Annotated in this window: 62 protein-coding genes and 1 tRNA gene (2 of these 63 only partly in view); 29 read left to right on the plus strand and 34 right to left on the minus strand. The window is 54.7% G+C overall.

Features of this window, described 5'->3' with window-relative positions; genetic code table 11:
- The 3 genes in view from MCP_RS08215 to MCP_RS08225 are tightly spaced (at most 47 nt apart) and all read left to right on the plus strand, a layout consistent with a single transcriptional unit that may run on beyond the window.
- On the plus strand, positions 1-344 hold the 3' end of the coding sequence (locus MCP_RS08215; RefSeq protein WP_012900377.1) for a DNA-methyltransferase. 538 nt of this gene lie to the left of the window's left edge; the window shows 344 of its 882 coding nt (coding positions 539-882); its start codon lies off the left edge, out of view; its stop codon occupies positions 342-344.
- A gap of 25 nt (positions 345-369) precedes the next feature.
- Positions 370-1,017, plus strand: coding sequence for a hypothetical protein (locus MCP_RS08220; protein ID WP_012900378.1), 648 nt, complete (start codon positions 370-372; stop codon positions 1,015-1,017).
- Positions 1,018-1,064: 47 nt separating this feature from the next.
- Positions 1,065-2,111: a sodium:calcium antiporter gene (locus MCP_RS08225; protein WP_012900379.1), complete on the plus strand. Its 1,047-nt coding sequence runs from the start codon at positions 1,065-1,067 to the stop codon at positions 2,109-2,111.
- Between the two features lie 390 nt (positions 2,112-2,501).
- On the opposite strand, the gene MCP_RS08230 is transcribed toward MCP_RS08225, so the two are convergent.
- Together MCP_RS08230 and MCP_RS08235 are read right to left on the minus strand one after the other, a co-directional pair.
- Positions 2,502-4,214: a glutamate--tRNA ligase gene (locus tag MCP_RS08230; RefSeq protein WP_012900380.1), complete on the minus strand. Its 1,713-nt coding sequence runs from the start codon at positions 4,212-4,214 to the stop codon at positions 2,502-2,504.
- A 66-nt stretch (positions 4,215-4,280) separates the two neighbouring features.
- Positions 4,281-4,916 carry a TetR/AcrR family transcriptional regulator gene (locus MCP_RS08235; protein ID WP_012900381.1) on the minus strand — a complete coding sequence of 212 codons (636 nt, stop codon included), beginning with the start codon at positions 4,914-4,916 and terminating at the stop codon, positions 4,281-4,283.
- A gap of 103 nt (positions 4,917-5,019) precedes the next feature.
- On the opposite strand from MCP_RS08235, the gene MCP_RS08240 reads away from it, so the two are divergent.
- From MCP_RS08240 to MCP_RS08260, 5 genes are all read left to right on the plus strand, one after another.
- Positions 5,020-5,922, plus strand: a complete 903-nt coding sequence (locus MCP_RS08240; protein ID WP_012900382.1) for an ABC transporter ATP-binding protein — start codon at positions 5,020-5,022, stop codon at positions 5,920-5,922.
- On the plus strand, positions 5,919-7,514 hold the full coding sequence (locus MCP_RS08245; RefSeq protein ID WP_012900383.1) for an ABC transporter permease: 1,596 nt from the start codon (positions 5,919-5,921) through the stop codon (positions 7,512-7,514). Before MCP_RS08240 ends, MCP_RS08245 begins: the two co-directional genes overlap by 4 nt.
- A gap of 112 nt (positions 7,515-7,626) precedes the next feature.
- Positions 7,627-8,481, plus strand: coding sequence for an ABC transporter ATP-binding protein (locus MCP_RS08250; RefSeq protein WP_012900384.1), 855 nt, complete (start codon positions 7,627-7,629; stop codon positions 8,479-8,481).
- Entirely contained in the window at positions 8,478-9,185 is a 708-nt protein-coding gene (locus tag MCP_RS08255) for a hypothetical protein (protein WP_012900385.1), read from the plus strand. The genes MCP_RS08250 and MCP_RS08255 overlap by 4 nt, the downstream gene beginning before the upstream one ends.
- The gene (locus MCP_RS08260) at positions 9,186-9,917 is read left to right on the plus strand and encodes an ABC transporter permease (RefSeq protein WP_012900386.1); all 732 of its coding nucleotides are present in this window, start codon (positions 9,186-9,188) and stop codon (positions 9,915-9,917) included.
- Positions 9,918-10,511: 594 nt separating this feature from the next.
- Here the strand turns inward: MCP_RS08260 and MCP_RS08265 are convergent.
- From MCP_RS08265 to MCP_RS08335, 15 genes are all read right to left on the minus strand, one after another.
- On the minus strand, positions 10,512-11,849 hold the full coding sequence (locus MCP_RS08265; RefSeq protein ID WP_012900387.1) for an RNase J family beta-CASP ribonuclease: 1,338 nt from the start codon (positions 11,847-11,849) through the stop codon (positions 10,512-10,514).
- 27 nt (positions 11,850-11,876) lie between these two features.
- Positions 11,877-12,950 (minus strand): type 2 isopentenyl-diphosphate Delta-isomerase, encoded by a 1,074-nt coding sequence (gene fni / locus MCP_RS08270; RefSeq protein WP_012900388.1) that lies wholly within the window; start codon positions 12,948-12,950, stop codon positions 11,877-11,879.
- Positions 12,951-12,953: 3 nt separating this feature from the next.
- Entirely contained in the window at positions 12,954-13,721 is a 768-nt protein-coding gene (locus MCP_RS08275; RefSeq protein ID WP_012900389.1) for an isopentenyl phosphate kinase, read from the minus strand.
- The gene (locus MCP_RS08280; protein WP_012900390.1) at positions 13,718-14,617 is read right to left on the minus strand and encodes a mevalonate kinase; all 900 of its coding nucleotides are present in this window, start codon (positions 14,615-14,617) and stop codon (positions 13,718-13,720) included. Before MCP_RS08280 ends, MCP_RS08275 begins: the two co-directional genes overlap by 4 nt.
- 4 nt (positions 14,618-14,621) lie before the next feature.
- Positions 14,622-15,413 (minus strand): MEMO1 family protein, encoded by a 792-nt coding sequence (locus MCP_RS08285; protein WP_012900391.1) that lies wholly within the window; start codon positions 15,411-15,413, stop codon positions 14,622-14,624.
- Positions 15,414-15,440: 27 nt separating this feature from the next.
- Complete coding sequence (rpsB, locus tag MCP_RS08290; RefSeq protein ID WP_012900392.1) at positions 15,441-16,076, minus strand: 30S ribosomal protein S2; 636 nt, start codon at positions 16,074-16,076, stop codon at positions 15,441-15,443.
- Between the two features lie 55 nt (positions 16,077-16,131).
- A complete protein-coding gene (gene eno / locus MCP_RS08295; protein WP_012900393.1) occupies positions 16,132-17,388 on the minus strand; it encodes a phosphopyruvate hydratase in 1,257 nt (418 codons plus the stop codon).
- 44 nt (positions 17,389-17,432) lie between these two features.
- Positions 17,433-17,675 carry a DNA-directed RNA polymerase subunit K gene (locus tag MCP_RS08300; RefSeq protein ID WP_128859998.1) on the minus strand — a complete coding sequence of 81 codons (243 nt, stop codon included), beginning with the start codon at positions 17,673-17,675 and terminating at the stop codon, positions 17,433-17,435.
- Between the two features lie 126 nt (positions 17,676-17,801).
- Positions 17,802-17,879: transfer RNA gene (locus MCP_RS08305), tRNA-Pro, on the minus strand.
- Between the two features lie 11 nt (positions 17,880-17,890).
- Positions 17,891-18,106 carry a DNA-directed RNA polymerase subunit N gene (locus tag MCP_RS08310; RefSeq protein WP_012900395.1) on the minus strand — a complete coding sequence of 72 codons (216 nt, stop codon included), beginning with the start codon at positions 18,104-18,106 and terminating at the stop codon, positions 17,891-17,893.
- A 71-nt stretch (positions 18,107-18,177) separates the two neighbouring features.
- Positions 18,178-18,582, minus strand: a complete 405-nt coding sequence (locus MCP_RS08315; RefSeq protein WP_012900396.1) for a 30S ribosomal protein S9 — start codon at positions 18,580-18,582, stop codon at positions 18,178-18,180.
- A 9-nt stretch (positions 18,583-18,591) separates the two neighbouring features.
- Complete coding sequence (locus tag MCP_RS08320; RefSeq protein ID WP_012900397.1) at positions 18,592-19,011, minus strand: 50S ribosomal protein L13; 420 nt, start codon at positions 19,009-19,011, stop codon at positions 18,592-18,594.
- A gap of 12 nt (positions 19,012-19,023) precedes the next feature.
- On the minus strand, positions 19,024-19,386 hold the full coding sequence (locus tag MCP_RS08325; protein WP_012900398.1) for a 50S ribosomal protein L18e: 363 nt from the start codon (positions 19,384-19,386) through the stop codon (positions 19,024-19,026).
- Positions 19,387-20,346: 960 nt separating this feature from the next.
- Entirely contained in the window at positions 20,347-20,790 is a 444-nt protein-coding gene (locus tag MCP_RS08330; protein ID WP_012900399.1) for a UPF0179 family protein, read from the minus strand.
- Between the two features lie 77 nt (positions 20,791-20,867).
- Complete coding sequence (locus MCP_RS08335; protein ID WP_012900400.1) at positions 20,868-22,241, minus strand: AIR synthase-related protein; 1,374 nt, start codon at positions 22,239-22,241, stop codon at positions 20,868-20,870.
- Between the two features lie 170 nt (positions 22,242-22,411).
- Here MCP_RS08335 and MCP_RS08340 point away from each other — a divergent pair, with 170 nt between their 5' ends.
- Positions 22,412-22,768 carry a response regulator gene (locus tag MCP_RS08340; RefSeq protein WP_012900401.1) on the plus strand — a complete coding sequence of 119 codons (357 nt, stop codon included), beginning with the start codon at positions 22,412-22,414 and terminating at the stop codon, positions 22,766-22,768.
- 4 nt (positions 22,769-22,772) lie between these two features.
- On the opposite strand, the gene MCP_RS08345 is transcribed toward MCP_RS08340, so the two are convergent.
- On the minus strand, positions 22,773-23,456 hold the full coding sequence (locus MCP_RS08345; RefSeq protein ID WP_012900402.1) for a RibD family protein: 684 nt from the start codon (positions 23,454-23,456) through the stop codon (positions 22,773-22,775).
- Positions 23,457-23,622: 166 nt separating this feature from the next.
- Here MCP_RS08345 and MCP_RS08350 point away from each other — a divergent pair, with 166 nt between their 5' ends.
- Positions 23,623-24,603, plus strand: a complete 981-nt coding sequence (locus tag MCP_RS08350) for a PGF-CTERM sorting domain-containing protein (RefSeq protein ID WP_012900403.1) — start codon at positions 23,623-23,625, stop codon at positions 24,601-24,603.
- 36 nt (positions 24,604-24,639) lie between these two features.
- Here the strand turns inward: MCP_RS08350 and MCP_RS08355 are convergent, their stop codons facing one another.
- From MCP_RS08355 to MCP_RS08375, 5 genes are all read right to left on the minus strand, one after another.
- Positions 24,640-24,966, minus strand: coding sequence for a winged helix-turn-helix domain-containing protein (locus MCP_RS08355; protein ID WP_012900404.1), 327 nt, complete (start codon positions 24,964-24,966; stop codon positions 24,640-24,642).
- Positions 24,967-25,135: 169 nt separating this feature from the next.
- Complete coding sequence (locus MCP_RS08360; protein WP_012900405.1) at positions 25,136-25,783, minus strand: alanyl-tRNA editing protein; 648 nt, start codon at positions 25,781-25,783, stop codon at positions 25,136-25,138.
- Entirely contained in the window at positions 25,783-26,739 is a 957-nt protein-coding gene (locus MCP_RS08365; protein ID WP_012900406.1) for an aminopeptidase, read from the minus strand. Before MCP_RS08365 ends, MCP_RS08360 begins: the two co-directional genes overlap by 1 nt.
- Positions 26,740-26,807: 68 nt before the next feature.
- Positions 26,808-27,497, minus strand: a complete 690-nt coding sequence (locus MCP_RS08370) for a competence/damage-inducible protein A (protein ID WP_012900407.1) — start codon at positions 27,495-27,497, stop codon at positions 26,808-26,810.
- A gap of 1 nt (position 27,498) precedes the next feature.
- Positions 27,499-28,137 (minus strand): hypothetical protein, encoded by a 639-nt coding sequence (locus MCP_RS08375; protein WP_231845038.1) that lies wholly within the window; start codon positions 28,135-28,137, stop codon positions 27,499-27,501.
- A gap of 827 nt (positions 28,138-28,964) precedes the next feature.
- Here MCP_RS08375 and MCP_RS08380 point away from each other — a divergent pair.
- Complete coding sequence (locus MCP_RS08380; RefSeq protein WP_012900409.1) at positions 28,965-29,228, plus strand: hypothetical protein; 264 nt, start codon at positions 28,965-28,967, stop codon at positions 29,226-29,228.
- Between the two features lie 214 nt (positions 29,229-29,442).
- Positions 29,443-31,116 carry a sulfate adenylyltransferase gene (locus MCP_RS08385; RefSeq protein WP_012900410.1) on the plus strand — a complete coding sequence of 558 codons (1,674 nt, stop codon included), beginning with the start codon at positions 29,443-29,445 and terminating at the stop codon, positions 31,114-31,116.
- Between the two features lie 34 nt (positions 31,117-31,150).
- Here the strand turns inward: MCP_RS08385 and MCP_RS08390 are convergent, their stop codons facing one another.
- Complete coding sequence (locus MCP_RS08390; RefSeq protein WP_231845039.1) at positions 31,151-32,083, minus strand: S1C family serine protease; 933 nt, start codon at positions 32,081-32,083, stop codon at positions 31,151-31,153.
- A 121-nt stretch (positions 32,084-32,204) separates the two neighbouring features.
- On the opposite strand from MCP_RS08390, the gene MCP_RS08395 reads away from it, so the two are divergent.
- Positions 32,205-32,774 (plus strand): YkgJ family cysteine cluster protein, encoded by a 570-nt coding sequence (locus MCP_RS08395; protein WP_012900412.1) that lies wholly within the window; start codon positions 32,205-32,207, stop codon positions 32,772-32,774.
- On the opposite strand, the gene MCP_RS08400 is transcribed toward MCP_RS08395, so the two are convergent.
- Entirely contained in the window at positions 32,762-33,610 is an 849-nt protein-coding gene (locus MCP_RS08400) for a metallophosphoesterase (RefSeq protein WP_012900413.1), read from the minus strand. The genes MCP_RS08395 and MCP_RS08400 overlap by 13 nt on opposite strands.
- Positions 33,611-33,716: 106 nt before the next feature.
- On the opposite strand from MCP_RS08400, the gene MCP_RS08405 reads away from it, so the two are divergent.
- The gene (locus MCP_RS08405) at positions 33,717-34,670 is read left to right on the plus strand and encodes a methanogenesis marker 12 protein (RefSeq protein WP_012900414.1); all 954 of its coding nucleotides are present in this window, start codon (positions 33,717-33,719) and stop codon (positions 34,668-34,670) included.
- 539 nt (positions 34,671-35,209) lie between these two features.
- Here MCP_RS08405 and pdxT read toward each other — a convergent pair.
- Positions 35,210-35,806: a pyridoxal 5'-phosphate synthase glutaminase subunit PdxT gene (gene pdxT / locus MCP_RS08410; protein WP_012900415.1), complete on the minus strand. Its 597-nt coding sequence runs from the start codon at positions 35,804-35,806 to the stop codon at positions 35,210-35,212.
- 115 nt (positions 35,807-35,921) lie between these two features.
- Here pdxT and MCP_RS08415 point away from each other — a divergent pair, with 115 nt between their 5' ends.
- Positions 35,922-37,091 (plus strand): PAS domain-containing sensor histidine kinase, encoded by a 1,170-nt coding sequence (locus tag MCP_RS08415; RefSeq protein ID WP_012900416.1) that lies wholly within the window; start codon positions 35,922-35,924, stop codon positions 37,089-37,091.
- 535 nt (positions 37,092-37,626) lie between these two features.
- On the opposite strand, the gene MCP_RS08420 is transcribed toward MCP_RS08415, so the two are convergent.
- From MCP_RS08420 to MCP_RS08435, 4 genes are all read right to left on the minus strand, one after another.
- Positions 37,627-38,415, minus strand: a complete 789-nt coding sequence (locus tag MCP_RS08420) for a prenyltransferase/squalene oxidase repeat-containing protein (RefSeq protein WP_012900417.1) — start codon at positions 38,413-38,415, stop codon at positions 37,627-37,629.
- Between the two features lie 2 nt (positions 38,416-38,417).
- Positions 38,418-39,260 carry an alpha/beta hydrolase gene (locus MCP_RS08425; protein ID WP_231845040.1) on the minus strand — a complete coding sequence of 281 codons (843 nt, stop codon included), beginning with the start codon at positions 39,258-39,260 and terminating at the stop codon, positions 38,418-38,420.
- A 162-nt stretch (positions 39,261-39,422) separates the two neighbouring features.
- Complete coding sequence (locus MCP_RS08430; RefSeq protein WP_012900419.1) at positions 39,423-40,544, minus strand: 3-dehydroquinate synthase II; 1,122 nt, start codon at positions 40,542-40,544, stop codon at positions 39,423-39,425.
- Positions 40,541-41,338 carry a 2-amino-3,7-dideoxy-D-threo-hept-6-ulosonate synthase gene (locus MCP_RS08435; protein WP_128860000.1) on the minus strand — a complete coding sequence of 266 codons (798 nt, stop codon included), beginning with the start codon at positions 41,336-41,338 and terminating at the stop codon, positions 40,541-40,543. The genes MCP_RS08430 and MCP_RS08435 overlap by 4 nt, the downstream gene beginning before the upstream one ends.
- Before the next feature lie 188 nt (positions 41,339-41,526).
- Here MCP_RS08435 and MCP_RS08440 point away from each other — a divergent pair, with 188 nt between their 5' ends.
- The 7 genes from MCP_RS08440 (at position 41,527) to MCP_RS08470 (ending at position 46,962) form a co-directional block, all read left to right on the plus strand.
- Entirely contained in the window at positions 41,527-42,243 is a 717-nt protein-coding gene (locus MCP_RS08440; protein WP_012900421.1) for a hypothetical protein, read from the plus strand.
- Between the two features lie 115 nt (positions 42,244-42,358).
- Positions 42,359-42,877, plus strand: a complete 519-nt coding sequence (locus MCP_RS08445) for a PadR family transcriptional regulator (RefSeq protein WP_012900422.1) — start codon at positions 42,359-42,361, stop codon at positions 42,875-42,877.
- Between the two features lie 46 nt (positions 42,878-42,923).
- Positions 42,924-43,847 carry a UbiA family prenyltransferase gene (locus tag MCP_RS08450; protein WP_012900423.1) on the plus strand — a complete coding sequence of 308 codons (924 nt, stop codon included), beginning with the start codon at positions 42,924-42,926 and terminating at the stop codon, positions 43,845-43,847.
- 101 nt (positions 43,848-43,948) lie between these two features.
- Positions 43,949-44,476, plus strand: coding sequence for a PadR family transcriptional regulator (locus MCP_RS08455; RefSeq protein ID WP_012900424.1), 528 nt, complete (start codon positions 43,949-43,951; stop codon positions 44,474-44,476).
- Between the two features lie 49 nt (positions 44,477-44,525).
- Positions 44,526-45,338: a prephenate dehydratase gene (pheA, locus tag MCP_RS08460; protein ID WP_012900425.1), complete on the plus strand. Its 813-nt coding sequence runs from the start codon at positions 44,526-44,528 to the stop codon at positions 45,336-45,338.
- A complete protein-coding gene (locus MCP_RS08465; RefSeq protein ID WP_012900426.1) occupies positions 45,335-46,621 on the plus strand; it encodes an SLC13 family permease in 1,287 nt (428 codons plus the stop codon). The genes pheA and MCP_RS08465 overlap by 4 nt, the downstream gene beginning before the upstream one ends.
- Positions 46,622-46,671: 50 nt before the next feature.
- Complete coding sequence (locus tag MCP_RS08470; RefSeq protein WP_012900427.1) at positions 46,672-46,962, plus strand: SemiSWEET family sugar transporter; 291 nt, start codon at positions 46,672-46,674, stop codon at positions 46,960-46,962.
- A gap of 22 nt (positions 46,963-46,984) precedes the next feature.
- On the opposite strand, the gene MCP_RS08475 is transcribed toward MCP_RS08470, so the two are convergent.
- Both MCP_RS08475 and MCP_RS08480 read right to left on the minus strand, forming a co-directional pair.
- Positions 46,985-48,586: a PAS domain-containing protein gene (locus MCP_RS08475; RefSeq protein WP_158301474.1), complete on the minus strand. Its 1,602-nt coding sequence runs from the start codon at positions 48,584-48,586 to the stop codon at positions 46,985-46,987.
- Positions 48,587-48,766: 180 nt separating this feature from the next.
- A complete protein-coding gene (locus MCP_RS08480) occupies positions 48,767-50,434 on the minus strand; it encodes a glutamate synthase-related protein (RefSeq protein ID WP_012900429.1) in 1,668 nt (555 codons plus the stop codon).
- A gap of 187 nt (positions 50,435-50,621) precedes the next feature.
- Between MCP_RS08480 and MCP_RS08485 the strand changes: the two genes are divergently transcribed.
- Positions 50,622-50,960 (plus strand): hypothetical protein, encoded by a 339-nt coding sequence (locus tag MCP_RS08485; RefSeq protein ID WP_012900430.1) that lies wholly within the window; start codon positions 50,622-50,624, stop codon positions 50,958-50,960.
- A gap of 9 nt (positions 50,961-50,969) precedes the next feature.
- On the opposite strand, the gene MCP_RS08490 is transcribed toward MCP_RS08485, so the two are convergent.
- A complete protein-coding gene (locus tag MCP_RS08490) occupies positions 50,970-51,503 on the minus strand; it encodes a hypothetical protein (RefSeq protein WP_128860001.1) in 534 nt (177 codons plus the stop codon).
- A gap of 279 nt (positions 51,504-51,782) precedes the next feature.
- On the opposite strand from MCP_RS08490, the gene MCP_RS08495 reads away from it, so the two are divergent.
- Complete coding sequence (locus MCP_RS08495; protein WP_012900432.1) at positions 51,783-52,166, plus strand: HEAT repeat domain-containing protein; 384 nt, start codon at positions 51,783-51,785, stop codon at positions 52,164-52,166.
- Positions 52,167-52,456: 290 nt separating this feature from the next.
- A complete protein-coding gene (locus MCP_RS08500) occupies positions 52,457-52,897 on the plus strand; it encodes a 30S ribosomal protein S6e (RefSeq protein ID WP_012900433.1) in 441 nt (146 codons plus the stop codon).
- A gap of 7 nt (positions 52,898-52,904) precedes the next feature.
- On the opposite strand, the gene MCP_RS08505 is transcribed toward MCP_RS08500, so the two are convergent.
- Complete coding sequence (locus MCP_RS08505) at positions 52,905-53,213, minus strand: hypothetical protein (RefSeq protein ID WP_012900434.1); 309 nt, start codon at positions 53,211-53,213, stop codon at positions 52,905-52,907.
- Positions 53,214-53,421: 208 nt separating this feature from the next.
- Here MCP_RS08505 and MCP_RS08510 point away from each other — a divergent pair, with 208 nt between their 5' ends.
- The 4 genes from MCP_RS08510 to MCP_RS08525 form a co-directional block, all read left to right on the plus strand.
- Positions 53,422-53,736 (plus strand): hypothetical protein, encoded by a 315-nt coding sequence (locus MCP_RS08510; RefSeq protein ID WP_128860002.1) that lies wholly within the window; start codon positions 53,422-53,424, stop codon positions 53,734-53,736.
- Between the two features lie 166 nt (positions 53,737-53,902).
- Positions 53,903-54,343 (plus strand): hypothetical protein, encoded by a 441-nt coding sequence (locus tag MCP_RS08515; protein WP_012900436.1) that lies wholly within the window; start codon positions 53,903-53,905, stop codon positions 54,341-54,343.
- A 207-nt stretch (positions 54,344-54,550) separates the two neighbouring features.
- Positions 54,551-54,991: a hypothetical protein gene (locus tag MCP_RS08520; RefSeq protein ID WP_012900437.1), complete on the plus strand. Its 441-nt coding sequence runs from the start codon at positions 54,551-54,553 to the stop codon at positions 54,989-54,991.
- A 225-nt stretch (positions 54,992-55,216) separates the two neighbouring features.
- A protein-coding gene (locus tag MCP_RS08525) for a hypothetical protein (RefSeq protein WP_012900438.1) crosses the window boundary here: on the plus strand, positions 55,217-55,655 show its 5' portion. Its footprint extends 5 nt past the window's final position; only the first 439 of its 444 coding nucleotides appear in the window; its start codon is at positions 55,217-55,219; its stop codon lies off the right edge, out of view.

Below are 55,655 nucleotides of genomic sequence, written 5' to 3' on the forward strand. Positions count from 1 at the left end.
ACGAGTACATACTCGTATTCTCCAAACAGTCATACTCGCGAACACCGGGTGATAAAAGATCGACAATAACGAAGGAAGAATTCCTCGAGTACACGAAAAGTGTCTGGTCATTCGGCTCCGAGTCGGCAAAAAAGATAGGCCACCCGGCGCCGTACCCGGTCGAGCTACCCTCCCGCTGTATCAAGCTCTACACCTTCGAGGGCGACGTCGTCCTTGACCCGTTCATCGGCAGCGGCACGACCGCCGTCGCCGCAAAAATGCTCGATCGCCACTACGTCGGCTACGAGGTCGACGAAGAATACGTGGAGCTGGCCAGGCGCCGGCTTAAAAACCACTTTCTATAAATACCAACCCCTCATATTAAGAACGATGCTCGGCACCCTCGTTCAATGGGTAAAGGAATACAGGCTGATGTTTCTATTATTCATCCTCGTTCCCGTGACGCTGGGATCTTCCATATCCCTCATGTATGACGGAGGGGGCATCAGTCAGTTCTACTATGTCATATCGATCATCGCTATCCTGCTCTTGCAGGGCGGCACCCTGGCCATGGGCCGTTTTTTCGACATCTTCTTCAACGGCGGCATATTAAAAAATATAAGAGAGATCCTGCTCGACATTAAAGGCCACATGGGCGAGCTGGCGAAGCCTTCGTTTTACCTGATATCGGGCGGCATCAGCCTCGGCTTATGCGTTTTTATAGGCCTGTTCATCGCTATAACGAGAAGTCTGCTATTATTGCCGATAGGCATGATCGGCGTAGGCATGGGCATGTTCTACACCATACCTCCGCTCAAGCAGCGATTCCACATCATAGGCCAGCTTGCCTGGTTCCTTACCGTGCCCCTTTGCGCCGTAGGCGCATTTCTGGTGCAGGTGCCCATCCCGTCGCTCGAGACGCTGGCACAGCATTCCGGCACGTTCTGGCTCATCATCGGGGCATGCCTGCCGCTGGCTCTCATAGGCACCTGCGGGAACTACCTCATTGAAAAATACCAGCCCATTGAAAAGGCGTAACATCCGCAGAATTTATGGGCAATAAATGAAACCTAACTTGGAACGCTATGGACGTCATAATATTCCTATTAAGCTTCATTATCATCCTCATCGGCTGTGAGCTTTTCACGAACGGCGTCGAATGGGCCGGCAAAAAGCTCAAGCTCACGAAAAGCGCCGTCGGCAGCATCCTCGCTGCCATCGGCACGGCGCTTCCCGAGACCATCCTGCCCCTCATTGCCATCCTGCTCCTCGCCGGCGACGCCGGCACGGACATCGGCACCGGCTCCATACTTGGCTCTCCCTTCACCCTGTCCACGATAGCGCTCTTCCTTTGCGGGCTGACCGCCCTTCTGTTGGCGAAGGATAAAGCTACCGGCGTCGTCCACGTTAACGGCAAAATGGTCCGCAACAACCTGAGGTTCTTCATCCTGGCATATGGCATTGCTGCCATCGCGGCCTTTATCCCCGAAGAGTATCGGACGGTAAAGCTCATTATCGCTATCGGGCTGCTTCTGATCTATATCGCCTATATGGTGCGCACGCTTAAGGCCGATGGTGAAACGTCCGAAGAGGACGAGACCAAGTGCCTCTACTTTGATTCGTACGTCGGAAAGCTCACGGGAAATAAGGTCGATGCAAGCGCCGAGCCCTCATTGATCACCATCGTGGCGCAGGTCTTCATATCGCTGGCGATCATCGTGCTGGGAGCCAACATTTTCGTCAACCAGGTCAACGAGGCGGCCACCCTTCTCGGCATCAGCCCGCTCATCCTCTCGCTGCTCATCAGCCCTCTGGCGACTGAATTGCCTGAGATGTTCAACAGCATCCTCTGGGTCAGGGAAGGTAAGGACATCTTCGCGGTGGGTAACATCCTGGGCGCCATGGTCTACCAGAGCTGTATTCTGGCTTTCATCGGTATCGTGCTTACTCCGTGGCACTTCAGCCCCGGGGACCCGACCCAGCTTTTGCAGATCATCAGCATCGCTATCGCACTGTTCTCTGCAGCCGTTTTGTACTTTAATTCGAGTAAGGATACGCTGAAGATCTGGACCCTGCTGCTTTGCGGCGTGTTTTATATTGTGCTCATAACGCTGGTACTGCTTCGGATATAATTCCTAAAAATTTTCATCGAGGCACTAAGCGTACAGAGGCACAGTTTTCACCACAATGGCACGGAGTTCACGAAGGCCCACTAAGATTTCTTTTAAATGTGAGGGACAGAGGCCACAAAGCCCGGTTCATTAACGATAGGGCACAAAGGATATAATGGCACAACGGAATGAACAAGAGCACTTTTTGCCATCGTGCCATTGTCCCCTTCGTGCCTTATAACCCAAAAAGCCTGCTCTGTGGCCTTTGTGACTCACATTTAAAAAAGTCTTTGTGAAACTCAGTGCGCTCCGTGCCATTGTGGTGAAAATAGTGCCTCTGTACGCTTAGTGACTTAAAAAGGATTGTATAAAATTGCAGTAATCATGAGAAGAACAAAAAATTAAAAAAGGTTAGGGGTGCGTGTAATAGGCCACGATAACCCCATTAATAGAGTCAATACGGCAGAAGGCGAAACGCTCGAACTGCACGACATTGTTCAGCTCGTTATGGATACCCTGCTCCGCCACACCATGGAACTCGCCCTCGGGGCCCAGGACACGGACAGTAAAGCCATCCGTCGGCGCCCAGTGAATAATCTTAGCACCTTGCTTAAGCACAGCCAGATCGTTACCGATATACTCGGCCTCGAACGGCTCTAGCGACATGACACGGACATTGAATAGGTCTTTCAGCCGCAGAATATCGCCGACCTTCGTCTGTCCCTTATCCTCCAGCGTAACGAGGATGGTGGGATCATCGCATACGCATATCTCCCGGAAGCCGCGCTCGTGGTGCAGCGGGTGCAGCGGAGCTTTCGCCGTCGTCTGCGGAGCGCCATTGACCTTCAGAGGCACCGGGTCCTTCACGAAGAAGTAGCGGTTCGCCCGCGGGTCCACGATCTTGCGGTTCTCGGCGTACAGCGTGTCCATGCTGAACTCGATATCCGTCTCGGTCACGCCCATGTTCACCATTACGTTCTTAATGGCCTCGGGCTCTATGCCCCGGCGCTTGAGCGCAGCCACGGTCGGCAGGTGCGGGTCGTCCCAGCCGGTGTATTCCCCGGCCTCGATGCCCTTCTTCATAACGCTCGTGGAGAACTTGCCGAAACCCAGCAATCGCACTCTGCCCCAGTGGTTGACGTGCGGGTACTCCCAGCCTAAATATTCGTAAACGTAGCGCTGCTTATCCGCCGTCTTCATGAGGTCCTTACCGCGGATGATGTGCGTAACACCCTGGAAGTGGTCCTCCATGGCCGACTCGAAGTCCAGCATGGGCCAGACGAGGTACTTGTCGTCCGTCCTCGGGTGGGGCTCACGAACGATACGGAAAGCGACCCAGTCCCTCATAGCAGGGTCTTTGTGCCTTATATCCGTCTTGATGCGGAGCACGACCTTCTCCTCGAAGTCGCCGTTCAGCATTGCCTTCCAGTTCTTCATGTTCTCTTCGGGCGACGCGTTACGGTGAGGACAGGGCTCTCCCTTATCCTTCAGCGCCTTGAACGAGTCGTGGTCGCAGAAACAGACGTACGCCTTGCCCATATCGATGAGCTTCTCGGCGTACTCGTAATAAAGGGGGATGCGGTCCGAGGCGATGACGACCTTATCGGGCGGGCAGCCAAGCCATTTCGCCTGGTCGACGTACCACTGGTAGGCCTCCAGCATGGGCCTCTTGATGGACGGGTCCGTGTCGTCGAAACGCATGATGAATACGCCGTCGTACATCCGGGCGTACTCGTAGTTGACGATGATGCCGCGGGCGTTGCCCAGCGACGGAGGGCCGTTCGGGTTAGGGGCGATACGCAGCGTGACCTTCTGGCCGGGCTTGACGTTCGAGATGTCCAGTTCAGGCAGGCCTTTCCTTGCCTCCCTCTTGACGTGCAACTCCTCAATAAGCTCGGGGGCGATGCTCTGCAGCTTCGACTTAACATCTTCGGGGGACATTTTACCGACGTCGGAGAGGACTTTACTGATGATGGGCATAAGCTCCTTTGCCTGTGCCTTCAATTCGGGGTGGGTGCCCAGCAGCTTACCCATGACGGCCCCGGCCTGCGGGGCTTTACCATACTTATAGGCGTTCTGGAGCGCCAGCTTTTGAGTAATGAGCTCGATCTCTTGAGATTCCATGTAACGATGCTCCCTATGAGCGAATATGACGGGCTACAATATAACAAAGGATATACTTATTGGTTACTATTTACCGCGCCGGTAGCCCCAGATGTTCAGGGACATGTCGACCAGCAGGTCTGTCAGAGCACTTTTATTGGCAAAGGGCACCGGATAGATCAAGTCCAGCATAAGGATACCTTTTATGGTCATACCCCAGTATGCCAGCATTTCCATGGGATCCTTATCGCCGATGTCGATGCCCCTGAACCGGGAGAAAACGTCCGCGATAGCCAGGTAATCCTTGATATCGACCTTTTTTATTTCGCCCGCCATCTCGCCTTCCGTCAGTGCGGCGATGGTCAGGGCCTTGATCAAAGGTTTATTAGTCTCCATTATTTCCTGCCAGTGAATGATCAGACTGCGGATGTAGCCCGGGAAATCATCATAGTCGATGGCCTCTTGCCGGCTTACCATCATCAGGCCGTCGATGTTCTGGGCGCCAAAGCCTTTGATGAGGATGTCGAACTTGCCTTCCGGGAAATACTTGTAGATAAGGCCGATGCTGACATCTGCTTTTTCGGCGATGTCCCGGATAGTAACCTTGTCGTATCCCATGGACACGATCAGCTCCCGGGTGGCCTCAATGATGGAGTCGATCTTCGCCTCCTTATCCCGGGTGACCGGTCTCCTGTCGCCGGGAACCTTCTTTTTCGCAAGCATTCGTTACCCCTATTGGTGAACCTTGTTCAAAAACTTTATTAGTAAGTAATCCGTATTAAAGGTTAGTGAACAATGTTCACCATGTCAGGCAAGAGATGACATTATGACCGAACCAGTGATCGAAATTCACAACCTCACGAAGTACTATGGCAGACAGATGGCCCTCGACGGCGTGGACCTCGAGGTCCGGAAGGGCGAGGTCTTCGGCTTTATCGGCCCCAACGGGGCGGGCAAGACGACGACCTTACGCATCCTGCTCGGGCTACTGAACAAGAATTCCGGCGACATAAAGCTCCTGGGCGGCGACCCATGGCGGGACCGCGTGGCACTCCACCGACGGCTGGCCTATGTGCCGGGCGACGTGAGCTTCTGGCCGAACCTGACGGGCGGCGAGGTAATCGATCTTTTAGGAAGGTTGCACGGCGGCTTCGACCCTAAGCGGCGTGCGGAGCTGGTCGAGCGCTTCGGCCTGGACACGACGAAAAAGTGCCGCACCTATTCCAAGGGCAACAGGCAAAAGGTGGCGCTCATCGGTGCCCTCATCTCCGACGCCGAGCTGCTCATCCTGGACGAGCCGACCTCGGGTCTGGACCCCCTGATGGAGATGATCTTCCGGGAGTGCATCGCCGACGTGCGGAAAGCGGGCAAGACCGTGCTGCTGTCCAGCCACATCCTGGCCGAGGTCGAGCAGCTCTGCGACCGCATCAGCATCATCAAGGCGGGCAGGATCGTGGAGTCGGGCACGCTTTCGGAGCTGAGGCACCTGACGCGCACGACCATTACGGTCGAGACAGCCCGTCCCGTCACCGGCCTGAAGGAAATCGCCGGTGTCCACGACCTATCGCTGGACGGTAATAAGGCTCGTTTCAGCGTGGACCCCTCCGAGCTGGACCGCGTGCTGCCGTACCTCACGAAGTTCGGCGTCCGCTCGCTCAACAGCGCCCCGCCCACGCTCGAGGAGCTCTTCATACGCCACTATGAGCTTGCGGCGGTGCCGGCAAAATGACCGAAAGCGGATTTACCGGAACGGTCCCTCTGGTACGGCTTATCGTTAAGCGGGACTGGCTCCTGCTGGCGGCCTGGGCCATCGTGATGATCGTCCTTGCGGCCATCGTCGTGGCCAGCTTCGGCAAGCTCTATCCCACGCCCGAAGCGCTCAAGGAATTCGCCGACAGCGTGACCGGCAATACCGGCGAGATAGCGCTGCTCGGGAATGTGCTTTCCCCGACTTTAGGGGGTATTACGGCCTGGCGGCTTATCATGCCGGCATTCATCATCGGCGGGCTCGCCAGCCTGCTCGCGGTCATCCACTATACGAGGAGCGAGGAAGAGACGGGCCGGCGGGAACTGATAGACTCGACGGCGATCGGTCAGTACGCGGTCCTGGCCTCGGCGCTCATCGTGGCGTTCGGAGTCAACCTCGTCATCGCAATAATGTCAATGCTGGCGTTCTTAGGCTTCGGGCTTCCGGCAGCCGGGTCTGCTGCCCTCGCGCTGTCCATTGGCGCCTCCGGGTGCCTGATGGCGGGCGTCGGCGCCATCGCCGCACAGCTTGCGCAGAATACGGGCACGGCGAGGGGCATTGCAGGAGTCGTCCTGGCCGTTGCATATATACTCCGTGTCATTGGCGATGGTGCCAATCTACCCCTGCTATCCTGGTTATCCTTTACCGGCTGGATGCAGCAGATGAGGCCATTCGCGGGGGAGCAGTGGTGGGTACTCCTGCTCTTCGTAGTTTCTACCGTGGTACTAGCTGTCGCGGCCTTTTCCCTACACTCGAAGCGGGACATTGATACGGGTCTGTTGCCGCAGAGGCCGGGGCCGGAGCACGCATCGGCGTGGCTCAACAGCCCGCTGACGCTGGCCTGGCGGCTTCAGAAAGGCATGCTGCTGGGATGGGTCGCGGGCTATGCGCTCATCGGCCTCCTCATCGGCTACCTGGCCAATACGGTCGCGGAACAGCTGGCAGCCAATCCCCAGTTCATGGAGTATTTGAAACACCTGGGCGGCAATGCGACGCCTGCCGATAGCTTCTTCACCATGGGCGTGATGATCCTGGGCGAGATCACGGCAGCCTATGCGCTCCTGGCCACTTTGAAGATCCAGTCGGAGGAGACGGAATCTCATGCTGAGACGGTGCTTTCGGGGCCCGTGGGCCGGCTCCAGTGGATGGCGGGCCACCTGGCCATAGCCCTCGCCGGCACAGTCGTCGTGCTCCTGACGTTCGGCATCTGCGCCGGGCTGACCTATGGCCTGAGCAATGGTAACGCTGGCATGGTCATACTGCGCGTGATGGCAGCCGTGCTCGCATACGTGCCGGCCATCTGGGTCATCGCCGGCCTCGCCGTGGCACTGTTCGGGGCCCTGCCACGGTTCACCCTCGCAGCCTGGGCCGCCTTTGTCGGTTGCCTGCTGCTCGAGCTGGCGGGCGAGCTGCAGCTCGTGAGCGGTGTGATACTGGACATATCGCCATTCACGCACGTGTCGAAGCTCCTGGTCAGTGACCTGGCGATATTGCCGATGGCCGCCCTGGTAGTCATAGCGCTTGCTTTCATGGCGATCGGGCTGGCCGGATTTCAGCGCCGTGACGTCGACTGATCGGGGCGATAAAAACCTTAATATAGGCCTTGATAAGCTTCGCACAAAACCCTTATCAACGGGATATTGAAAAACATGAATAGGATCGGTAAGTCCTGCAGGAAAGATGCCCATGATAGATGTTAAAGACCTGACCTTCGCATATCCCGGGGGAAAAAAGGAAGCGCTAAAGGGCATATCGTTCAGCGTAAAGCCCGGCGAAATATTCGGTTTCCTGGGCCCAAGCGGGGCCGGGAAGAGCACGACGCAAAAGATATTGACGGGACAGCTTGCCGGGTATAAAGGCCACATATCGGTCATGGGGAAGGACGTGAGCTCCTGGAAGTCCGACTATTACGAGAAGATCGGCGTCTCCTTCGAGATCCCGAACCACTACCTGAAGCTCACGGCAAAGGAGAACCTGGACTATTTCCGTTCCCTGTATGGCGGTGAGACGGAGGACTCGCTGGCCTTACTCAGGATGGTCGGGCTGGACGGCGACGCGAACGTCCGCGTCTCGAAGTTCTCCAAGGGCATGAAGGTCAGGCTCGGCTTCGTCCGGGCGCTGCTCAATAGGCCCGACCTCATGTTCCTGGACGAGCCCACGACGGGCCTCGATCCGGTCAACGCCCGGATCATTAAGGACATCATCCTGAATAAGAAGGCGGAGGGCAAGACCATCTTTTTAACGACGCACAACATGTCGCTGGCCGACGAGATCTGCGACCGGGTGGCGTTCATCGTGGATGGCGAGATACGGCTGATCGATTCCCCCCACGAGTTAAAAATAAAGAACGGCCGGTCCGTCGTCCGCGTGGAGTACTCGGTCAACGGCTCCGCGGAATACCGGGAATTTCCGCTGGCCGGCCTGGGGGCCAATAAGGAATTCATCGGCATGCTCAACGATAATAAGGTCAGGTCCATCCATTCGAGCGAGGCCACGCTGGACGATATTTTCATCAAGGTCACCGGAAGGAGCCTCGTATGACGGGCAGGTATGTCTCCACGGCCAGGCTGGACTTCCGGCTGCAGGCGAGGCAGGGCTTCTACTATGCCTCGATCCTGACCACGGCCATAATGATCCTCATCTTAACACAGGTTCGCGTAAAAGACCTGGGATTCTTTATTCCGGTATTCCTCATCAATAATATGGTGCTCAATACTTTCTATTTCATGGCGGGCATGGTGCTCTTCGAGAAGGCGGAGGGCACGCTGAAGGCGCTGTCGGTCACGCCACTGTCAGCCTTCGAGTACCTATGCTCAAAGGCAGCTACCCTGACGGCCCTGGTGCTTGTGGAGAATTTCGCCATCATACTGCTTACCTATGGCCCGGGCTTCGACATGTTGCCGGTGCTTGCGGGGACGGTGCTCATGTCGGTAATTTACGTGCTCGCCGGCTTTATCGCCGTCGCTAAGTATGATTCCATCAGCGAGTTCATCATGCCGTCGGTCGTCTACGTGATACTGCTCCAGCTGCCGCTCGTGGACTACCTGGGAATATTTCGGAACCCTGTGTTCTACATATTCCCGATGCAGGCCCCCCTCGTGTTGATGGGGTCTGCCTTCGTACACATGGAACTCTGGCAGGTCGCGTACGGCATCGCATATTCGCTGGCCTGCGTTGTCCTCGCTTACGCCTGGGCGCGCAGGTCGTTCAAAAAATACGTCATCCAGGGCGAGGGAGGGGCTTAAATGGACTACCTGAAAGCGGTCAGGTCGCTGAGCGCGGCCGACGTCAAGAACGTCATCCGCGACCCGTTCCTGAAGTGGGTCATACCCGCCCCGTTCATAATGGCCATCGCCTTTCGGCTCCTCATCCCGGGGATCACGGCGGTGGCGGAGCCATGGGTCGCCCTGAGCGACTATTATCCGCTGCTGTTGAGCATGATCGTGATCTTCGTGCCCCTTTTATACGGCATCGTCGTCGGCTTCATGCTCCTCGACGAGCGGGACAAGGATACGCTGACCGCCCTGAAGGTCACGCCTATGTCCATGGGTAAATACCTGGCGTATCGCATGACGACGCCCGTCATTATCAGCGTCGCCACCACGCTGCTGGCATACCCGCTGATCGGGCTGGTGAACGTCGACCCGGTATTGCTCGTCGCCGTTACGCTCCTGGCCTCTTTGAGCGCGCCTTTTATCGCGCTGATCTTCGCCGCGTTCGCGCGGAATAAAGTCGAGGGCATGGCCATCCAGAAGTTGCTCGGCGGCGTCTTCATGATACCCGTGCTCGCCTACTTTATCCCTTCCTGGTGGCAGCTGCTGTTCGGGATATTCCCGACCTACTGGACGCTCAAGGCGTTCTGGGTCGCCTGCGAAGGCGGCCAGGGCTTCTGGCCCTATATCATCGCGGGCTTACTCGTGCACCTGGTCTTTATAGGCTTACTGCTAAAGCGCTTCGATATCGTGATGCATCGATAGTAAAAAATGGGTTCTTGTGCGTTTTTGGGATGATATATTGCTTTGGCTGATGCCTTCGCTCGTTTTTATGTTATGCCGTCGTTGAGTGGTCCAACCACAGGGGCACGGAGCGCAGGGGAGTTTCACGGAGTTTTCTTATAAAGGGAGACCCAGAGGCCACGGAGTACGGGTTTATAACATTCCCGGGGCACGGAGTGCTTAGAGGCACTGCCGAGGATAAACCGCATTATTGTTTATTGGTCAACCGAGCCTCAATAAACTCTGTGCCCCGGGTAAGCCAATAAACCGGCCTCTGAGCTCTCTGAGTCTTAAATTATTAAAAAATAACTCTGTGAAACTCCTGTGCGCTCCGTGCCCCTGTGGTTGGACCACTCAACGACGGCATAACTAGAAAAGGATAAAAAAACATTCATCCCAAAACCGCGGAAGAGTCTAAAAAAATGATACGGCATTTACGTTACAAATTTTAGATTTTTACTGTGCCGAATATTCCGATTTAAGGCTCGGAGTGCCCTCTGTACCTTATATAACTTAAAACTTGGGAGTAATTCAACATAGCGAAATTTTAAAAAAAAGCTAGAGGGGGCTGGCCCGTTAAAGGGTCAGCTCCTGTCCGTTCCTTAAAATGTGCACATTCTCGCCGAACTCGTAGCCGGTGTCCTCGGCCATGTCGACGTACGCCGTGTGCATGTGCATGTTGCCGTGGGCCGGGATGACGTGCTCGGGCTTGACCATCCTCAGGAGCTCCCAGTGGTCCTCCTTATAGGCGTGGCCGGATACGTGCACGTTGTCGTAGATCCTGGCACCCCTCATCTTCAGCTTGGTCTCACAGGCATACCGGTTCGCCTGGTTGAGCATGTTCGGTATGACGTTCGCCGAGAAGATGACCTTATCGCCGGCCTCCAGCTTGAAGTCGAGCTCGCCGCTGGCGATCCTTCCGAGCACGGCGTCCGGCTCGCCCTGGTGGCCCGTCACGATTGGCAGGTACTTGTCCTTGCCCTCTTTCATGATCTGCTTGACGGCCTTCTCCACCGACCGGCGGTAGCCGAAGATCTTCATGTTGTCCGGCTTCTCCACGTAGCCCATCTTGAGCGCCGTGCCGAAGTACCGCTCCATGCTGCTGCCCAGCAATACGGGTATGCGGTCCATTTTCTCGGCCGCCTCGATGATGGACTTGAGCCTGGCGATGTGCGACGAGAAGGTCGTGACCAGCACGCCGCTCTCGGTCTCCTCCGTGCCCAGCAGGGCGTCCCAGACCATGTCCCTCGCGATCTGCTCCGACGGCGTCTTGCCCGAGTGGTCGGCGTTCGTGCTCTCCGTGATCATGGCGAGCACGCCTTCCTTGCCGATCTGCTTGAGCCGCTTGAAGTTGGGCAGCTCGCCCAGCGTCGGGGTGCGGTCGATCTTGAAGTCGCACGCATAAAGAATGATGCCCTTGGGCGTGTGCAGCGCTGCGAAGGCGCAGTCAACGATGCTGTGCTGCACCCGAATAAGCTCGATGGATATGTTCTTCGTGAGCTCTCGTATTTCGCCGCACTGCAGCGGCTGGAGCTTGTTGGCGACCTCGAACTTGCGCTCCGACTCGATCTCCTGCCTGATCAACTCAGACGTGAACGGCGTCGAGACGATCGGGCACTTATAACGGTGGGCCAGCTTCGGCACGGCGCCGATGTGGTCCAGGTGGCCGTGCGTGCAGACGATGCCCACGACGTTACCATCCACGTTATTAAGGACCTTATCGTCGGGGATCGCTCCCATCTTGATGAGGTCCAGCGAATGCATCTTCTCTATTTCCGTCTCCTCGTGGATCTGGATACGGTCCAGCCGGACCCCCATGTCCATGATGACGATCTCTTTTCCTACTCTTATGGCGGTCATGTTCCGGCCTACTTCCTCGTAGCCGCCGACCGCGACGATACCTACATCTCTCATTTAATTACACCTTTTATATTGATGAGGCTAGCGCTGGGCGAAGGCCTTCCAGTTGAAGCCCCTTGCCTCCAGCGTATCCCTCGTTTTTCCCGAAATGATCACGGGAGCCCGCCGGATGTCCTCTACCGACCTCGAGCCGGTCAGGAACATTACGGCCTTTAACTCCTCGATATACAATTCAAGCATTTTCTTCACTTTCTCGGGGCCTATCCTTGCCGCAGAAACCAGCGGCAGCGCGACGCTGCTCATTGAAGCGCCCAGCGCCATGGCCTTAGCCATCATGACCCCGTCCCTTATCCCGCCCGTGGCGACCAGCGGCAGCCCGATGTCGGCCTCGACAAGGCTGACGGCGGTGGGTATGCCCCAGTCCCAGAACTTCATGCCCAGGTGCTCGCTCACTTCGTCGAGCTCCATGCGGGCCCTGAATACCTCTACGCCGGCCCAGCTCGTGCCTCCGCGCCCGCCGACATCGATGGCGGCGACGCCCGCCTTTTTCAGCAGGTAGGCGTCCATGTGGCAGATGCCTGCGCCGGTCTCCTTTACGATGACAGGTACAGATAGCTCCGCGGCGATCCCGGCTATCTTCTCGATGATGCCCCGGGCATCCACGTTCCCCTCGGGCTGTATGGCCTCCTGGAGAAAGTTCAGGTGGATGGCCATGGCGTCGGCGTCGATCATCTCGACGGCACGCTCGACGTCATCGATCGTATAGTCCGCCAGCTGCGGGGCACCGATATTGCCGTAGATGAAGGCGTTCGGTGCCTTCTCTCTGACGATACGGTATGAGTCTTCCAGTTTTCGGTCCTCGAGGGCGGCCCTCTGGCTGCCCACGCCCAGGCCGAGCCCGAGCTGCTCGGCGGCCATCGCGAGGTTCGCGTTGACTTCGGTCGTGCCGGGATGGCCGCCGGTCATCGACGCGATCATGAGCGGAGCGCTGAACTTGTGGCCTAAGAACGTGGTGCGGGAATCGACGTCCGCCCTGTTGATCTCGGGCAGGCACCGGTGGACGAACTCGACGTCCGAAAGCCCGTTATCCTTCGATTCCACGTTTTCCCTGGTACAGATGTCCAGGTGCTCGATCTTCCTCTTTGAGGTCGCCATTCGCTAGTCTCCGCGTATTATTGTGCCTTCTTTAAGGTCGTTTTTCAGGAATTTCACGACGTTCCCGGGCTTTTCGGCATTGAATACCAGTGATGGTATGCCCGATTCGGCCAGGGCCATCAGTTCCCGTATCTTTCCCTGCATGCCGCCCGTGACATCGACTCCGCGGGAGCCCGATAACACCTTGTTGACTTCGCTCATGTTCCCGGGCGTTATCTTACTTATGACATTCCCGTTGTCGTCCAGGACGCCGTCCACGTTAGTGCCGATGCCGACACGGTCCGCCTTGAGCTCGCAGGCCAGGTAGGGCACGAGCTGGTCGCCGGAGAGCACGTCCACGCCTTTGGAGCGGTCCATGGCCACATCGCCGTGCAGTACGGGCACGATGCCCTCATGAAGCATCATCCGTATGACGTCAAGGCATAAGTGCTCGATGCGGCCGTTGTCCAGCACGCAGTCCGATAGCGGGTTCACGGGCAGGGCCTCCACGCCGCTGATCTGCAGCGCATCTACGACCATCCGGTTCAGCGACGTGACGGCGCTGTGAGTGGGCCATAAGCCTTTAATGCTCCAGTCGTCCAGGCCGTCTTTCAGGCGGTATTCCTTTGCCTGGTGATGCCCGAAAGAGCCGGCGCCGTGGATGAGTACCAGGCCGGGGCTTGCGCCCTCGCCGATCTCCTTAGCGATCCTCGATATGGCGTCCTTCTTTGCCACGGAGACCCGGTTCTTATCCGTCAGCACGCTGCCGCCGATCTTGAGTATGGTCGTCATTGGATGAATATTCCCTCCGCCGTTGGCTTGCTGATGAAGCTGTCGCCGTATGAGCGCCCGATGGCGGTCGCGATCTCTTTACAATTTTTGTCATCGCATATGGCCACCATGCATCCCCCTCCGCCCGCGCCGGTGATCTTGGCGCCGTAGGCGCCGTGCTGGCGTGCGGCATATATCTGGAGTGAGAGCTCGGGTATGGTGATGCCCAGGGCGTCCAGCAGCCCCTGGTTGACGTTCATGAGCTCGCCTATGGAACGATAGTCGTTCTGTTTTATTAAATCCTCGCCCCGCGCGGAGATATCCCCGATCGAGTCCATGATGCCGTCGATGACGTCCGGGTATTTTTCTTTGAGCGTTCTCACCCGGGATACCATGCGTGAAGTGGATTTTGATATGCCGGTGTGGCCGACCACGATGCCGCAGGTGATAGGCGGCAGTGTCCTCATGTCGGGCACGACAACGGTCCCGCCCATGGTGGACACGAACGTATCGGTCGGGCTCGCCGCTCCCTGCACTTCCAGCTCTGTCTGGTAGGCCATATACGCGATGTCTTTTTTACTCAAGCCGGCGCTGAACTCCTCGTTCAAGGCGCCGATGGTGGCGACGGTCACGGCAGCCGAGGAGCCCAGGCCCGAAGCCACGGGGATCCTCGAGGAAACAGCGATGTTCACGTTCCGGATATCCGCACACTTCTGCATCCTTTTAACGGCCGTCTTGATATACAGGTTCTTATCCGGCTCGTCCTTGAAGGCCGAGTGAATGTGGACGCCACGGCTTTTACGGGATACCTCCACGGTGGTCCGCAGGTCGATGGCGCATGCGATCGCGCGCTTGCCGTAAACGACCGCATGCTCGCCGAATAAAAAGACCTTACCGGGGGCTGAACACATCGTCATTCCATCACCTGGTCACGGCCAGCCCCGCATAGCCGACTACTTCCCTGTCGCCGGTCACGTCGCCGCTGGTCGCATAGGCCAGTAGCTCTGCTTTTTTGGCCCCTCGCCTCTTACATGAGAGCATCATTGCGGCGATCGGGCCGTAGCCACAGCAGGTCGCGTTCAGGTTCGCCACCTCGTCGTAAAATCCTGGCACGTCGAGCTTCTCTATCTTCTCTATGAGGATATGGTCCTTCCGCTTTGCGACTTCGACGGGCTCGTAATGCGTAAAGTCGCTGGATGCGACGATGACCACTTTTTTCGGGTATTTCTCGATAGCCATCGTGATCTCGCCGGCGACTTCCCTGACAGTCTCGTAATCCTGCAGGCCAAGCGCTATCGGCACGATACGGAAATCCTTAAAAAAGTATTGAAGGAACGGCACCTGCACTTCGAGCGAGTGCTCCCTCTGGTGGGCCGTCTCATCGTGGTCGATGATGCCCGGCGGGAGCAGGTCGATGAAGTCGTGGTCGACGTCGACGATGCCCAGCGGCGTCTTCCAGGGCACCGTGGATACGGCGACGGCAGAGCCTTCCCAGCTATGCCGCGGGCCGAGGATGATAAAGGTAGGCGCGCCCTCGATGGACGCGTACACCTTCGCAGCCACGCCTCCCGAGTACATGTAGCCGGCATGAGGCACGACGACGCCCATGGCGTCCAGCTTTAAAGATACGGATGGTGCCAGCTCAGCTATCTGCCGCCGTAAAGCCTCATTGCTGCCGGGATAGAACATGCCCGCGACCGCAGGGTTCCTCATATCGATATGAATACTCCGGTCCTGTGCTTATATTTCCGACTCGAAATCATTGACGGTATAGTTAAAGCCCTGCTCGCCACGCTCGCGGACGACTTCCCTGGCCAGCAGCCAGTATACGAGAGCGAGTGCCTTGCGGCCCTTGTTGTTCGTCGGGATGACCAGGTCGATGTCGGTGGTCATGTTGTTCGTGTCGCACATGGCGATGACGGGCACGCCGATCTTGATGGCCTCGTTGACGGCCTGCATGTCGCCGATGGGGTCGGTAACGACCACGACGTCCGGCTCGGTGAAGAACATGTACTCCGGGTTCGTCATGGTGCCGGGGATGAACCTGCCGACGATGTCGCTGGCGCCGATGGCCTTGGCGAACATCTCCGCCGGGTGCTGGCCGTACTGCCTGGCACACACTACCAGTATGTTCGCCGGGTCATACCTGGACAGGAACTTGGCCGATGCCCGGATGCGCTCGTCAGTGCTCTGCACATCCAGGACGTACAATCCATCGTTCCTGACGCGGTAAATGAACCGCTGCATATCCTCAGTCTTTTGCTGCGTACCGATGTGCACGCCTGCAGCCAGGTATTCATCCATCGGTATCAATGACTGGTAATTCTCGTCTCTGATCTCTCTTACTTCCTGTTTTTCCACAGCTTTGTCTGCCATTTTTTACTTCTCCTGTAGTTTAGTAAAAATTTTTTTCAAATATTAAGTATTGATCTTAAGGTAGGTCTTCGGTCATGCGATCGTTGCCGATGTCCTCGCCTATCCTTATCAGCTCGTTCAGCTTTGCGATGCGCTCGCCGCCCACGACGCCCGTCTTCAGCAATTCGCAGCCGAAGGCGACCGCCAGGTGTGCGATGGTGTTATCAGTAGTCTCGCCGCTCCGGTGGGACATGACCGTCTTGAAGCCGAACCGCTTCGCCATCGTTATGGCGTTGTAGGTGTCCGTCACCGTGCCGATCTGGTTGGGCTTGATGAGGATGGCGTTCGCGGCGAACTTCTCAATGCCTTCCTGGAGCCGCTTCACGTTCGTGACGAAGAGGTCGTCGCCGCATATGATGCATCTGTCCCCGACCTTTTCTGTCAGTTCGGCGAACCCGTCAAAGTCGTTCTCGTGCAGCGGGTCCTCGACGTAGAATAGGTCGTACTTGTCGACCAGGCCCGCAATATAGTCTACTTGTTGAGCGGGGGTCCTCTTAGCGTCCTTATAGACGTAGACCTTTTTCTTCTCATCCCACAGCTCGGAGGCCGCGACGTCAAGTCCCAGCCTGATGCTGAAACCGACCTCGTCGGAGACTTCCCTGACCGCGGCACTGGTGATCTCGAAGGCCTTAGAGTCCTTGACCTGGGGCGCCCAGCCGCCCTCGTCGCCCTTGCCGCATACGATGCCGGCGTCTGTCAGCAGCTTCTTGACCTTCTTGTGGACCAGCGTGTTGCCATACACCGCATCGTCGATGGTGTCCGCGCCGATGGACGATACCAGGAACTCCTGGATATCCGTCGCTCCCGGTGCATGTGCGCCGCCTCCCAGGACATTGCCAAGGGGGTACGGCATGCGCGGGTACGCGTTGCCCAAATAGCGGTAAAGCATCCGTTCAGGGGGCTCGACCCGGTAATCATCTGTGCTATATACGGAGCACGAAGCAGCCTTCGCCACTGCCATCGAGACAGCGACCGAGGTGTTGCCGCCAATGTTGCTGAAATTGTCCGTGCCGTCAATGTCGTGCAGGAGCATGTCGATACTTTCCTGGTCCGTGGCGTCCTCGGCGATGAGCTGCTCGACGACCTCGTTTTCCAGCTTCGACAGCGCGTCAGGGACGGGTATTGCCACGGCCTCGTAGGTGCCCGTTGAGGCGCCCGCCGGTGCCGCCGCCCGCCCGAAGCTTCCGTCGTCCAGGTAGACCTCGACCTCGATGGTCGGGTTGCCCCGGCTGTCGAAAATTCTCCTTCCTATAATATCTTCAATTATAGACAAAACCTAACCTCCCATACGACAATGAGCATTTCGGACAAAAAGAATTAGGCCGGATTAACCTCGCGCCTCGTGGATTTGTTGACCTTCTTGACGGTGATCGGGATCAGGCCGCGCTCCAGCTCTGCCAGGGCGACCTCGATCGGCTCCACGGAGTTTGCATCTTTCATGAGGACGGGCGCTCCCATTGAGATCTGGAGAGCCCTTGCCCCGACGATACGCGCACGCTCATAGCGTGTGTACTTTGTGACGTTTTTAGAATCGGCCACGTTAATTTGTTTAGCGCTCAAGCTAATACCTCTTACAACCTGATAAGAAATGAAATGTAGATTTCATCGAACTTTGAGGTGCGTTCTAGTTCCCAGGCGTCCCGCTGGGTGGTCTACAGCTATACGATTGTTCCGTATAAGGGTATATGGTGGGATCGCTGAGATTTGAACTCAGGTTTCCGCGTCCCGAACGCGAAAGGATGGACCAGGCTACCCCACGATCCCATATATCCTTATCACTGGTATGGTGCCAGAACGTCGACCAGCTCGACGTGCGATAACAGCATGCGCCTGCAGCAGTACCGCTCTACGCCCAGGTCGTCGAGGATGTCGCCGACCTTAAGCTGCTCACCCTTGGGCAGGCTCTTCTTTCTTTCCTCGACACGCTCGCGATACTCTTCCCAAACGTTCGAGACTACCATACCACAGGTGAAACATCTGACCGGTATCATTTTAATACTCCATTTTTAAATTTAATACATTGGAAGTATTTGAATAATACCTCCAATGATTACATTTATACTTAACGGTACGACTTCTGGAACTTCGCCCTTGCGCCCGATCCGCCGTAGTGCTTGGACTCCTTCGCACGTATATCGTTCACGAGGAGTGTCCTGTCGTGGCTCAGGTAGGTGTCGCGCAGCGCCATGTCGTTCGTCCAGTTGACGATGCCTCTTGCAATGGCGCACCTCGCGGCCTCCGCCTGCCCCATGACGCCTCCGCCACGGATGTCGACGTCGATATCGACCTGGCTGAAAATCTCGGTGCCCGCCATTGTGAGGGGCTCGGTGATCTTGAGCCTGATGATGTCCGGCTGAACGAGAGGCAGTGGTACCTTGTTGATGCGTATGATGCCCGTGCCCTTGCGAACTGTCGCCCGGGCGATAGCAGTCTTCCGCTTTCCGCTTGTAGTTATGACCTTGACCATGCTCTCACCTTAAAATTTTGATCCTAGAAGCTTTGAGAGTTCGCCGAGCTCCATGTACTTGTATGAGCTCAGGCGGTCTACGCTCGCCTTCTCCAGCGTTACGGCCTCTTTGCCGCTGACTTCGGTCGGCGTGCCGATGAAGACCCTGAGGCGTGCCATCGCGTCCTTCCCGCGCTGCGCCTTGTAGGGCAGCATGCCGCGGATAGTGCGCTTTATGATGGCGTCCGGCCTCTTCGGGTAGTACGGCCCCTTTTCTGTGGTGCCGCGGTCCACGGTCTGCTTGAACTCGGCGAACGTGGATGCCTTCGAGCCCGACAGTATTGCCTTGTCGGCGTTGATGATCGTGACTTCTTCGCCCTCAAGTAGCTTCTTGGCTACGATGCTCGACAGCCTGCCGACGATGAGTCCCTGCGCGTTAATTAATACCATGCTTTGTCCTCCTCACCTGATGATGCGGACACCCTTGCCCGCGGGGTTCGTCTTCATGAGCTGTTCGATTGACATGCACTTGCCGTTGGCGCCGGAGATAAGTTCCTCGGCGGCGACGCTGAAGTTGAGAGCGGCGACCGTTACGGGGTGGTCGATGACGCCCGTGCCCAGGACTTTGCCCGGTACCAGGATAGTCTCGTTCTCCTTCGAGTAGCGGTTGATCTTGCTGATGTTGACCGCCGCGTAGTGCCTTGCCGGCTTCTCGAATCTCTCGGCAATGTCTCTCCAGAGCGCGACATTGTGCTCCCTGGACTGTGCCTTGAGGTCGAAAATGAGCTTCGATAATCTAGGGTTGGTTTTCTTTAAAGCCTTCATTTCTGAACCTCCGTAAGGCCTTCAGGCCTGACTCACGCATCGACGGTTTGATCGGTGCGCTCGGGCATTTCGCCCATTCGCCGGATAACCAGTGTTATCCTACGGTTCGCGTCATTTTATGATGACGGAGGCTCATAATGCCATTCGAGCATATGAAGTTTTCGGTAATTTTCCCGTATATATAGAGGTTTTACCACGGCCGGCACGGAGGGCAGCCTCTGTTTTAAGCCCGCTAAGAGGATAAGTCCGCGAAGACGTTTTTCGAGCCCTAAGACCGCTAAGCTTGCGCAAAGACCGCGAAGACTATCTTAAAATTTATTACGATATAACGCCTAATCCATTTGAATATTAATTATCTTTGGATCTTCTCCAATTTTTGGATGAACGTTCTTTTGCTTTTACTTATGCCTTCCTGGAGTGTCCAATACACAGGGCCACGAAGTCACGGAGGACTCACAAAGACTTTTTTTTATATGCAAGGCTCAGAGGGGACAGAGCCCGGTTTATTATTTTCCTGAGAGACAGAGATCATCGAGATACGGTTGACGAATAAACAACGTTAAAGTGAAAAATGGTTTATCGTCGCCCGAGCCTTTTTCAACTCTGTCTCTCAGTTAAGTATAAACCCGTCTCCGTCCCCTCAGTGTCTCCCATCTAAAAGAAAAACTCCGTGCGTTCTCCGTGGCCTCGTGGCCCTGTGTATTGGACACTCCACGACGGCATAGGGAAAAGGATACAAAATGTTTAACCTAAAATCACAGCAGGCAATAAAAACCAATAGTTCCTCATCCAACAATCGGAGAAGAACCACTTTCTTTTAATGTTTCTTTTAATATATCTTCGCGGTCTTTGCGTAAGCTTAGCGGTCTTAGGGCTCGAAACAGTCTTCGCGGACTTAACAAGCTTCGCGAGCTTAAAACCGGCAATGCTCGTATAAATTAGGCTAATTCAACACAGAAATTATTTAAGCAGGACCTTTTTAAGTATCAGGCCCTTCGGGCAGGTACCGGTCGCTTCGCCGTATACTTCGCTGATCGTATATTTCTCGCCGTTAACGAGCCCGGCCGGGTGACAGCCCTCGTACGACGGGCATGCCTTATCGCACTTCGGCTCCTCGTACGTCAGCTTCGAGCCGTTGAACGCCTTCCTCGACTCGATCACAACGACGACGGGGGCGGGAGAGACTTCGACGGCACGGACGCTCGTGTCGTGCAAAAAGCACTCGTGATCGCTGCCGGTGCGTAGGGCGACGACTATATACTTCTTGCCCTTATCCAGGTTGAGGCACACTGCCTTGAGCTTACACTTCTCGCATTCCGGCTGGGGGCCGCGGTAGATGAACTCCGTTCCCTTCTTTGCGAGCTTACTGCCTATGAGCGTGATGGTGATGTTAGGTCCCGGCATGGTCTCTCCTTAAAATGGCCGCACTTACTTATAGAACTACTACGACCATAAAAATTTTCTCTAAAATGAAAAATAATTTAGGTGTCCGACTTGAGCTTTTGAGGCTTACCGGACGAATACGCCGAAAGGTCGCTGTCCCTGCTCCTGATGCGAGCGACCATGCGCTCCTTCTTTTGTATTGCATGGGCCGCTGCCTGGTCGACCTTTTTCTTCATCTCCTCGAAGGACATCGGGGTCTCTTCGCCCACGAGCTTCTTGATGGGCGTATATGCGGATTCCCTGAACTTCGGGGTGAAGTCTCTCTCGACGCCGTTCTCCACGAGGTATGCCCCGTGGCCTTCCAGGACCTCGCCGACGATGTCGATCTTGACGCCCTTGCTCCGGACCGCGGCCATGATGGCTTCGGCGTTCTCGGGGGGCGCGATGATAAGTAAGGCGTCCAGCGAGACGCCCAGGTAGTCGATCTTCAGCGCGTCGAGCATCTTCAGCACCGTGGGCTCGACCAGCTTACGCATCTTTTCCTCGTAGAACACGAGCTTGACCCCGGCGGTGCCGGCGATCTCGTAGGCGTCGCCACGGATGCCGCCGTTGGTCACGTCGGTCATGGCGTGGATCTTACCAATGAGGTCGTGCTCGAACAGGGATTCGCAGGCCTCTAAGAATTTTACGTTCAGGGTCTTCTCGACCACGTCGTGCATGCCGAAGTACAGGGCGGTCGTGGAGACGGTGCCTCCGCCGGCGCCCTCGCTGACCATGATGACGTCGCCGGGCCTGGACTGGATGCGCGCGGTGAGCTCCTTTGCCACGCCCACGGCGCCCACACAGCCGGTCATCCTGTCGCCGATGACCATGTCGCCGCCGATGCGGAGCGTGCTTCCTGTTACTAGCGGTACACCGATGAGGTCCGATACCGTCGTGATCCCGGCAGTATAATCGAAGATCTTGGAGACGTCGCCGTCATCGGCGATGTGAATATCCGAGAATAGAGCCACCGGCTTAGCGCCCATCACGTACAGGTCACGGAGCGAAGCCCGCGTACAGTGAAAGCCTGCTAAAAATGGAAAGTCGGACAGGCGAGAGTGCATACCGTCGACTGTGACAACCACATACTGGCCACCCGCCTTAACGACGCCGGAGTCATCCATCTGGCTCGAATCGCACACGGCATCGGTCTTACCGATGACCTCGGCGATCTTACTGTGCGCATAGAAGTCGCCCCGGCCCCTCGAGCCCACGCCGAAGGCGCCCATGGTGACGCCACAGGGCTGGCTGGCAATGACATCGTCCCTTACGTCCAGGGTGGCCCTTGCCTCGACGATGACCGCCTCCGCGAGCCTCTTCGCTCCCTCGGGGGAGATGTCCTTGACCTCTCGAATGCGGTCCGCCAGCTTTTCCGCGAGCCCGGTATCGCCTTTCCTGAGCCCTCTCTTCGCGTATCCTTCTATGTCCATTCGTGCACACCTATGAAGACTACAATGCTCCTTTTTTAACCATATATATTATGCTTTAATATCTTTTCGATACGCCAAAAACAGCGGCGATGTTCTTTCTAGATTACACAAAGCATAAATAAAATGAGCCATCATTCATTTTCTTAGCTCAAAGTGAATAAAGGTGTATAATGACAAACAGAGTCCTGGTCGTCGACGATAATCCCGATATTTGCGACATCGTCAGCATTGCCCTTAAAGGCAAGGGCATCGAAGTCAGGACCGCAGAGACGGGCAACGACGGCATCAGCATTTTTCTCCAGTTCATGCCTGACATCGTCCTGCTCGATTATAAGCTGCCCGACATGGACGGCAACGACGTGGCAAAAAAGATCAAGGCGACCGGGAAAGCGACCGGCATCATAAGGATGACCGGGGAGAACGTGATCGGCAACGACGTCGACATGTCGCTTTACGTAGGTAAGCTCCAGAAGCCCTTTAAGCTGGCAGAAATGGTCCAGTATGTCGAAGACCACATAAAAAAATAACGGCTTATTTTCCGTTCGGCTCGTATATGATGTCGTACTCCGTGATCAGGTGATTGCCCACTTTATAGAAGTCGGTCAGGTCCGTCCCGACGACCTGGCCGATGGAGTCCACCCCCGGGCCCCCGACGAGCGACGGCGTGCTGTCGCCGCCAATGATATAGGGTATCTGGATCAGGATGATGTGGTCGATCATGTGCTTTTGTATGAGCAGCCAGATCAGCGTCGGCCCGCCTTCGACCATCAGGCGCTTTATGCCTCTTTTTGTGAGGCCCTCCATCATGAGCTCGAGGTCGACGGCCTCTTTACCGCAGACCATGACTTCGGCGCCCTTCTGCCGGATCGCTTCCACCTTTTCCGGGCTTGCACGACCGGAAACGACGATTATCGTCGGAGCATCGTGATTAAGAACGTTCGACCCGGGCGGTATGGACGCATCCGAGCAAGGGACGACCCGTACCGGGCTCCTGCCCTCAACAAGCCGGTTAGTAAGGATCGAATTATCGATCTTGATCGTATTACTGCCCACCATGATGGCGTCGAACTCAGTCCGCTTCTTATGCAAAAACCTCTGGCTCTCCATGTCCATGAGGCCCATGATGATCTTGCTGGAGAGCCCCCGCTTTAAGGTCAATTTACCGTCGACGGTCATCTCGGATATCAGTGTAACGTATGGCCTGCTCGCGCTCATGTGAACTCCTGACAATTCTACTCGATTGCTAATAGGTTTTTCCCCCGGTGGATATGGCCCATATAAAATCGCTGATTCCACAATAATCAGGCGTTCCACCAAATATATTCCAAACGTTATTATTATAATAATATGTTTATATAAACATTAACGAATAGGTGAGTCTATGTTCCATAAAACAACCCTTAAAATGCTATCATATGCGCTGGCTATTACGGTACTCGCAGCCTTAGCCTCAATGCCGCCTGCCATGGCCGAGTCGGCCACTGTCTACGGGCAAGTCACCCTTAACGGGGAGCCGGTAAACGGGGCCACTGTCTCCTGTAATGGTAACACAACGACAACATCCTCATCGATCTATAACGGGTTTTACACACTGTCGCTGCCGATCGGTAAGGATTACCCCGTCACGGCCACATACACGGCGAACGGCACCACATATACTGCTTCTGACAACATCGACCTGACCGGCACCACATCGACATCAACACCCATTGCCTTAAGCGCCCTTGCATTGACGGCCCAGGCAGCAGCCACTCCTACGCCGACCCCGACCCCGACGCCTACGCCCACGCCGAGCCCTAACGCTTCGGCATCTCCTTCGCCCACTGCGAACGCGTCTATCACGCCAACGCCGTCTCCCACGCCGACCCCGACAGCCACTCCAACTCCCACGGCCACGCCAAAGCCAGCATCTTATACACAGCCTTCGTACCCGACATATACGCCTACGCCAACGCCCGAGCCGACTCCGACGCCCACGCCGACGCCTGTCGTGCAGCGCAAGGTCTTTTCGTCCCCCAAATGGGAGACTGACCACGGGATGATCACTGTCTCTAACGTCGGCGACACGCCCATCACGGTCCGTTCATGGGTGGGAGACCAGTCAAACAACACTACCGTTACAGGGAATGAAACCAGATCGATCCTGACGCCTATTGCCCTGTTAGAGGAAAACCAGATCGTGGACATGGGCTTCGAGGCATACGAGAACGATGTGCTCATCGATTCGTATAAGGCCAGCCTGTATATGGATCCGACGGCGACCCCGGCCCCAACGAAAGCCCAGTCGCCTGGATTTGCCGGGGCAATAGCCTTAGCTGGCTTACTGGCAGCAGGATACCTGATAACAAGGAAGGAGGACTAAGCGCCTGAGACCAGGCGCCTCCTTCATTAAAAATTTTTAAGCTTTCACTTTTTGCCCGGTCTTGGCGGATAAGATCTCTTTGATATCCTTATGGCTCTCTTTCTCGCCCTCTAAGGCCAGTATGTCCAGCGTATAAGAGACGATCCTGGCGCCCTTGTTCGACAGGTGGTAGCCGTCGGGATCCTTCTCGAGAATGTCCGAGGCCATGAGCGCCTTCAGCAGGCGGTTCAGGATGCCGGGATTCAGCTTGGTCTCGAACATGATGTCCGTAAACTTCGTCTTCCCCCTCGTCACCGTAAACAGGACGTCCATAGCGCCCGCGTACGACAGCGTCTTTAATATTTCGAATTCCTTTTTCTCCATAATCTTTACCCGCTTTAATTTTACTTAAACATTTAATAAATCTTTATTAGTAACTAGTTATTTATAATGTGTACTTAAACGATTTAAAGGTTATGATATCAAACGCATACTGACTAATATTTTAATATTTCTACCATATATAAGTAGCTTTAGGTTTATCTGGCGTATCCTATACAAGGGATATCTCTATGCGCTCACGCCCTTTTCCGGGCTTTTTGCCCCTGGAGATGGTAATATGGCCGATCTCTTTTGAGTTTTTAGGGTGCGTGCCACAGCAATCCATCTTCCAGGGCGCCATCTCCCAGCGCAGCACGCCGGAGTCCACGGGGTCACGATATGTCTTTATATCCCAGCCTTCGGCGATGAGCGCGTTCGCCCTGTCCTCGACCTCCTTCAGCTTTGCCTTATCCAGCGGCGCCTCGAACAGGTAGTCGGACCTTTCCTTATTCTCGTCCAGCAGCCCTGAGGACGCGATGGTGCAGGCATCGCCGAACACCTCTTTCATCAAGTAATACACGATGTGGGAGGCGGAGTGCAGGCGCATTTTCCTGTAGCGCTTTTCCCAGTCGATGGCGCACTCGACCATGTCGCCCGCCTTGAACGAGGGAGCGCTCTCCATGATATGTACGATACGGCCGTTCCCGGCCACGGTATCGACGACCTTTACGCCGCCGATGGTGCCCGAATCCCCGGTCTGGCCGCCGCCCCTGGGGAAAAAGTACGTATCCTCGAGGATCACGTTGACGCCGTCCACGGATGCGACTTTACTCTTAAATTCCCTCACATAGGGGTCGTCAAAATAATGATTGTCGGGCATTACAGGAACTCCTTGATGTCCAGCTTCTTGCCGTCGACGTATACGGTCGGGTGGGTCACGATGCCGTCGCAGTGCATGGCCACGGTGCAAGTGCCCCCGAAGCCGCAGTCGTTGCCCAGTGCCATGTGGATCGTATTGCCCACCTTCTCATCTTCAAGCAGGATGCCCCAGAGCCTGGCCTTCGGGTTCATGCCTATCCCGAGCTCTGCCATATGCCGGGCATCGGGGCCCAGCTCTTCGAATAGCTTTTTCAGGTCGTCGGCGTGGGCGCCCCTGGCGTCGACGCAAACGCCGTCCTTGATGATCAACTCGAGGGGCGTGTCCAGCAGCCCCCAATCCCCGAACGTGCCGTCCACCACGAGCTTACCGTTCGCGCTGGTGGGAGCAATGAAGAGCTCGCCGCCGGGCAGGTTGGTGAAATCGCCTTTATTAAGGGCCAGCCCTGTGTCCATGTGCCACTCCCGGCCTGCAAATTCGACATTTATATCGGTGCCAAGGGGAGTGGTGATATGAGCAGTCTTCGTGCCCTGCTGCAGCTTATAAAGCTGCTCTATGCGGTCCCTCATCCTGAAATAGTCTGCAGTCATGCCGCCGGTGGAGAACATGTCGGTGATGAGCTCCTTCGTGCCCTCGGTGAGCGGTATAGTTGCGATGCGGGCGCCGTTCAGGCATGCTTTCTTCCTGGCCTGCGTGTGGGTGAGCGAAAAGACGGTGGGCGCGATGACAACGTCCGAATGCAGCATGGCATCGGCAATGACTTCGGGCGGCTCCTCGCCGCTCCTGGTGCGGGGCTTCATTTCCATGTAGATAGATTCCGCTCCCAGCTCCATGGCCGCCTCGTACAGCGGCACGCCGATGAAATCCCTCTCCGTGTCGCAGACGATCAGGACCTTTTCCCCGGGCTTCACGCCCATGCAGTCCCTGACCGCGATCATTGCGCTCTCTTTAATGCTCATGAAAAGCCCTCGGTATGAATTATAATTGCATACTTCGGCTATCCGATATATCTTTCGTCAGAAAAAATTTACAGGATGCGCCCTGCGAGCCACTCCTTTGCCGCTTTGAGCCGGTCAGGGTCATAAGACTTCATCTTGATCTTGACCACGCCCGAAGGATATGAGCCGAACGTGACTTCGGGGAAAAGCCTGACGGCCTCGTTGAGGTCATTGACAAGGGCCGACTCGGGCTTATTCGAGATCAGCCAGTCCACGTGGAGCTTAGGGCCCCTGAACTGCTGTCTGACCAGCTCGAACATGGCCTTCATCTCGGATGGCACACCGGGGAACGTGTAGACTCTGTTGTCGACGATGAAGCCGGGGGCGGCGCCCACCGGGTTCGGGATGACCGTCGTATTTTCGGGTATGTCCGCCATGTTGTACGATTGGGGCAGCGGGGACCGGTGATACCGGGCAGCATATGCCTCGACCACTTTTACAGCCTCCGGGTCCCGGATCAGCTTGCGGCCGAATGCAAGGGCTACCGCCTGCCTCGTCACATCGTCGTGCGTGGGGCCGAGGCCGCCCGTCACCAGGACCTTATCCGCCCTGATCTCCTTCAGCGTTCGTGCGATGACATCGATATCGTCCGGAACGACCTCTATCCTCTTCACAACGGTGCCAAGCTCGGTGAGATTTTTCGCCAGCCATGTCGAGTTAAGGTCGGCGATGTCTCCCGAAAGGAGCTCGTCGCCGATACACAGGATGACCGCATCCATTTTAGCGACCGCTGATATATTTCCTGGATAATATCCCTACACATCCAACTGAGCCGATGAGCAGCCCTAACGGAAGGAATGTCAGACAGCTTCCGGAGGGTGCCGGCGTCGGAGTGGGCGTGGGCGTGGATGTCGGGATGGCCGTCGCGGAAGGCGTCGGCGTCACATCCTGGAACTCGATGGGAATAACAGTCTCATAATGGAACCATGGGGGCTCGATCTGCTTGTCGGTCCATACGAGCTGCAGGTTCGTAGAGTTACGGTATACGGCGAAGTACATGACCCGGTCATAATAGTCCTCTGCCGGAACGGTGTCGAGTGCCACGTCCGAATAGAAATACCGGTTCGCCTGGTCCTTAAGGGATACGTTAAACTCATAATAAACGCTCTTGTTCGACGGGTTGATGAGCCTGTAATAGAGCGCGATGAACTTGTATTTGTCTGCCGGGAACTTAGCCGGCGAAAACTTATCGGATGTGTCCGATTCCACGATCTTGTCCAGGTGGACGGCCAGCGCCCGGGGCTCGCCATTCTGGTCCTCGCTATATGTCACGTCCATATAGTCGACCCTGTCCGCCATGGCCGGCGCGATCAGGCAGCATGCCAGTAATCCGATGATAAGGATGGCTCGAAGCTTCATATGCATCACCGATATATGGATGCCCTGGGATATAATGGCTTTTTTGGTATTAACCACTCCCTTTTAAGCATGCAAAGAGGTGCAAGTCCGCGAAGACGGTTTCGAGCGCGAAGACCGCGAAGCCATATTGAAAGATCATTTATTTGAAATGAATAATAGAAAGTAATAATTAATGGTTCTTGTGGGTTTTTGGGATGATATATTGCTTTGGCGGATGCCTTCGCTCGTTTTTATGTTATGCCGTCGTTGAGTGGTCCAACCACAGGGGCACGGAGAGCGCTGAGTTTCACGGAGTTTTCTTATAAATGGAGACCCAGAGGGCGCAGGGGACGGGTTTATAACTTTCCCGGGGCACGGAGTTGAAAGAGGCACTGCCGAGGATAAACCGCATTATTGTTTATTGGTCTACCGAGCCTCAATAAACTCTGTGCCCCAGGAAAGCCAATAAACCGGCCTCTGAGCTCTCTGGGTCTCAAATTATTAAAAAATAACTCTGTGTAACTCCTGTGCGCTCCGTGCCCCTGTGGTTGGACCACTCAACGACGGCATAACTAGAAAAGGATAAAAAAATATTCATCCCAAAACCGCGGAAGAGTCTAATTAATTCTTTAAGTTATTCTTCGCGGTCTTCGCGTAAGCTTCGCGGTCTTAGGGCTCGAAACCGTCTTCGCGGGCTTAACCAGCTTAGCGGGCTTATATAGTTGATCGGATAATTTTTCAACACTAAAAAATGAGGATCTCCGAGGTGCCGTGGTTAACGACCCCTCAGTGAGCCCCGTAGTGAGACCGGCACCATGTTTATGTAGCATCATGCCGACCTATTCATCATGAGTGTGGACGTTTCGAGCGCCGCCGAAGCCGCTCATTATGCGGTCCGGGACCTGGCGGCAAAGCTGGGCATACCGGCCAGTAATATTACTGTGGCCGAGAAAGGCGAGGCGACCTGGCCCGATTCGAGCCTGGGGATGCCCGAGCCGGGCATGATGTACGCCCAGATGCTGTCCGAAGGCTTTCGAGTCGTGCTTCTTGTAGCCGGGAAAATGTACGAGTATCATTTCGGCAACGGCTTAGTGAAAATGCGCTCGCTATAACGATAAATCCGTTACTATTTTTCCCGGAGGCCGCTATTTCCACGGCAAATATGCATATCCGACGGTGGGCACTTATGCGTGTCGTCGTCTATGATGCCCTCAGCATTCGACGATTGACGTGCAATAGCTATTTATATCTTAAATCCTATTAATTCTTCAGAAAAATCTATAATGATTAATTATAGAGAAAATACACATCAATGGAGAGCATATAATGAGCAGGCCACAAGTGAAGCTGATAAATACGGTCCTCACGGGAAAAGCGAAAGAGACGGCACTGGAAGAGGCGTCCGAGAGCCTGGCGCGCAACTCCAACACGGTCATGATCGACGATGAGGCCTGGATCACGGTAGAGATGATCGCCACTGGTGCGCTCAGCCCGTGCACAGGCTTCATGAACGCCGAGGACTACGGGTCCGTCCTGCACTCGGGCCGGCTGGCCGACGGCACGCCGTGGCCCACGCCGCTGTCCTTCGCGGTGGCGGGCGAGAAGAACCAGGACGTGCTCAAAGGCCTCCATAAGGGCGACGTGGCCACGCTGATCAACCGAAATAAGGAGCCTGTCGCGAGAATAATCACCGAAGAAGTCTTCGAATATGATCGCGAAGAGCGGGCGCAGTGCGTGTTCGGCACCACCGATAAGCGCCACCCGGGCGTCCGCAGCATTTATGAGCGCATGGGCGACCGGTCGCTGGCCGGCAAGGTCGAGCTGATCAACCGCCCCCACTGGGGCGCATTCGAAAAATACAGGCTAACCCCTGAAGAATGCATCGATTACTTCTATAACAAGAAGGGCGCCCGCACGGTCGTTGGCTTCATCACCGGCGCGAACCCGGTGCATCGGGGCCACGAGCATATCCACCGGACGGCGCTCGAGACGAACGATATGCTGCTCATACAGCCGCTCGTGCAGCTTGCGAAGCCGGAGTACATCCGCTCAGAATACCGCATACAGGCATACGAGACGCTGCTCAACAAATATTACCAGCGCGAGCGCGTGCTCATGAACCCCCTCAGGGTCACCTATATATTCGCAGGGCCGAGGGAATCCGTGCTCCATGCCATTGTGTCACGCAACTTCGGCGCCACCCACTTCGCCATCGGCAGGGACCACGCCGGCGTCGGCAACTATTATGGCGATTACGAGTGCCAGACCATCTTCGACCGCCTGTACGAGGGCGGCTCGAAAGAGCTGGGCATCACGCTCCTGCCTTTCAGCGAAGTATTTTACTGCTCGAGGTGCGGCACCACCGCGACGGAGAATACCTGCCCGCATGGCAAGCAATACCGCGTCACGATCAGCGGCACCGCGATCAGGGAGCTCATGCGCTATGGATATACCCCGCCCAGGGAGATCGTGCGCCCGGAAGTGGCTCGCATCGCCATGCAGGGCATTCAGCCCAAAGGCCTTGACGAGAATGGCACTTCCATTTACCCCGTCGGGTCCATCATCAAGAAAATGTTCCCGTTCTACCTCGTGGCAAAGAGGCTTGGCGGCAAGCTAAGAGAAAAGCCGCTGAGCTGGGAAGACCTCAAGCTGGAGGACGTCGAGCGTGCCCTGATGGACGTCAGGGAGAACTCCGACCGCATCCTGAGGGATATTTCCCGCGATACCGAGATGCACTACGACGTGAACCGCGACATGGCGGCCCAGTGGGTCGACGAGGCGAACGAGTACTGCCGCAGCCGCCAGGGCCACATGATCAAGGCGCTCGAGGAGAAGGTCGCCGCCGCGGACCCGAACGCCGACAACAAGATGTTCCAGAGCAGGGCCGAGGCGGAGAAGGAGCTCGAGGCGGCGAAGTACGTTCTCGAGAGCATGAACTCCAGGGGGCTGGACAATAAGAAGATCCAGTGGAACCCTCTCAAGTATACCGAATACCGATAAAAGTGTCGCCGGGATACGCCCGGCCTTTCTAATTTTATGACGGGCCTTCCGCCAGCTTCATGTCGATGTCGCCTACCTGCGGTCCCCTCTGCACTCTGACCGACATTGTATCACCCACTTTTTTCTCCCTGAGCTCTTTCGTCAGCTCGTTCATGTCGGTGATGTCCTTGTGGTCTGCCTCGACGATCATGTCTCCCGGCTCGATGCCCGCGTTGAAAGCGGGGCTGTTCTCGAACACCCTTGTGACAAGAATTCCCTTGTCCGAGGGCAGCTTATAGTACTGGGCGATCTGGGGGTTGACTCCCACGCCGAGGATGCCGAGCCACGGCCTGATGACTTTGCCGTACTTTATCAGCTCGTCCACGATGCGCTTTGCCGACGAGATGGGGATCGAGAAGCCGATGCCCTGGGCGAACGGTATGTTGGCCGAGTTGATGCCGATGACCTCTCCTCTGGCGTTGATGAGAGGCCCGCCGCTGTTGCCGGGATTGATGTGTGCGTCCGTCTGGATGAGGTTCTCGAAGACGCCCTGCTCTGCCTGGATGGTCCGCTTGAGGGCGCTGATGACTCCCACCGTAACGGTCGGCCCCTGAAGGAAGAACCCGAACGGGTTGCCGATGGCGATGGCCATCTGCCCCACCTTAACCCCGTCCGACTCGCCCAGCGTTGCAGCAGGCAGGTTGTCCCCCTCGACCTTTACGACAGCGATGTCGGTCAGCCTGTCCGTGCCGATGAGCTTCCCCGGGAACTTCCGGGAGTCGAACAGCGTCACCTCGATGCTCTCGGACTGCTCTACGATGTGGTTATTGGTAAGTATGAGCCCGCCGGGATCGATGATGACGCCCGACCCCATTCCCCTCAACGGCACGACGTTCATATAATAATCGTGAACGAGCCTCACGGTGTTTATATTGACTACCGATGGGCTGGCTCTCTCTATGGTCTCGATCATTTTATCTTCGTTCATAGGAAACATCCGCAACACCCACATATTATGATAAAAACCGATGTATAATATGTTAAGGCAAATATTATGCAAGGGCCGGCAACCGTTTTATAACAATAGCGAGTAGTCATGTTGATAGGTTATGCCGGACTTCGAGTGCTTGTGCTGCGGCCTTTGCTGTAAGCGTGACCCTTACTATGCCGTGTCTCTTCTTGATATTGAGAATATTAGCAGTGGTCTGGGTTTGAGTCCATCTGATTTTTTTAATCGTTTCTGTGCCGTTGTGGTGACTCCCGGTGGTTTTCGCTATCCGGTTATTCTTGCCCCGGAGGGCTGCCCATTTCTTAAGGATAAGCTGTGCGGCATTCACTCGTTCAAGCCCATCGGCTGCAGCGTTTTTCCCGAGTCCTCGCTGCTGCCCGTTACCATTTTAAAGAAGAGCGTCCGGGCCATTCCGAGCTGTGCCATACTGGCGATGCCTGATTCCGAGGAGCCGCTGGCGACTGATCATGAGCTGATGGCGAAGCGGGACGTGCACTTTGAGCATACGAAGGCTTATTTTGAAGAGCATGAGGACTTCGATGAGCCGTCGTGGTCCGTGGCGAAGGATGACCTGAAAAAGGCGCTCTCCGGTGCCGATATGCTTGCTAAGCGTTCCGCGGCGATACGCGAGAAAGCATCCGCGGCCATAAAGCAAGCTCAAGGCCTGTAATGCTTCCGGCGCCGATATTTCCTGGGCTTATTCGTAGGGACCTTGAACTTCTCACGGGAATATTTCCGGAGGTTGTCAACGGTGCCCATGAAGGTGCCGTCGAGCAGGTACACCTGGGCTTCCTCGAGGTGGATGGCGTGCGAGGTGAAAAGCGGCCCCAGCAGGTCATCGTGCCAGGACTCATTAAAGGCGATGCCGCCGCATAGTTCGTTGAACGAGGGCACGATGTATACTTCCGGGTCCGACCATTCGAACTCTTCGGGCTTGTAGTTCGCCTTTACCGCGCTTTCGTCAAGCTTCGCCCGTATCCACGCCTGCCTCGTGATCGTATGGCCAACGTTGTCCGTAAGCTTGATCGTAGGGTGGTTGTGGGACATCACCCAGTGCTTGCACTTTAACAGCGACGGGTCCGGCCAGGTATGCCCGTGGAAGTAGGCCACGCCGTCGATAATGGCGCCCCTCGAATCACGCAATTTAATATCCGGGTTGCTCGGGATAAGCTTCTCTATACCCCCGTCATGGTTGCCAGGGATGATCTCCACGATAGCGCTTTTCGCGAGCTCGTTAAGGAACATGGGGACCTCGTCCACTTCCTGGAAGGACGTCCTGGGAACGTTATGCTTGATATCGCCTAAAAGAATAATACGGTCAGGGTCGGCCTCGCCGATATAGCCCCTGATGCGGTCCATGCGCCCCGCTATCTGCGACGGGATGTTAATGCCACTATAGTACAGGTCGTACTCGATGCCCAGGTGGACGTCGGCGATGACCAGCGACGTGTCTTCGTTCTTGACGATGAGCGCCGGGGCGTCGAGCAAGGGCGTAAGCTCTACCAATAACAAAACTCCGCCACTTAGTTTCATTTATACGTTAATATCCTTTCTCATGTGCGAGGTAAACGTTATTAGGTTTTAGCGCAACTGCATATGGAAGGTCCCCATCGTGTTCATCGGCATAGACCACGGCACTACGGGCATTCGCTTTGCTGATACTGAAGGCCAATGGTTCGAGCTTTCGAGGAAGCAGGCCCGCGATATGTCACAGGAACAGATCGTCGATTCCATTTTAAAGAGCTTTAACGTTAAAAAGGATGATATCGAGCTCATCGGCGTTAACTATTCTATGGGCGACGGTATCTCTGAAATTACTCCTATCGGTAATGTCAAGAACCGTGGTGTCATAAGCCGCGAGGGCGCCGGCGTCCACATCGGCGGCGGCACCAACGTCTACGATGCTATCGCATCGTCCGGTATCCCTGCCGTCGTCATCCCGGGCATCCATCGCCGCAACTACGGCGACCCCTGCTTCCGCGTCTATTCCCACGGCGCCAGCCCGGAAAAGCTGGGCATCGCCTATAACGCTTACCTGGCCGCCGATGACAGGGACTTCATCGTCTCCGACATCAGCTCCAACACTGTAACTATGGGCGTCCGTGACCTGAAGATGCTTGGTGCCATTGATGCCTGTATCTTCGCCCCGGGGGTCCACCACGGGCCGCTTGACCTGCAGGCTATCCGTGATGTCGATGCCGGCCTGATGACCGCTAATGATGCTTTTTCCACGGCGGGTGTGACCAAGCTCATACCTTATAAAGACTTGAATGCACTGCAGGCGGCTCTCGAAATGAACGACCGGGACGCGCTGTGGGCTTTCGATACCATCGCCGTCTTCGCCGCCATGGAGGTCGCTTCCTTCTTGATGCTCATCCCCGATGCTGCCGTATTTACTGCCGGCTCCGTCGGGTCCATGGACCTGGTGGTCGACCGTATGTCGGGCCTGTTGAAGAAGGACATCAAGGTGCTGGGTAAATTATCTGCTGCCATTGGGCTTGCCCAAATCGCGCGGGATGTGCATGGCGGTAAAAAGGATATTTTAGGAATCGCCGTTGGATATTGAATAACGCGCAATCAGTTTGGTCGGTATCTCGAACATCTCCAAAGGAATTAAACCACTAATTCTTTTTTAATTTTTACTCACTAAATCCCTGAGCCGCTAAAACACCGTCAACGCACGAACTCTCTAATACTCGGGGCATTGCTCGAATTCTCGAAGCCTCAAACCCGAAAAGAACGCTCTAAGGCTCTAAATCACGTTTGAAACGCTAAACGAGCTTGCACCAACTCTCTAAGGCTCGGCTAAAACGCCAACGACCCTAAACACCCAAAAATTCTGGGGAATGACCGGGCTCTTAGAGTGTTAGTGCTCCATCGTTTAGCGTTTCGAACGTGTATTCGAGCTTTAGAGACTTCTTTTCGGGTTAGCGCGTTAGAGACTTAGAGCACTGCCCAGAGTGTTTGAGAGTTCGGGCATTGACGGTGAGTTCGAGGCTTAGAGGCTTAGTGAGAAAAATCTAAAAAGAAAAATTAGTGGTTTAATTCCTTTGGAGATGTTCGTGATACCGACCAAACAAACTAGCACACATAGGAAATATTGAGCTAATTCTCAGATTGATTCTTGACTATTTCCATAAAGTACTCGTGGACCCGTGTATCGTTCGTCAGCTCAGGATGAAACGCCAGCGCCACGATATTACCCTGCTTCGCGGCCACAATAAAATCATCAAGGCGCGCAAGCACTTCGACACCATCGCCGGCAGAAATAATCGCAGGCGCACGGATGAACACGGCGTCGAAGGGCCCATTATTAATAAAAGGAAGCTCAAGCGCCGCCTCGAAGGACTCACGCTGACGTCCGAAAGCATTACGGTCGACCGTTGTATCCATGAGACCGAGCAGCTTCTGCCCCGTCTTACGGACCTCATCGTCGCCACGGGAAGCCAGCAAAATAAGGCCGGCACAGGTGCCCAAAATAGGCATGCCAGCGTGGGCACGGGCAATGATCTCCTGCGCTATGCCCTCGGACCACGCGAGGCGGCATAGAGTAGTGCTCTCCCCGCCGGGAATGACGATGGCGTCGCACGAGGGCACGATGCCCTTATGCTTGATCTTCACGACCTCGCCGTCAAAGACCCTCGACAGGGCGTCGACGTGCTCCTCCACGTTACCCTGCAGCGCGATGACCCCGATCCTCATGATAAAATATCACTGGCACGATAATCGCGCATCAAAGGTTAAAACTTTTCCATAGGTAGAAAAGCGCCGAATCCGCCGGGCAAAATTAAAATGCGACAAAATAAAATAATATACGATGCCTGACGAAAATGCGGAGCGCAAGAGGCTCGATAAGATACACAATTTTTGCAGAGAGCGGCTCGACCCTATCGTAAAGGGCATACTCACAGGCTCTCCCATCCCACAGTTCGTCATCGACAAGAACCACAAGGTCATATCCTGGAACACCGCCCTGGAAAAATACAGCGGCATCAAGGCCGAGGACATCATTGGTACCGACTGCCAGTGGAAGGCGTTCTATAAGAATAAGAGGCCCTGCATGGCCGACCTGCTCGTGGACGGCGCCATAAGCGAAATACCCAGGTGGTATGACGGCAACTACAGCCGTTCTGAGCTGGTGGAGGGCGCATACGCGGCCACGGGCATATTCCCCGAACTCGGGGAAGGCGGGAAGTGGCTTTATTTCACGGCGGCCGTTATACGAGACGAGGAAGGGGCCATTATCGGCGCGGTGGAAACGCTCGAGGACATCACCGATCGCAAGCGTGCGGAAGAACAGCTACAGGAGGCAAAGAGGCAGGCTGAGATGTACCTGGAGCTCATGGGCCATGATATCAACAACATGAATCAAATAGGCATCGGCTATCTCGAGCTGGCGCTCAGCAGCCCGGGCCTCGACGAGGCCGTAAAGCACAAGATCGAAAAGGCCCTGGAGTCGCTGGATAACAGCTCCAGGCTGATCGGGAACGTGCAAAAGCTCCAGCTGATCCCCGAGATGACCCTGGAAAGGGTTGACGCCGGGATAATGCTGGGAGAGGTTTGTGCCCAGTTCGTCGGCGCCCCCGGCAAAGCCGTGACGATCAATTGCGCCGCCAGGCCTGGCAGTTTTGTAATGGCGAACGTTCTGCTCAGGGACGTGTTCATGAATATCATCGGGAACGCGATCAAGCATTCTACCGGCCCTTTGACGATTAACGTTAGTATCGACAAAGTCACGAAGGAAGGCCGAGACTTTTATAAGGTGTCCATCGAGGATAACGGCCCGGGCATATCGCCAGAGCTTAAAGAACGGTTATTTACCAGGTTCCAGCGCGGGCCGACGCGTGTGGCGGGAAAGGGCCTGGGCCTGTATCTCGTAAAGTCCCTGGTCGATAGCTATCATGGGACTGTGTGGGCCGAGGACCGTGTGTCCGGGGATTATAAAAAAGGCAGTCGTTTCGTGATCTTGCTGCCCGCCATGAATTAAAAATTAAGGTTCTTGTGCGTTTTTGGGATGATATATTGCTTTGGCTGATGCCTTCGCTCGTTTTTATGTTATGCCGTCGTTGAGTATTCCAACCACAGGGGCACGGAGAGCGCTGAGTTTCACGGAGTTTTCTTATAAATGGAGGCTCGGAGGGCACAGGGGACGGGTTTATAACTTTCCCGGGGCACGGAGTTGAAAGAGGCACTGGCGAGGATAAACCGCATTATTGTTTATTGGTCAACCGGGCCTCAATAAACTCTGTGCCCCAGGCAAACTAATAAACCGGGCTCTGAGCTCTCTGAGTCTCAAATTATTAAAAAATAACTCTGTGTAACTCCCGTGCGCTCCGTGCCCCTGTGGTTGGACCACTCAACGACGGCATAACTAGAAAAGGATAAAAAACGCGTATGAGCCGTGGGCTCGTGCATAATAGATGAAAATTTCTCGAAATTGAAAATATCCTTTGATATCTCCTCTTTTCGAGAATCTTTCATAGGAAATATTCATCCCAAAACCGCGGAAGAATCAAAATTAATTAAAACTTATTGGAAAAAGCGAGTAAGACGAGCGCAGTCGTTCCCGGGTCAGACGGCGTATCGACGATCTTACCGAACCCCCCATCAGCGTTTTGCACGGCGGGTAGCCATTCCTCTATGACCGATGAGATCTCTTCCTCTTCCAGCGCTTTTAGCGTTCCAAGCAGGGACGCTACGTCGGAGATACGGCCGTCACCGATCGAATCCCGGGCGACGGTCCACGAGTACTCGATGAACTTTTCCTTAATGACATCGTCGAGATAGCCGATGCGCATCAGGTTGAGGACCGGGCCGTAGACATGGGTTACTGGCTCGTCCTCAAAAGACAGGGACTTTACATATTCCATCGAGTAGTCGAGCCCTTTAGCGAATCTGCGGATGCCGCTAAGATAAAAAGTATGGAGCGCCCGCAGGCACAGGGTGGTCGTAAATCCCTTCTTATGGGCGTTAGGGCCCCATGAGCCATCCTCATTCTGGTTCTCCAGGAGCCACATGATGCCCTTACTGATGGGTAAGCTTGCCTTCCCGTAATCAAAACGATTCAGGACGATCATGGTATAGGCGGTGTTCGCAGCGTCCGTATAGGTCCCGGGCTTTCGCCCGAAATGGCCGTCGGGCTCCTGTGTGCTTTCCAGGTACTTCAGGCCCTTGATGATAATATCCTCGGGCGCATGACCTTGAAGAGCGTATAGCGCCCTGGCACAGATCACCGGCTCACCACGGCCCCAGGAGCCATCGTGCAATTGAGAACTGCTGAGATACTCCCTTGTCAGGTCTTGTGTATCCATGACTATCGACCCAGCATGCCGATCAGCTCTTGATGGACGTCGTCAGCGATCACCGGGCTCCAGAGGCCGTGGACAGAGCCATTATACTGGTGCCACGCTTTGGGCTCTAAAGCCTTATCGTAGAGCGCCTTACCGTCCGCCATCAGCGTCACGGAGTCATTATCAAACTGGAACATGGCGATCTTACGCGGAGTCAGGCTGTCCAGATATTTCGAGGGCATAACGGCATTAATGAAGCGAGTGGCATTGGCGTCCGACGTATCGTTAAAGTCAAAATCGCTTGCGCTTATTGTGACGACGCCCTTGAATGACGGCTCAATGCCGGCGGCCACGATGGCCCACATGCCGCCAATACTCTCGCCGAGAATGCTCACATTATTGCCGTCGAGATCGCTCCTGGACTTCACATAATCCAGGCCTTTCAGCGCATCGTAGACCTGCTTGTACTGGGCCGGGTCGCCGCCGCTCTCGAACTTCCCGAAGCCGGTAGCCCAGTCATTCTGGGCATCGCCGCCGGTATCGCCAATGCCGCGGGCGTCCAGTGTCAGCGACGCGTAGCCCATGTTGCACAGCGCCACGGCTGTCGCCTCGTCAGCCTCTTTCGTGATCGATGCCGCAGGCATCACGACGACAACGGGGGGCTTCGTAACATTCTTTGGTACTCGTAAAAGCGCAAAGACATTATCCCCGAAGCTCTCATAAACGATCTTCTGGAGCGTGTAATTATTAGCCGATTCAGTCGAGACGACGCGGCCGTTGACGGGCCCACGGTCGCTGAAGTTCAGCTTACCCGAGGAATCGATATACCATAGCTTCAGGTTCTTGTCCAGCGAAACCTGATTCATCCAAGCGAATAAAAAAAAGCCAACGACGACGACAAGCACTATCGAGCCGATAACCGCATAAAGACGGGTCTTTTTATGCTGCTTCTGCCGTTTTTCTTCAATTCTCTTTTTCGACACGGCCTACTATTTTGGCGGCTCTTAAAATAAGCCTTTTGGGAGGCGCTATTTTTCTATTATCGTTTCGTCGATCTTCATGCCGAAGTGCCGCCCCGTGCTCTCCACCCGTACGAGCACCTTATCCCCCGCCTTCAGCTTCGTTACGGGTATGGAGCCCCCATCCGCGCCGACGAGCTTGATGGTCTCGGCGTTCTGGAGGATCGCGGATACGGGCTTTCCATCGGCCTCGGCCTCAACGTACAGGAGGGGCCTCCGCTCGATCTTCACGCGGCCTACTGTCGCTTTCCTGGCTTCCCCGTCCTTATCGATGATCAGCGCAGGGTCGCCGCTCTTTAGCTCAGAAAGGTATCGCGTCTTTTCATCGACGAGCACATACTCGTGTACGGCCCCGGCGTTGACGCGGAAAGGCCTGCTGGCCACATACGGGCTTTCCTCGGCCTCCGACTGTATCAGGAACAGCCCGCCGGACTGGTTGCCGATGAGCATGCCCTCGCCCGGCCTCATTAATGAGCACGTATCGATACACACTCTATCGCCCATTCCGGCCTCTTTTATGTCCTTGATCGTCGCCGCCATCAGCGACAGCTTTTCCCGCTTAGAGGCGACCGCCTTAGCGATACTTTTGATCTTAGCAGGGCTAGCACGGACCAGTATCCCGTCGGCGCCCTTCTCCAGCGTCTGCAGTGCCACCGATGCCTCTTCAGCGCTCTCCGCCCGGGCGATGATCTTCACATGTGATCCCTGCAGCTCCGCTATAAGATTCTCCAGGGGAATGACCTTCCAGTCCTTACCCTCGATAATTAGATGATCGCAGACCTTGCCCAGCATGGCTGCAAGCCGCTCATACTCTTTGCCCTGCAGGCTCACGAACGCTGCGACGGGCTTTCCCTTCTTTTTCAGCTCTTTAGCCCTGGCCAGGTCTTTAGAATCCTGAAGCTTCTCCGGAAGTGGCGTAGTGCCGTCGCCCTCGGAGCCGATACCCACGGTAAGGATGTCCACACCGGACCCAAAGCCGGCGACCTTGATCTTACCCAGTTCCCTGATCCGGTCAGAAAATTCGGCATTCGCAAGGATCGCATCGGCGCCGGACTCGAGCGCGGCAGTCACCTTATCCTTCGCCTCACTCCACGAGTCCTGAAAGACGTCGACCCAGACAAGCTTACTCATCGCATCTCCTTAAAGGCGTCCGCCGCCGTCCAGCCCTCGTGGACGACCCGGGAGATAGCCCTTGTTATAGTGGTTGGGGATTCATGCTGAAATACGTTTCTGCCGATAGCCGCCCCCCTCGCCCCGGCGCCGATGGCCTCCTCGATCATCTGTAATAATTCGATGTCCGAGCCCATCTTCGGGCCGCCGGCGATGATAATGGGAACGGGGCACCCTTTTACCACTTCTTTGAACGTGTCGGGACTGCCTGTGTAGTTGGTCTTGACAACGTCGGCGCCCAGCTCGGCGCCGGCCCGGGCAGCGTGAGCCACCACTTCGGGGTCGTGCTGGTTCTTGATGGAAGCGCCACGCGGGTACATCATGGCTATCAGGGGAATGCCCCAGAAAGCGCAGCGCTCTGCCGTGCACCCCAAAATTTTAAGCTGGTCGCTCTCGGTATCGCTGCCAACGTTGATGTGGACGCTCACGGCGTCGGCGCCCATCTTCATACACTCCTCAACGGTACATACCTGCACCTTATTGTTGGGATCGGGCGCGAGCGAGGTCGAGGCGCTCATATGCACGATGAGGCCGATGTCGCGGCCGTAGCCCCTGTGGCCGTGGGGCACCATGCCTTTCTGCATTAAGACAGCATTTGCGCCGCCTTCCGCCACCTTCTCCACCGTATCCGCCAGGTCCGTGATGCCTTTCACCGGCCCTATGGATATGCCGTGGTCCACCGGGATTATCAGGCTGTTCCCGCTTTTTCTATCCTTTATTCGCTCGAATCTTATGCGCTTACCGATCGTCATCATTAATATGCACCATGCTAGTATGTGCCATAGTAGCACGGTAAACTAAATAAATCTATCGCTTCCGGCCCGCGCCAAATATTACTAGAAAACGCTCGTTTTTACGGTGTAACGGCTCGCGCACGCCGTTCGGCGGAAAATACGTGTAACGATTAAATCCGGGCACGGACTTTCCTCTAATGTGACCGGATATGGGGATACTTGACGATTTCATAAAGACGATCAAAGGCCAGCGGTCCCAGTACAAAGCCGAGCAAAGGCAGGCCGAGATGGAAAAGATAGCGCGGGAGAACGAGGCAAAGGCGAAGGCGGCCCGGGAGCGGGAGTGGGCTGCCCGGGAGAACGAGGCGAAGCTCAAAGCCCAGCGGGAGCGCGAGTACATGGGCCAGAGCAAGACATCCGACAAGGGTTATGTTGGGGAAGTCGTGGACAGGATCAAGGAGCAGCGCCGTGAGTTCGAGGAAGCGCAGAAGGCGGGCGCCCCGAAAAAGCCGGAGACCGAGCGCGGCCCGATAGACGAGTTCGCCTACAGGATCAAGGAGCAGCGCCGTGAGTTCGAGGAGGCCTCGAAAGGCCCGAAGCCGGCCGCGAAACATGCCCCGACTCAGACTATCCAGGAGCAGAAGCCGGAGACTATCAAGGCTTATGGCCACACGTTCATGTACATGCCGGGCCAGACGCCGCACATCCTGTTCGACGAGCCGGGAAAATCCGTGTATATCGATAACGTGGACGAGTACCTTAAGGCCGGGGGCAAGGTCGAGCAGCGGGAGATCACGGCCGCTATGGATCCTCAAATGTACAACATCTACACGAGCAAAGGAGGCCCTATCGGCCAGGCCCGATACTATAAGTCGGGCGATATCGTGATCAGCCTGGTGCCGGACCCCTTCAAGAACTACCGGTAAAAAGGCGTATGGAGGGGCCAAAAAAGCAAAACCTGTGAAAAAAATCCCTCACAATATGTTTTTTGAAAACATGTACAGCCAAATTATATAATATACTCGATAATAATATCTAATCATGTCCTCCGAAACTGCCGCATTCTTCGAGAACCCTACCAGGGCAAGCCTTAATTATCTCGTGCTCATGCTGCTGAAAAGCTCTCCCAAGCACGGGTACATGCTCATGCAGGACATCGAGCGCCACACGGAAGGAGGCTGGAAGCCGTCGCATTCGGCCATATATAAGCTATTGAACGGTTTTGAAGAGGCGGGATACATCACGTCCTGGGAAGAGAAGGATGGAGAAAGGGGCCGTAGGGTCTACAAGATCACCGAGAACGGCGAAAAGCTCATCGACGAGAGCGAGCGGGAGTTCGAGTTCTACATGAACGCCTTCATATCGTCGCTCCTCGAGGCGAAAGAGGATATCAAGCAGGACCACATCACCACGCTGCTTACTGAGAAGGGCAAGGAGATCACGAAGTGCTTCGAGCCCCACAGGCGGTACCGTGTCCTCAGCAGGCTCAAGGCTTTCGTCGACAGCGAGTCTATACGCATCGATAAAGAACTTGAGTCCTTAAAGGAATTCGCCAATTGACAATAACGTCTGGTTTAAAATTATCTAATTTGAGGGGGGTAATAGGGTGGAACAGGTTAACGTTGAAAGCAGTGCCTACGCTCGCATCGCCGGCTTGTTGTTACGCTTTCAACGCCTGTTTTTCCAGGTCAAGGACGAGTTCATTTACGGCGGGTACCTGACCTCGCTGGGCTGTCCCGCCTTCGTCCTGTCCGTATCCCTGCTCCTGGGCCTTGCCGTCGACTGGCCGGTGCTTCTTATCGCATACCTGGTCCCGCTGGTCGTTTACAGCTATAATTATTATGAAGAGCTCGAAAAGGACGTGGCCACCAATCCCGAGAGGTCCGGCCACCTGGGTAAAAAGGTAAAGCTCTACCCGGTCCTTTTTGGGGTCTATATGTCGCTTTTGATACTTTTGTTACTTCTTTTCGCTAACTACGTGTTCACTATTTTCGTCTTGATCTTGTTGTCCTGCGGGATACTGTACACGATCGTGTTCAAGGACCTTACAAAGCAGATCCCTGGCTTTAAAGGCGTCTACATCGCCGCCGTGTGGGCGCTGGCCGGAGCGTTCCTGTTCAACTTCCACTACTCCGTCACATGGGGCGTTTTCTCGGTGCTGATGTTCAGCTTTATCTTTCTCAGGGGGATCATTAACGTGACCTTTTTCGACATTAAGGACGTCGAGAGTGACAGCGCCCGGGGCCTGAAGACGCTCCCAGTCCTCCTGGGCCGGGAGAAGACTCTAAAATTTTTAAACGTGCTGAACATTTTTTCTTTTATCCCTCTCATCCTTGGCGTTTATTTCAACATCATCCCTGCGTTCGGGCTGTCGCTGCTCGTCTTTTATTTTTACGACCTCTACTATCTGAGAAAAGCCAGAGTAGTTAACGATAAAAACCTCAGGATGATCTCCTATACACTTGCCGATGCCGAATTTATCATATGGCCCGTCGTGCTTCTCCTGGGCCGGGCTCTCATTGGATTTTAACCATAAGTCATCTCAGAAACTGCTAAAAAAATCCCCCCACATATGATTTTCCAAAACATGTACTACCAAAATATAAAACGCCGGAATATATATTAACGATCATGTCCGTGGCGATCCCCACGTTCTTTGAAAACCCCAGCAGAGCAAGCCTGAACTACTTCGTGCTGATGCTCCTCCGCACAAATCCGAAGCACGGGTACATGCTCATGCAGGACATCGAGCGCCACACTCAGGGCCACTGGAGACCATCCCACTCAGCCATCTATAAGCTCCTTAACCGCCTTGAGACCGACGGCTACATTACGTCATGGGAGGAGAAGGACGGGGAGAGGGTACGACGGGTATATCAAATATCTAAGGAAGGAGTAGCGCTCCTCGAGGCGAGCGACAGGGATTTCGAGTCGTTCATCAACGCCTTCATTTCTTCCCTGCTGGAAGCAGAGAGAGTGAATCCCGACCATTTGACTATTCTGCTGACGAAGAAAGGTAAGGCGCTTATGAACGCTCTCGAGCCCGACGAAAAGCTGAAGGCCCTGGCCAAGCTGAAGGCCTTCATGGACGCCGAATATGCCCGCGTATGCAAGGATTATGAGGAATGCCTTAAGAGCGCTAAGCCGCCTTCGACTTAGCGTATTTTATGATTATAGTTAAATATACGTCGTACTAATTTTGTTACTGATGAAGCTCGGACTATTGGGCCCCGAAGGCACGTTCTCGGAAATGGCGGCTAAAAAGTGGTCTCCCGGAGCTCAGCTTATTTTCATGGACGACATGGAGTGTGCGACCCGTGCGGTCGATGATGGCTCTTGCGACGAGAGCATCGTGCCCATCGAGAACTCGGTCGAGGGCCCCGTGGGCGTCGTCATGGATGCTCTACTCGAGATACGCTCGCCCATCGTGGGTGAGGAAGTCCTGCCCGTCAGGCAGTGTCTCATGTCCCGCGGCAGCTTGAAAGACATAAAGATCATCATATCGCACCCCCAGGGCCTGGGCCAGTGCAGGCATTATATCCATGAGCACTTCCCGAAGGCGGAAGTACGGACGACGGGGAGCACGTCGCATGCGGCACGCCTGGCGCAGGAGTTTCCGGAAATGGCGGCCATCGGGTGCTCGGAATCCGCCCAAAAGTACGGGCTGAAAGTGCTCAGGGAAGGCATCCAGGACTACGCCGCCAATTATACCCGGTTCATCGTTCTCGGCAGGCATAAGCCGTCTCCCACGGGCCATGATAAGACGTCGCTGGCCGTTTACCTCGACCGCGATAGGCCCGGGGCGCTATATGACTTCTTAGGGGAGTTCGCCCGACGCTCGATCAACATGACCCGCATCGAGTCCCGACCCTCTAAAAAACTATTAGGCGACTACTGGTTCTTCATCGACGTGGAGGGCCATGAGAAAGACCTGGAATTACGGGAAGCTATATCTGCCCTAAAGGATAAGTGTACGACACTAAAGGTGCTGGGGTCGTATCCGCGGGCAGATAGGGCATGATCGGCGAAATTATCGTTTTTATCATCACGTACTTCCTCATCATGGTGAGGCCGTGGAAGTTGAACGAGGCCACCGGTGCCCTTATCGGGGCTCTGCTTATGGCGGCCTTTTTACAGCCCCACCAAATCCTTGAGGCGCTGGGCTTTTCCACCGCTTACGCCACGCCCCTGGTCAATACGTGGAACGTCGTGCTCATTTTAATAGAGCTCATGGTCATCAGCACATTCTTAGATGACTATGGCTTCTTCGAGTACTGCGCAGTAAAGGCAATGCACCTCGCCGGAGGCGACACCCGTAAATTATTCACCTATACCTACGCCGTCACCTGCTTCATTACGGCTTTCACGTCGAACGACATCGCCATCCTCACGCTGACCCCCATCATACTCAAATTCTGCCGGCGGGCAGGGCTCAATGCTAAGCCCTTCATGTACTCGTTCTTCTTCGCGGCCAACATCGCCTCTATGTTCCTTTACATAGGCAATCTCACGAACATCCTCATTGGCGACGCGTTCAAGCTGGGATACTTCGACTTTACGGCCTACATGTTCCTGCCCACGATGGCCGCCATCATCGTCAATTATGTAATATTCTATTACATGTTCAGGGGCTCGATGGAGGCGTCCTATCCCGTTGCGGACGATACGCATGCCGGGGCGCTCATCAAAAATAAAGCCATGGTCGCTGTCGGGCTTGTCGTGCTCGCCTTCGTGCTCATCGGGTGCGGCTTTGCCAACTGGCTTCTGCTGCCCCTTTCCATCGTGACCACCGTCGGCGCCATAGCCATCTATATCGCCGAGCGCAAGCCCGTCCTGCGAACTAAAAGAATATCCTGGAGAGTCGTAGTCTTCGTCATCTCCCTGTTCATCGTGGTAAAAGGCCTCGAGGTCAGCGGCGTCAATGCGATAATCGGCAGCTTCATCCTGTCCATCGTCGGCCAGAACCCCGTATACGCCACGTTCTTCATATCCATGGCCTCGGCCTTCATGTGCAATGTGGTCAACAACATCCCAATGACCGCCATGATGGTGCCCATCACGTCGAGCATCGCGATGACTCCGGAGATGGCCCTGGCTATGGCGTATTCGCTGGTCATAGGAAGCAACCTGGGGGCAAACATCACCATAACCGGTGCGCTGGCGGGCATCCTCTGGATCGAGTGCGCCAGGATCGAAAAATGGAGCACCGGCATCTCGGAGTTCATTAAAATAGGGCTGACAGTGACGCCCATCGTCATACTGGCATCGGCGGCAGTACTGGCCTTAGAGATCCTGCTCTTCTAAATACCGAAAACCTATTATAGCCGCCTGCTTCTATCAAGCTAGGGCTATTTATGGTCGTCCTCGAGCTAACCGTATTCGGCATCATCGGCAGCATCCTCTTATCGTTCTCGTTTCTGCCCCAGTGCTACAGGCTTTTAAGCACAAAAAGTGCAAAGGACATTTCCATATACTACATGATGGTCCTCGTAGCGGGCTCATTTTGCCTGACCGTCTACGGGTACGGCATCAGGGACCCCATCGTGTTCATCCTGAACCTATACGCGACGCTGGCGAATTGTGAGCTGATGATGTTAAAAGTTTATTATGACAGGAGAAATATGCCCTCTATGCAGGCTAATTAACATTGAGTACGGTATGACTGGCTTATGATGGTGTTTTTTTACATTTACTAATTTCCTTTTCCGCGTTGACGATGGCTTCCTCGGCTCTCTTCCGGGCATCGATATCCCTGACGATGCCCATCAACGAAGTCGTTCCACCGTTTTTTCCCTTGACCGGCACGAGCCACGTTGCTGTCCACAGGCTCCTGGATGGGAACTCGGTAAACTCTTCAAAATAAACCGGCTCGCCCGTCGCCCAAACGTGCCTTTCGCTCGACTCATGCCGCTCGGCTGTTTCAGGGGGGTATAATCCCCTGGCCCGTTTACCGATGAACTCGTGCGGGTCTTCGCCGATGATATCCCTCGCATAATCATTCAAGTAAACGAGCCGCTCGCTCTCGTCGATGATATAGACCATATCGTGGGCCGCTTCCGCCAGTGTCCTGTAGAGCTTTTCGCTTTCCGCCAGCGCGTCCTCGGCCATTTTATGGTTCAGGAAAGATCGCAATATCTGTGCTAATGAATTGATCAGATCCCGCTCCTCGGTCAGAAACGGCCCTTCCGCTTCAGGCGGCCGGTCCTCCAGGTATACTACCTCAATGAGGCCGTCCCGGGCATCGTATGTATGGAAAGACGCGACCTGGCTCCATTCTGTCTTTACAAAATCGGCTGTCTTATACTCATGGCCTTCGAACATGATGCGGGCGGCGGTGACATCGGGATATTGCCAGGCATCGGGCAGCGTTTCCACGATCTCCTGCAGCAGTTCCCGGACCGGCTTTTCCTGCTGGACGATCTCCATGGCCCGGTACATGGCGGTCAATTCTTTGATACGCTCTCCCATGTCGTGCAACAGCTTTTTTCTCTCCTGCTCCGCACGCTTACGGTCGCTAATGTCCTCCATCACGAAAATAAAATATTTAGGCTCCCCCGAAGGCTCCCGGACCAGCGAGACTGTCTGATTTACCCAAACAGGCGTTCCATCCTGCCTGATGTCCCGCTTTTCAATGGAATAAGTATGGATCCTGCCCTGCAACAGCTTATCCTTATATTCGGCCTCCGTTTCTACATCGTACCTGCAGGTGATATCCTGGAACTGTTTACCGATGACCTGCTTACAGTCATAGCCGATGATATCGCAAAATTTACGATTGGCCCGAATGAACCGCCCGTCGAGCCCGACATGCGTAATGCCCACTGCCGCATGCTCAAAGGTCGTCCGGAACCTTTCTTCGCTCTCCAGTAAGGCATCTTCCACTAGCTTCTTATCCATGTAGATCTTTAGCATTTCCGCCAGGGAATTGATCAGGTTCCTTTCCTCTGCCAGGAACGGGCCTTCGGATTCCGGGGGCTTTTCTTCGAGGTAATAGACATCGATGACGCCGTTCTTACCATCGGTCGTAATGAAACTCGCGCTTTGCTTCCACCGGGTCTCCCGGAAATTATTTGTTTTAAATTCCATGCCGTTGAGCACGATACGGGCTGCAGCCGCTTCGGGATACTGCCAGGCCGGCGGAATGATCGATACGACCTCCTGCAGCAGCTCAGGCAGCGTATTCCGCTTCTGAAATACCTTCGCCGTCGTATGGAGGGCAGTCAGCTCTTTTATACGCTCTCCAAGCTGATGTAAGATCGGATCTTTCACTTCGGACTGCGGCATACTCGTGGTACCTCTAAAAAGTAATTATCCAAATGGACATTAATATAATTATCATCCGTTACATGAAAAAATACGTCGGGATATAAGCTCTTAAAATACTAAAAAAATGCTAAATAGAAAAATAAAATAAGGGCAGGCGCCCGTTTACGGGTACCTGATCCGTATTTACTTGATCCTGCTCTTGACAGCGACCGACTGCTTCTTCGTCATCTTGGACTTAACGGCCGAGCCATTCGAAGAACCGTCAAGCAGAATGCGAGTCATCAGGTCGGACTCGATGTCCGAGATCAGGGGGATGCCCGTCACGCGAGTTGCACGCTCGGAGATCGATGCGATGTCGCTCCTGGCGATACAGTCAAGCTTGAACTTGCGCGAGCCGGCCATGAGCTGCTGTAAGCCCACGCCGATGCGGTCGTGCCAGTAGGTGTACAGGCCGATTGCGCCCAGCGGTAGCTTCTTGACATCCTTGCCGAACTTCTCCTCGAGCTCGTTGTAGGCGATCATGAACTTCGCGGGGTCCGAGGTGTAGACTTTCGCAAAGCCCGACGGCAGGTCGTTCTTCTTGGAAAGCTCGTTGAAGTACGTGGCCTTCATGACCGCCGTGATCGGAGCACGGGCCATCGCTATGGCCTTGACCGTGGGGCCGCTGCCCAGGTCGGACATCGCCATGGACTTGAAGATCTGCGTCTCGTTGACGAATCCGCCCGCAAAGGCGATATCCGGGACGTACATGCCGTTCTCCTTCATGATCTTGACGCAGTTCATGACCTGCGCCTGCAGGTATACGGTCGGGGTGGAACAGTCGTTCATCATCGGGACCGGGCTCATGCCCGTGCCGCCGCCTGCACCGTCGATTGTGAGCAGGTCGATGTGGGCCGCCGATGCGCACTTGAGGGTGAAAGCCGTTGTTGCGGGCCTGTACGCGCCGGTCTTAAGGAAGACCTTCTTCGCGCCCTGGTCGCGGAGCCACTCGATATCCTCGACGAAGCCCTTGAACTCGGGGAAGCCGACACGGCTGTGCCTCTCGAAGGTCTTGAACGCGCCGTCCTTGAACGCCTTCTGGACCGCGGGGTCCTCGGGGTCGGGGATGACGATATAGCCTCTCTTCTTGAGCTCCTGCGCCTTCTTGAGGTCGTAGATCCTGACCTCGCCGCCGATCGCCTTGGCGCCCTGGCCCCATTTCCTCTCGATGATGTCTACTTCGAGCTTTGATAATGCATAAACGTCAGTGCCGAGCCTCTGGTCCTCGACGTTGGTCTGGACGACGATGTTGCCGTTCTTGCCGTCCCAGAAGTCCCTGAATCTCTTAACGCGGAAGTCCATGTCCGGGGACTTGGTGACCTTGCCCTTCGTGATGACGGCATCCATGTCCATGCCGCAGACGTTCTCGCCGATGACCTGCATCGAGCCCGAGATCGCCGCGCCGACCGCCAGGCCGTCCCAGTAGTTCTTCGCGACGGCGGTGGAGCCCAGTCCGGCAGTGAATACCGGCACGCTGAGGTGCACGCCGCCGGCCACCGTAGAGATGTCGACGTTCGGGAACGTCGCAACGTCGGAGTTGGGCTCGATCCCCTTCGCGCCCAGGGCCTCGGTCAGGATCTGGAAGTCCGACCAGTCCAGGCCGTAGTCCTTGTTCGACGATGCGGTCGAGTGGCCGAAGGATTCCGTGTCAGGGTACAATACTTCGCGTCCCCTGAGGGCCGACTTGCCGACTTCACATAATATCTTACAGTCTTTTATACAAATAGGGCACATACCGCTAGTCGGATTGACATCCTTCTTGCGGACGGCCGTATCCGTGGTCGATCGAGAATTAGCGTATAGGTCGCTCATAACAGTTTCACCGCCAATAGGCTACACACTTCTTATTCATAAACGTTTCCGTGAAAGTATTTATACTGCGAAAACAATTATTTTTCCGGCACTTGTAACTAAATTATATTTAAAAATATCGCAAAAAAATACATATTTTTGCCTTTTAACAACAAACTATAAAAGTAAGAACTAATAATTTATTCATATGAGCCGGATACCGTCATTTCCCCTATCCTTTTTCATATCATCGATCATGACCTCGACGGACTATGGCACACAGGCCGTACATCTTATTTATGGCCAGGTCGTCGACGAAAAAGGGGATTACGTGAACGGTGCCGACGTGCTCATCGAATCCTCTATGGACCGGCGACATACGGTATCCTCGGGGGACGGAAGCTTCTTTTCAGACATCTATATCGGCGGCGCATTCGACGAGATATATATAAAAGCGCTATATGGCATGAAGTCAGGTGCAGAAAAGATCTGCGCCCATGGGGGCCACATCTCCATCGACATCAGTATAAGGGACACAATGATGTAAAAAAGCCGATCAAACTGGATTAACGTCAATTTTATATATCTTTATGAAGAGCGATCTATCCGATACGATATAATCGGCATAAGCGCCATAACTCCTGAAAAAGCCTTCATTCAAGACTTTGAGCAATCTTGAATGGTTGAACCCGAAATCATGGGTCATTTTAAGAGTATAATGGTCACCATCATCGGAATACTGCACCGTATCCACCAGGTTTGAAACCTTAAAGAGCACCACCAATGCATCGAGGATCTCTACTAAGGAACATTCCCTGAGCGGCTTCTGATAATATACCTCGACGATGAACTCAAGCGGCTTTTTTTCGGCTACATGATCTCTGTACCTGTCAATATTGAGCGTCTCGAGCAATATTTTAAAGCTTTCTCTCTGAATAGCGCATACCGATTTGATGTTCTTTATCTGCAGCCAGAGCTCATCTTCTTCGGATAGACCGGTTATCTGCTTCGAGTCATTATCCAGATTTTCGAGTGCGGCTTCGATGACCTTTTGTTGTGTCTCATATTTCGACATGTGCTTCTTAAGCAACCCATAATGTCTTATTGAGATAGTCGTGGATAACCGATACTTTTTCAATGACTGCCCCCATAACCTAATATATTTTCTATTCTATAAATATTACCGTGCCGTGTGTACGCATGGCATACACACATGATATGTATTGCATGTTGTCAACCTATATCGTTTTATAATTAGATTATTATTTGAAACGGAGTGCCAGGCACTCCGGTCGAAGGCAACACAAAAACAGCTCAACAGCCCCCGGATGCCGAGCTACCGTCAGAGTCTGCGGGAACGGTGATGTAAATGGATATCGACTACTGGCTTGATGAGCTTACTACGGAGAATAAAGAATTACGGCTGGCAGCCATCGAGATGCTGGGCCTCTCCGGCGAAACCGGCGTTACCGGTCATCTTGTGGAGCAGCTTAAGGAAAGGGATGAGGAGATACGCGCAGAGGCTGTTGAAGCGATGGGCGCTCTGAACGATACAATGGCAATAACGTACCTCATGGACGCTATTTCGGACAATAGTTCTCTCGTGAGGACGAGCGCCGCAATTGCCCTCGGGAAGCTGAAAGACTCGCGATCCGTGTACGTGCTTGAGAGAGCGCTCAACGACAAGGACATTGACGTCCGATGGAGGGCGGCAGAGGCGCTCAATGCGATGGGCTGTAATCCCTTGAAGTGATCTCACTATCATACGTGTACTGAGGCCTGACCAGAGTTTACCGCCTCTATACCAGGGATCAGGTCGAAGTATATGGCATGGGCGGCGGGCGAGGCACAGACCGATGAGCTCGCCATAAAAACGCGCTCCAAACCGCAACTTTTATATTATGAGAATACCTGCAATTAAGCCGGAATTTTTGAATTCCGGGCCGGAAGACCCGTAGCCTTCTTATATAAGAAGGACTATAGACGGGAGACGTAAAACTTATAATACTTCATCGGTATTCTAAAGACGCAGGAGAAAAGTGAATGGCAGATTTCAAGCTAGTAGTTTCAGACTCAAAGACAGGAAAAGCGTATAACATCGACATCGCCGGGCCTAAGACCGCGAAGTTCGTCGGCAAGGCTATCGGCACCGAGGTCGACGGCGAAGCCGCAGGCCTTACTGGATATACTCTCGTCATCACGGGCGGCTCGGACAAGGACGGGGTCCCCATGAGGGGAGACCTGCCTGGCCAGGGGCGGAGAAAGGTGCTCGTCTCGGGCGGCATCGGATACCACCCGAAGGAAGAGGGCATGAGGAGGCGCAAGACGCTCCGCGGCAACGAGATCGCCGGCGAGCTCGTCCAGGTAAACGCCATGGTCAAGGAATACGGCCCCAAGCCCATCGAGGAGATCGTCCCGAAGAGCGAGGGCGCGGGCAAGAAGAAGAAAGAAGAGAAGAAGGCCGCGAACGCGGCAAAGAAGTAATTTATTTTTAATGTTGTTGCATGTCCGTCTGGGACTTTCTCCAGGCGGACTCTAACTCCTCGATCTCATCGAAGTGTGATGGCAGCATAACGATGCCGTCGAGTTCCCGGAGGATCTTCATCGTGATCCACTCCAGGTGCCTGCTCACGATACGCTCCCTCATCTCGACGTCCATGCTGTCGTCTATATGCATGTCAATGATGCGTTTTCTCAGGTTACGGCGGACTATGCGCGAGACTTCGTTGATGCTTTCGGCTTTCTTGAACTCATCGGAATCTACGACGATGCGGATCAATTCCGTGTCGCTTGCAGTCATTACCATCCACCTCCCATTTTATCGACATTCAGCCCACTGGATTATCTATATATAATGATTTATCATCAATAAATCGTAATAAACTCTCCGGTCCACTGCTAATCACGTTCGTGACAATGCCGGCAGTATGTAAGTTCATCCACCTCAAACGCCGCTTATGTATTTATTTTCGCATGTCCGACATGAGTATGTGTGAGGAGGGTATTTGTTGAGGAGTATTCACGCTATTTTGATCATGGCCGCCTGCCTGGCCGCCATGATGCCTGCTTCGGCCGGCCTGGCCGGGCTTCAGTTCGGCTTCCCGGTACTGGTCCAGTCAGGGCAGTCCGTATCATATAGTAACGATATTGCCACGATGACGGACCTGGAGTCGATCAATATCGACTTTCCCATGTTCGACGGCCTGATGTCCGGCACGCCATCGGCCGGGGTAATGGATACCGGCCTGGCGATGGGCCCCATGATAACGGACATGAGCGCCATGGGCAGCCTTTTTGACTTCTCACGGTTCAAGCTTCATTAATACTATTCTTTTCTTTTTATATGCTCCATCTATCAGGGGCTAAGCCATATTAACAAACACTATCTGCATAAATACCAAATAAATCGTACAATATTCGTTTTTTTATATACTAATATTTTAATTGAAGCTTACTATAGTTACTATTAACAATTGAGGAGGGTAGTTTATGAGTAAGGTTATGAAAGGACTTCTGCTTGTGCTGGCCATCGCTCTCATCGCGGTGCCTGCATCTGCGAACCTTGTGGCGACCTCGTTCGGTTTCCCGGTGATCGTGCAGAGCGGCACGACCAGCGCCTTCAACCAGGACACTGCGTTCGCATCCGACTTCGAGACACTGGACATCGATTTCCCCGTCTTTACGGATGGTGCAGAGCTCGGCGCTACTGTCGGTACGGCCGCTGTTGACGGCGTCTCTCTGGTCGGCTCAGCCAACGTGCTGCCTTTTGGCCCGGTGAACCTGGCGTTCCCGTCCATTAGCCAGACGGTGGAGCAGACCCAGGAAGTCACGCACACCGACTTCGCGCAGACCAACGAGTTCGCTGAGTTCGCGTATCCGTTCGTCGGCGTTGGCGCAGTCGCGCTGCCCGGATTCGGCTTCGGCTGGTAAACGAAGGTATAATTGCTGAAAATTCGATGGTAGGAGATTTAAGCTCCTGCCGGTCTTTTTTTATTAGTATTGCTTTATAAAGTCCTGGGTGATAACTGCTCATTCCGTGTTTAGACGATTAATAATCAATAATATTTGCTTTTTAATATAATAATATTTTAATCAACGCTTATGATAAGTACTATTAGTAATTGAGGAGGGTAGTTTATGAGTAAGGTTATGAAAGGACTTCTACTTGTGCTGGCCATCGCTCTCATCGCGGTGCCTGCATCTGCGAACCTTGTGGCGACCTCGTTCGGTTTCCCGGTGATCGTGCAGAGCGGCACGACCAGCGCCTTCAACCAGGACACTGCGTTCGCATCCGACTTCGAGACGTTAGATATCGACTTCCCCGTATTCGGGGATGGCTTTGAGCTCGGCGCGACCGCCGGCGTCGTTGCTGCAGACGGCGTGGCACTCACTGGCACTGCTAATGTGCTGCCTTTTGGCCCGGTGAACCTGGCGTTCCCGTCCATTAGCCAGACGGTAGAGCAGACCCAGGAAGTCACGCACACCGACTTCGCGCAGACCAATGAGCAGGCAGAGTTCGCGTATCCGTTCGTCGGAGTAGGGCCTGTCGCGCTGCCCGGATTCGGCTTCGGCTGGTAAACGAAGGAATAAGTAACTAAAACTTTATGGTGGGAGATAAAACTCCTACCAATCCCTTTTTATCATGATCATTTTAGCGATTTATTTTGCCCTATAATAACTTTGGCGATTACGGCTCATGTCCGTGTTTAGACGGTTAATACTCAAAAATATCTGCTACAATTTATAATAATATTTTAATTGAGGCTTGTGATAAGTACTATTAGTAATTGAGGAGGGTAATTTATGAGTAAGGTGATAAAGGGACTTCTGCTTGTGCTAGCCATCGCGATGATCGCGGTGCCCGCATCTGCGAACCTTGTGGCGACCTCGTTCGGTTTCCCGGTGATCGTGCAGAGTGGCACGACCAGCGCCTTCAACCAGGACACTGCGTTCGCGACCGACTTCGAGACGGTGGACATCAATTTCCCGGTCTTCCAGGACGGAACTGTATTTGGGCCGACTGACGGGACTATTGGTACCGTCGATCCTATCGCTCTGGATGGCACGGCCAACGTGCTGCCTTTTGGCCCGGTGAACCTGGCGTTCCCGTCCATTAGCCAGACGGTGGAGCAGACCCAGGAAGTCACGCACACCGACTTCGCGCAGACCAACGAGTTCGCTGAGTTCGCGTATCCGTTCGTCGGTGTCGGCGGATGTGCTCTTCCGGGATTCGGCTTCGGCT

This window comes from Methanocella paludicola SANAE (assembly GCF_000011005.1).
Taxonomy (GTDB): Archaea; Halobacteriota; Methanocellia; order Methanocellales; family Methanocellaceae; genus Methanocella; species Methanocella paludicola.

Excerpts from the sequence above, each read along its gene's own strand:
- MCP_RS08220 (WP_012900378.1), top strand. The coding sequence starts at position 370 with ATGCTCGGCACCCTCGTTCAATGGGTAAAGGAATACAGGCTGATGTTT.
- MCP_RS08225 (WP_012900379.1), top strand. The coding sequence starts at position 1,065 with ATGGACGTCATAATATTCCTATTAAGCTTCATTATCATCCTCATCGGC.
- MCP_RS08230 (WP_012900380.1), bottom strand. The coding sequence starts at position 4,214 with ATGGAATCTCAAGAGATCGAGCTCATTACTCAAAAGCTGGCGCTCCAG.
- MCP_RS08235 (WP_012900381.1), bottom strand. The coding sequence starts at position 4,916 with ATGCTTGCGAAAAAGAAGGTTCCCGGCGACAGGAGACCGGTCACCCGG.
- MCP_RS08240 (WP_012900382.1), top strand. The coding sequence starts at position 5,020 with ATGACCGAACCAGTGATCGAAATTCACAACCTCACGAAGTACTATGGC.
- MCP_RS08245 (WP_012900383.1), top strand. The coding sequence starts at position 5,919 with ATGACCGAAAGCGGATTTACCGGAACGGTCCCTCTGGTACGGCTTATC.
- MCP_RS08250 (WP_012900384.1), top strand. The coding sequence starts at position 7,627 with ATGATAGATGTTAAAGACCTGACCTTCGCATATCCCGGGGGAAAAAAG.
- MCP_RS08255 (WP_012900385.1), top strand. The coding sequence starts at position 8,478 with ATGACGGGCAGGTATGTCTCCACGGCCAGGCTGGACTTCCGGCTGCAG.
- MCP_RS08260 (WP_012900386.1), top strand. The coding sequence starts at position 9,186 with ATGGACTACCTGAAAGCGGTCAGGTCGCTGAGCGCGGCCGACGTCAAG.
- MCP_RS08265 (WP_012900387.1), bottom strand. The coding sequence starts at position 11,849 with ATGAGAGATGTAGGTATCGTCGCGGTCGGCGGCTACGAGGAAGTAGGC.
- fni (WP_012900388.1), bottom strand. The coding sequence starts at position 12,950 with ATGGCGACCTCAAAGAGGAAGATCGAGCACCTGGACATCTGTACCAGG.
- MCP_RS08275 (WP_012900389.1), bottom strand. The coding sequence starts at position 13,721 with ATGACGACCATACTCAAGATCGGCGGCAGCGTGCTGACGGATAAGAAC.
- MCP_RS08280 (WP_012900390.1), bottom strand. The coding sequence starts at position 14,617 with ATGACGATGTGTTCAGCCCCCGGTAAGGTCTTTTTATTCGGCGAGCAT.
- MCP_RS08285 (WP_012900391.1), bottom strand. The coding sequence starts at position 15,413 with ATGAGGAACCCTGCGGTCGCGGGCATGTTCTATCCCGGCAGCAATGAG.
- rpsB (WP_012900392.1), bottom strand. The coding sequence starts at position 16,076 with ATGGCAGACAAAGCTGTGGAAAAACAGGAAGTAAGAGAGATCAGAGAC.
- MCP_RS08310 (WP_012900395.1), bottom strand. The coding sequence starts at position 18,106 with ATGATACCGGTCAGATGTTTCACCTGTGGTATGGTAGTCTCGAACGTT.
- MCP_RS08315 (WP_012900396.1), bottom strand. The coding sequence starts at position 18,582 with ATGGTCAAGGTCATAACTACAAGCGGAAAGCGGAAGACTGCTATCGCC.
- MCP_RS08320 (WP_012900397.1), bottom strand. The coding sequence starts at position 19,011 with ATGGTATTAATTAACGCGCAGGGACTCATCGTCGGCAGGCTGTCGAGC.
- MCP_RS08325 (WP_012900398.1), bottom strand. The coding sequence starts at position 19,386 with ATGAAGGCTTTAAAGAAAACCAACCCTAGATTATCGAAGCTCATTTTC.
- MCP_RS08330 (WP_012900399.1), bottom strand. The coding sequence starts at position 20,790 with ATGCCGGGACCTAACATCACCATCACGCTCATAGGCAGTAAGCTCGCA.
- MCP_RS08335 (WP_012900400.1), bottom strand. The coding sequence starts at position 22,241 with ATGGACATAGAAGGATACGCGAAGAGAGGGCTCAGGAAAGGCGATACC.
- MCP_RS08340 (WP_012900401.1), top strand. The coding sequence starts at position 22,412 with ATGACAAACAGAGTCCTGGTCGTCGACGATAATCCCGATATTTGCGAC.
- MCP_RS08345 (WP_012900402.1), bottom strand. The coding sequence starts at position 23,456 with ATGAGCGCGAGCAGGCCATACGTTACACTGATATCCGAGATGACCGTC.
- MCP_RS08350 (WP_012900403.1), top strand. The coding sequence starts at position 23,623 with ATGTTCCATAAAACAACCCTTAAAATGCTATCATATGCGCTGGCTATT.
- MCP_RS08355 (WP_012900404.1), bottom strand. The coding sequence starts at position 24,966 with ATGGAGAAAAAGGAATTCGAAATATTAAAGACGCTGTCGTACGCGGGC.
- MCP_RS08360 (WP_012900405.1), bottom strand. The coding sequence starts at position 25,783 with ATGCCCGACAATCATTATTTTGACGACCCCTATGTGAGGGAATTTAAG.
- MCP_RS08365 (WP_012900406.1), bottom strand. The coding sequence starts at position 26,739 with ATGAGCATTAAAGAGAGCGCAATGATCGCGGTCAGGGACTGCATGGGC.
- MCP_RS08370 (WP_012900407.1), bottom strand. The coding sequence starts at position 27,497 with ATGGATGCGGTCATCCTGTGTATCGGCGACGAGCTCCTTTCGGGAGAC.
- MCP_RS08375 (WP_231845038.1), bottom strand. The coding sequence starts at position 28,137 with ATGAAGCTTCGAGCCATCCTTATCATCGGATTACTGGCATGCTGCCTG.
- MCP_RS08380 (WP_012900409.1), top strand. The coding sequence starts at position 28,965 with ATGAGTGTGGACGTTTCGAGCGCCGCCGAAGCCGCTCATTATGCGGTC.
- MCP_RS08385 (WP_012900410.1), top strand. The coding sequence starts at position 29,443 with ATGAGCAGGCCACAAGTGAAGCTGATAAATACGGTCCTCACGGGAAAA.
- MCP_RS08390 (WP_231845039.1), bottom strand. The coding sequence starts at position 32,083 with ATGAACGAAGATAAAATGATCGAGACCATAGAGAGAGCCAGCCCATCG.
- MCP_RS08395 (WP_012900412.1), top strand. The coding sequence starts at position 32,205 with ATGCCGGACTTCGAGTGCTTGTGCTGCGGCCTTTGCTGTAAGCGTGAC.
- pdxT (WP_012900415.1), bottom strand. The coding sequence starts at position 35,806 with ATGAGGATCGGGGTCATCGCGCTGCAGGGTAACGTGGAGGAGCACGTC.
- MCP_RS08415 (WP_012900416.1), top strand. The coding sequence starts at position 35,922 with ATGCCTGACGAAAATGCGGAGCGCAAGAGGCTCGATAAGATACACAAT.
- MCP_RS08420 (WP_012900417.1), bottom strand. The coding sequence starts at position 38,415 with ATGGATACACAAGACCTGACAAGGGAGTATCTCAGCAGTTCTCAATTG.
- MCP_RS08425 (WP_231845040.1), bottom strand. The coding sequence starts at position 39,260 with ATGAATCAGGTTTCGCTGGACAAGAACCTGAAGCTATGGTATATCGAT.
- MCP_RS08430 (WP_012900419.1), bottom strand. The coding sequence starts at position 40,544 with ATGAGTAAGCTTGTCTGGGTCGACGTCTTTCAGGACTCGTGGAGTGAG.
- MCP_RS08435 (WP_128860000.1), bottom strand. The coding sequence starts at position 41,338 with ATGATGACGATCGGTAAGCGCATAAGATTCGAGCGAATAAAGGATAGA.
- MCP_RS08440 (WP_012900421.1), top strand. The coding sequence starts at position 41,527 with ATGGGGATACTTGACGATTTCATAAAGACGATCAAAGGCCAGCGGTCC.
- MCP_RS08445 (WP_012900422.1), top strand. The coding sequence starts at position 42,359 with ATGTCCTCCGAAACTGCCGCATTCTTCGAGAACCCTACCAGGGCAAGC.
- MCP_RS08455 (WP_012900424.1), top strand. The coding sequence starts at position 43,949 with ATGTCCGTGGCGATCCCCACGTTCTTTGAAAACCCCAGCAGAGCAAGC.
- pheA (WP_012900425.1), top strand. The coding sequence starts at position 44,526 with ATGAAGCTCGGACTATTGGGCCCCGAAGGCACGTTCTCGGAAATGGCG.
- MCP_RS08465 (WP_012900426.1), top strand. The coding sequence starts at position 45,335 with ATGATCGGCGAAATTATCGTTTTTATCATCACGTACTTCCTCATCATG.
- MCP_RS08470 (WP_012900427.1), top strand. The coding sequence starts at position 46,672 with ATGGTCGTCCTCGAGCTAACCGTATTCGGCATCATCGGCAGCATCCTC.
- MCP_RS08480 (WP_012900429.1), bottom strand. The coding sequence starts at position 50,434 with ATGAGCGACCTATACGCTAATTCTCGATCGACCACGGATACGGCCGTC.
- MCP_RS08485 (WP_012900430.1), top strand. The coding sequence starts at position 50,622 with ATGAGCCGGATACCGTCATTTCCCCTATCCTTTTTCATATCATCGATC.
- MCP_RS08495 (WP_012900432.1), top strand. The coding sequence starts at position 51,783 with ATGGATATCGACTACTGGCTTGATGAGCTTACTACGGAGAATAAAGAA.
- MCP_RS08500 (WP_012900433.1), top strand. The coding sequence starts at position 52,457 with ATGGCAGATTTCAAGCTAGTAGTTTCAGACTCAAAGACAGGAAAAGCG.
- MCP_RS08505 (WP_012900434.1), bottom strand. The coding sequence starts at position 53,213 with ATGACTGCAAGCGACACGGAATTGATCCGCATCGTCGTAGATTCCGAT.
- MCP_RS08515 (WP_012900436.1), top strand. The coding sequence starts at position 53,903 with ATGAGTAAGGTTATGAAAGGACTTCTGCTTGTGCTGGCCATCGCTCTC.
- MCP_RS08520 (WP_012900437.1), top strand. The coding sequence starts at position 54,551 with ATGAGTAAGGTTATGAAAGGACTTCTACTTGTGCTGGCCATCGCTCTC.